This is a genomic window from Rhodocaloribacter sp., from assembly GCF_056451265.1.
The window spans coordinates 1-57,671 of sequence record NZ_JBWOPL010000055.1 but is presented as its reverse complement, the minus strand read 5'-3'; the positions used below and the strand labels follow the sequence as shown (position 1 = coordinate 57,671).

General features: G+C 65.8%; 40 protein-coding genes and 1 tRNA gene (1 of these 41 running past the window's edge). 22 read left to right on the top strand and 19 right to left on the bottom strand.

What is annotated here, in order from left to right; translation table 11 throughout:
• From dacB to AC1HIY_RS10630, 7 genes are all read left to right on the top strand, one after another.
• A protein-coding gene (gene dacB, locus AC1HIY_RS10660) for a D-alanyl-D-alanine carboxypeptidase/D-alanyl-D-alanine endopeptidase (protein ID WP_479576718.1) crosses the window boundary here: on the top strand, window positions 1-842 show its 3' portion. Its footprint begins 709 nt before the window's first position; only the last 842 of its 1,551 coding nucleotides appear in the window; the start codon falls outside the window, past its left edge; the stop codon is at window positions 840-842.
• 256 nt (window positions 843-1,098) lie between these two features.
• A complete protein-coding gene (gene hslV, locus AC1HIY_RS10655) occupies window positions 1,099-1,647 on the top strand; it encodes an ATP-dependent protease subunit HslV (RefSeq protein ID WP_479576717.1) in 549 nt (182 codons plus the stop codon).
• Between the two features lie 195 nt (window positions 1,648-1,842).
• Window positions 1,843-2,916, top strand: a complete 1,074-nt coding sequence (locus AC1HIY_RS10650) for an NYN domain-containing protein (protein ID WP_479576716.1) — start codon at window positions 1,843-1,845, stop codon at window positions 2,914-2,916.
• Between the two features lie 202 nt (window positions 2,917-3,118).
• Window positions 3,119-4,528 (top strand): ATP-dependent protease ATPase subunit HslU, encoded by a 1,410-nt coding sequence (hslU, locus tag AC1HIY_RS10645; RefSeq protein WP_479576715.1) that lies wholly within the window; start codon window positions 3,119-3,121, stop codon window positions 4,526-4,528.
• A 55-nt stretch (window positions 4,529-4,583) separates the two neighbouring features.
• The gene (locus AC1HIY_RS10640) at window positions 4,584-5,561 is read left to right on the top strand and encodes a GNAT family N-acetyltransferase (protein WP_479576714.1); all 978 of its coding nucleotides are present in this window, start codon (window positions 4,584-4,586) and stop codon (window positions 5,559-5,561) included.
• A gap of 142 nt (window positions 5,562-5,703) precedes the next feature.
• On the top strand, window positions 5,704-7,314 hold the full coding sequence (locus AC1HIY_RS10635) for a DUF6798 domain-containing protein (protein ID WP_479576713.1): 1,611 nt from the start codon (window positions 5,704-5,706) through the stop codon (window positions 7,312-7,314).
• Between the two features lie 6 nt (window positions 7,315-7,320).
• Window positions 7,321-8,790 (top strand): lipopolysaccharide biosynthesis protein, encoded by a 1,470-nt coding sequence (locus tag AC1HIY_RS10630; protein ID WP_479576712.1) that lies wholly within the window; start codon window positions 7,321-7,323, stop codon window positions 8,788-8,790.
• An 81-nt stretch (window positions 8,791-8,871) separates the two neighbouring features.
• On the opposite strand, the gene AC1HIY_RS10625 is transcribed toward AC1HIY_RS10630, so the two are convergent.
• The 4 genes from AC1HIY_RS10625 to AC1HIY_RS10610 form a co-directional block, all read right to left on the bottom strand.
• Window positions 8,872-11,430 carry a cation:proton antiporter domain-containing protein gene (locus AC1HIY_RS10625; protein ID WP_479576711.1) on the bottom strand — a complete coding sequence of 853 codons (2,559 nt, stop codon included), beginning with the start codon at window positions 11,428-11,430 and terminating at the stop codon, window positions 8,872-8,874.
• A gap of 43 nt (window positions 11,431-11,473) precedes the next feature.
• Complete coding sequence (locus AC1HIY_RS10620) at window positions 11,474-13,597, bottom strand: amino acid permease (protein WP_479576710.1); 2,124 nt, start codon at window positions 13,595-13,597, stop codon at window positions 11,474-11,476.
• 102 nt (window positions 13,598-13,699) lie between these two features.
• Window positions 13,700-14,212, bottom strand: a complete 513-nt coding sequence (locus tag AC1HIY_RS10615; RefSeq protein ID WP_479576709.1) for a BrxA/BrxB family bacilliredoxin — start codon at window positions 14,210-14,212, stop codon at window positions 13,700-13,702.
• A 102-nt stretch (window positions 14,213-14,314) separates the two neighbouring features.
• Complete coding sequence (locus AC1HIY_RS10610) at window positions 14,315-14,665, bottom strand: YtxH domain-containing protein (RefSeq protein ID WP_479576708.1); 351 nt, start codon at window positions 14,663-14,665, stop codon at window positions 14,315-14,317.
• Window positions 14,666-15,606: 941 nt separating this feature from the next.
• Here AC1HIY_RS10610 and AC1HIY_RS10605 point away from each other — a divergent pair.
• The 3 genes from AC1HIY_RS10605 to AC1HIY_RS10595 all read left to right on the top strand — a co-directional run bounded on the left by AC1HIY_RS10605 (window position 15,607) and on the right by AC1HIY_RS10595 (window position 17,892).
• Window positions 15,607-16,167, top strand: coding sequence for a C40 family peptidase (locus AC1HIY_RS10605; RefSeq protein ID WP_479576707.1), 561 nt, complete (start codon window positions 15,607-15,609; stop codon window positions 16,165-16,167).
• Between the two features lie 204 nt (window positions 16,168-16,371).
• Entirely contained in the window at window positions 16,372-16,851 is a 480-nt protein-coding gene (gene greA, locus AC1HIY_RS10600) for a transcription elongation factor GreA (protein WP_479576706.1), read from the top strand.
• A 15-nt stretch (window positions 16,852-16,866) separates the two neighbouring features.
• Window positions 16,867-17,892, top strand: a complete 1,026-nt coding sequence (locus tag AC1HIY_RS10595; protein WP_479576705.1) for a threonine aldolase family protein — start codon at window positions 16,867-16,869, stop codon at window positions 17,890-17,892.
• Window positions 17,893-17,898: 6 nt separating this feature from the next.
• Here the strand turns inward: AC1HIY_RS10595 and AC1HIY_RS10590 are convergent, their stop codons facing one another.
• The 3 genes from AC1HIY_RS10590 to AC1HIY_RS10580 form a co-directional block, all read right to left on the bottom strand.
• Window positions 17,899-18,549 carry a response regulator gene (locus tag AC1HIY_RS10590; RefSeq protein WP_479576704.1) on the bottom strand — a complete coding sequence of 217 codons (651 nt, stop codon included), beginning with the start codon at window positions 18,547-18,549 and terminating at the stop codon, window positions 17,899-17,901.
• A gap of 161 nt (window positions 18,550-18,710) precedes the next feature.
• Window positions 18,711-20,972: a PAS domain S-box protein gene (locus AC1HIY_RS10585; RefSeq protein ID WP_479576703.1), complete on the bottom strand. Its 2,262-nt coding sequence runs from the start codon at window positions 20,970-20,972 to the stop codon at window positions 18,711-18,713.
• A gap of 167 nt (window positions 20,973-21,139) precedes the next feature.
• Window positions 21,140-22,660 (bottom strand): SLC13 family permease, encoded by a 1,521-nt coding sequence (locus AC1HIY_RS10580; protein WP_479576702.1) that lies wholly within the window; start codon window positions 22,658-22,660, stop codon window positions 21,140-21,142.
• 272 nt (window positions 22,661-22,932) lie between these two features.
• Between AC1HIY_RS10580 and AC1HIY_RS10575 the strand changes: the two genes are divergently transcribed.
• A complete protein-coding gene (locus AC1HIY_RS10575; protein WP_479576701.1) occupies window positions 22,933-25,335 on the top strand; it encodes a GAF domain-containing protein in 2,403 nt (800 codons plus the stop codon).
• A gap of 10 nt (window positions 25,336-25,345) precedes the next feature.
• Here AC1HIY_RS10575 and AC1HIY_RS10570 read toward each other — a convergent pair whose 3' ends face one another.
• On the bottom strand, window positions 25,346-25,840 hold the full coding sequence (locus AC1HIY_RS10570) for a SixA phosphatase family protein (RefSeq protein WP_479576700.1): 495 nt from the start codon (window positions 25,838-25,840) through the stop codon (window positions 25,346-25,348).
• Window positions 25,841-26,095: 255 nt separating this feature from the next.
• On the opposite strand from AC1HIY_RS10570, the gene AC1HIY_RS10565 reads away from it, so the two are divergent.
• Window positions 26,096-27,664: a CHAD domain-containing protein gene (locus tag AC1HIY_RS10565; protein ID WP_479576699.1), complete on the top strand. Its 1,569-nt coding sequence runs from the start codon at window positions 26,096-26,098 to the stop codon at window positions 27,662-27,664.
• 94 nt (window positions 27,665-27,758) lie between these two features.
• A complete protein-coding gene (locus tag AC1HIY_RS10560) occupies window positions 27,759-28,502 on the top strand; it encodes a ParA family protein (RefSeq protein ID WP_479576698.1) in 744 nt (247 codons plus the stop codon).
• Between the two features lie 6 nt (window positions 28,503-28,508).
• Here AC1HIY_RS10560 and AC1HIY_RS10555 read toward each other — a convergent pair whose 3' ends face one another.
• Both AC1HIY_RS10555 and AC1HIY_RS10550 read right to left on the bottom strand, forming a co-directional pair.
• On the bottom strand, window positions 28,509-29,333 hold the full coding sequence (locus tag AC1HIY_RS10555; RefSeq protein ID WP_479576697.1) for an MBL fold metallo-hydrolase: 825 nt from the start codon (window positions 29,331-29,333) through the stop codon (window positions 28,509-28,511).
• A gap of 64 nt (window positions 29,334-29,397) precedes the next feature.
• A complete protein-coding gene (locus AC1HIY_RS10550) occupies window positions 29,398-30,084 on the bottom strand; it encodes a Pycsar system effector family protein (protein WP_479576696.1) in 687 nt (228 codons plus the stop codon).
• 294 nt (window positions 30,085-30,378) lie between these two features.
• Between AC1HIY_RS10550 and AC1HIY_RS10545 the strand changes: the two genes are divergently transcribed.
• Both AC1HIY_RS10545 and AC1HIY_RS10540 read left to right on the top strand, forming a co-directional pair.
• Window positions 30,379-31,239, top strand: a complete 861-nt coding sequence (locus AC1HIY_RS10545) for an SdiA-regulated domain-containing protein (RefSeq protein WP_479576695.1) — start codon at window positions 30,379-30,381, stop codon at window positions 31,237-31,239.
• Between the two features lie 37 nt (window positions 31,240-31,276).
• Complete coding sequence (locus tag AC1HIY_RS10540; protein WP_479576694.1) at window positions 31,277-35,065, top strand: BamA/TamA family outer membrane protein; 3,789 nt, start codon at window positions 31,277-31,279, stop codon at window positions 35,063-35,065.
• 54 nt (window positions 35,066-35,119) lie between these two features.
• Here AC1HIY_RS10540 and AC1HIY_RS10535 read toward each other — a convergent pair whose 3' ends face one another.
• The 3 genes from AC1HIY_RS10535 to AC1HIY_RS10525 form a co-directional block, all read right to left on the bottom strand.
• Window positions 35,120-36,976, bottom strand: coding sequence for a class I SAM-dependent methyltransferase (locus tag AC1HIY_RS10535; protein ID WP_479576693.1), 1,857 nt, complete (start codon window positions 36,974-36,976; stop codon window positions 35,120-35,122).
• Window positions 36,973-37,410 carry an ATP-binding protein gene (locus AC1HIY_RS10530; RefSeq protein ID WP_479576692.1) on the bottom strand — a complete coding sequence of 146 codons (438 nt, stop codon included), beginning with the start codon at window positions 37,408-37,410 and terminating at the stop codon, window positions 36,973-36,975. Before AC1HIY_RS10530 ends, AC1HIY_RS10535 begins: the two co-directional genes overlap by 4 nt.
• An 82-nt stretch (window positions 37,411-37,492) precedes the next feature.
• A complete protein-coding gene (locus AC1HIY_RS10525; RefSeq protein ID WP_479576691.1) occupies window positions 37,493-41,746 on the bottom strand; it encodes a S8 family serine peptidase in 4,254 nt (1,417 codons plus the stop codon).
• A 266-nt stretch (window positions 41,747-42,012) separates the two neighbouring features.
• Here AC1HIY_RS10525 and AC1HIY_RS10520 point away from each other — a divergent pair, with 266 nt between their 5' ends.
• Window positions 42,013-43,461: a M61 family metallopeptidase gene (locus AC1HIY_RS10520; RefSeq protein WP_479576690.1), complete on the top strand. Its 1,449-nt coding sequence runs from the start codon at window positions 42,013-42,015 to the stop codon at window positions 43,459-43,461.
• A 190-nt stretch (window positions 43,462-43,651) separates the two neighbouring features.
• Window positions 43,652-45,613 carry a hypothetical protein gene (locus AC1HIY_RS10515; RefSeq protein WP_479576689.1) on the top strand — a complete coding sequence of 654 codons (1,962 nt, stop codon included), beginning with the start codon at window positions 43,652-43,654 and terminating at the stop codon, window positions 45,611-45,613.
• Window positions 45,614-45,643: 30 nt separating this feature from the next.
• Here the strand turns inward: AC1HIY_RS10515 and AC1HIY_RS10510 are convergent, their stop codons facing one another.
• The 3 genes from AC1HIY_RS10510 to AC1HIY_RS10500 all read right to left on the bottom strand — a co-directional run bounded on the left by AC1HIY_RS10510 (window position 45,644) and on the right by AC1HIY_RS10500 (window position 49,819).
• Window positions 45,644-47,485 (bottom strand): PQQ-dependent sugar dehydrogenase, encoded by a 1,842-nt coding sequence (locus tag AC1HIY_RS10510; protein ID WP_479576688.1) that lies wholly within the window; start codon window positions 47,483-47,485, stop codon window positions 45,644-45,646.
• 308 nt (window positions 47,486-47,793) lie between these two features.
• Complete coding sequence (locus AC1HIY_RS10505; RefSeq protein ID WP_479576687.1) at window positions 47,794-49,053, bottom strand: glycosyltransferase; 1,260 nt, start codon at window positions 49,051-49,053, stop codon at window positions 47,794-47,796.
• A 97-nt stretch (window positions 49,054-49,150) separates the two neighbouring features.
• Window positions 49,151-49,819 carry a nitroreductase family protein gene (locus AC1HIY_RS10500; RefSeq protein WP_479576686.1) on the bottom strand — a complete coding sequence of 223 codons (669 nt, stop codon included), beginning with the start codon at window positions 49,817-49,819 and terminating at the stop codon, window positions 49,151-49,153.
• Between the two features lie 86 nt (window positions 49,820-49,905).
• Between AC1HIY_RS10500 and folK the strand changes: the two genes are divergently transcribed.
• The 3 genes from folK to AC1HIY_RS10485 are packed head-to-tail and all read left to right on the top strand — an operon-like array spanning window position 49,906 to window position 51,415.
• Window positions 49,906-50,466 carry a 2-amino-4-hydroxy-6-hydroxymethyldihydropteridine diphosphokinase gene (folK, locus tag AC1HIY_RS10495; protein WP_479576685.1) on the top strand — a complete coding sequence of 187 codons (561 nt, stop codon included), beginning with the start codon at window positions 49,906-49,908 and terminating at the stop codon, window positions 50,464-50,466.
• 2 nt (window positions 50,467-50,468) lie between these two features.
• Window positions 50,469-51,179, top strand: a complete 711-nt coding sequence (locus AC1HIY_RS10490; RefSeq protein WP_479576684.1) for a deoxynucleoside kinase — start codon at window positions 50,469-50,471, stop codon at window positions 51,177-51,179.
• Window positions 51,180-51,187: 8 nt separating this feature from the next.
• A complete protein-coding gene (locus AC1HIY_RS10485) occupies window positions 51,188-51,415 on the top strand; it encodes a hypothetical protein (RefSeq protein WP_479576683.1) in 228 nt (75 codons plus the stop codon).
• 42 nt (window positions 51,416-51,457) lie between these two features.
• Here AC1HIY_RS10485 and AC1HIY_RS10480 read toward each other — a convergent pair whose 3' ends face one another.
• On the bottom strand, window positions 51,458-52,150 hold the full coding sequence (locus tag AC1HIY_RS10480; protein ID WP_479576682.1) for an energy transducer TonB: 693 nt from the start codon (window positions 52,148-52,150) through the stop codon (window positions 51,458-51,460).
• A gap of 620 nt (window positions 52,151-52,770) precedes the next feature.
• On the opposite strand from AC1HIY_RS10480, the gene carA reads away from it, so the two are divergent.
• A complete protein-coding gene (gene carA, locus AC1HIY_RS10475) occupies window positions 52,771-53,949 on the top strand; it encodes a glutamine-hydrolyzing carbamoyl-phosphate synthase small subunit (RefSeq protein WP_479576681.1) in 1,179 nt (392 codons plus the stop codon).
• Between the two features lie 52 nt (window positions 53,950-54,001).
• On the top strand, window positions 54,002-56,830 hold the full coding sequence (gene carB, locus AC1HIY_RS10470) for a carbamoyl-phosphate synthase large subunit (RefSeq protein WP_479576680.1): 2,829 nt from the start codon (window positions 54,002-54,004) through the stop codon (window positions 56,828-56,830).
• A gap of 199 nt (window positions 56,831-57,029) precedes the next feature.
• On the opposite strand, the gene AC1HIY_RS10465 is transcribed toward carB, so the two are convergent.
• Window positions 57,030-57,102 (bottom strand) — tRNA-Arg (locus tag AC1HIY_RS10465).
• A 334-nt stretch (window positions 57,103-57,436) separates the two neighbouring features.
• Window positions 57,437-57,671: PBECR2 nuclease fold domain-containing protein (locus tag AC1HIY_RS10460; protein WP_479576679.1), on the bottom strand; the 235-nt coding region annotated here is incomplete at its 5' end.

Genomic DNA, 57,671 nt, shown 5'->3' with positions numbered 1-57,671 from the left:
CGCTCACGATCCCCGCCGACTCCTCGCTCGAGGAAGGATATGCGCGCGCCCGCGGAACCAACGTCCTCGAGCTTTCGAGCCGCGTCCCCGCCGGACAGCTCGACGAAGAATCCCTTACGATCGCCAACCCGACGCGGTACTTCGTCCACGTGCTGCGCGAGACGCTGTTGCGCGCGGGCATCCCCGTCGAGGGCCGTCCCGTGGACGTGGACGACGCGCCGATCAAACCGGACTACGACGGCGGCGCGCTTCGCCGCATCGCCGTGCACACCTCGCCGCCGCTGTCCGAGATCGTCGAGGTGCTCAACAAAAAGAGCCACAACCTGTACGCCGAGCAGTTGCTGAAGACGCTGGCCGCCGAGCGTCCCCTCGATCCGCAAACGCATGCTCCCGAGGACTACCCGCCCGGTTCCGCCGAGCGGGGCCTCGCCGTGGCGATGGAGACGTTTGCCCGCGCCGGCGTCGACACCAGCCGCATCCAGCTCGTCGACGGCTCCGGGCTCTCCCGGATGAACCTCGTCACCGCCGAAATGACGGGCGCGGTGCTCACGTACATGTGGCGTCATCCCGACCCGGCTACACGCGAGGCCTTCCTCGCTTCGTTGCCGGTCAGCGGGGTGGACGGAACGCTGGAATACCGCTACCGGGACGATTTCATGCGCGGGAAGGTGCGCGCCAAAACCGGCACCGTTTCGAACGCGAGCACGCTCAGCGGGTACGTCGCCGGCGCGGACGGGACGCCCTATGCGTTCGTGCTCATGAGTAACCATTACACGGTTAAAACGTCTGAGGTTAGAGAGGCCCAGGACGCCGTGGTGCGCCTGCTGGCCCATCCGCGATGACGCCCGGCAAACAAGGGCCGGTTTGCTGCGTTTAACGGGGACTTTCTCAAAGAGCGGGGCCATGATTGCTTTCTCCCACTTGCTTGTGAAAGCCCTTTCACCGAAAAATTTGCGGCATCCGTCGAAGACGCCGGGATTTATTTGTAACAACAAGTAATTTCACAACAGATTTATTTTTGACGTGTCTGCTTCCAATCCGTCACTCCCTGTACGTTCGTCCATCGCCGCCTCGATGGCTCCTTCTCCGCGTCCCACCATGCGAAGCACTACGGTTGTAGGCGTCACGCTCAACGGCAAAGTGGCCCTCGGCTCCGACGGTCAGGCGACGATGGGGAACACCATCATGAAGCACAAGGCGCAGAAAGTCCGTTCCCTGTACGGGGGCGAGATTCTCGCGGGCTTTGCCGGTGCGACGGCGGATGCGTTCACGCTGTTCGAACGTTTCGAAGAGAAGCTTCAGCAGTACGGCGGCAACGTCACGCGGGCGGCGGTGGAGCTGGCCAAGGACTGGCGCACGGATCGCTACCTCCGTCGTCTGGAAGCGCTCCTGGCCGTCGCCTCGGCGGACCGGATGCTCCTGATCAGCGGCACGGGGGACGTCATCGAGCCGGACGACAACATCCTTGCCATCGGCTCGGGTGGGGCTTATGCCCTGGCCGCTGCGCGCGCCATGCTCCGGCACGCCGACCACCTGAGCGCCCGCACCGTCGTGGAGGACGCCCTCCACATTGCCGCCGACATCTGTATCTATACCAACCACCACACCACGATCCTTGAACTCGAAGCCAGGAAAAGCGCCGGATAAGACTTATCCGGACGCCTCACCCCATGAAATCCCCCCATGACTGACAGACCCGACGGTCTCCGCTCGTTGTGCCGGCATGCATTCCGCCCTTGCAGAATCGCCATCCACGATTCTCTTCGGCGTCCCCGACCCGCGAGCGTCATCAATCGCATCAGCCTGACGGTCTCTTTCTTATCACCTGAATCATAAATTCCAATGCGATACTCAAAATACTCCAACCACCAGCCCCGCCATCAGAATCGCCGGGCGGCCGTTTTCGTCGATTATGAAGACCTTTACGCTAGCCTGAGCGAGCGTCTCGACAATCGCTCCCATCCCGATGACCTCATCGTGGAAGTCATCGACGAACTCCGGCGTTATTTGCTCGAAGAATTGCGCACGCCAACCAACCTGACGGCGGCCTACGCGGACTTCAGCAGCCTCAGCAACGGTTCGTTCATCCAGCGCACCCTCGCCCTTCAGGACGTCGATCCGCGCTTCGCACCCACCTCGGTGCAGGCCAACGCGGCGGAGATCCAGCTCTGCGCCGAGACGATGGACGTGCTCCATCAGCGGGACGACATCACCACGTTTGCCATCGTCACCGGCGGGCGGGCCTACCTCCCGTTGTTGCAGCAACTCAAGCGTTATGGCCGGACGGTCCTGCTCGTCACGCTGGAGGCACATCGGTCCACCGACGCGCTCTCTTTCATGGGCGAAGAGGTCTTCGTCGACGCGTACAACCTCTTCAGCGAGCCCTCGCGCAAGCTCCTGCTCGGCGACAAGGTCCAGAGCGCCGTGCGCAACGGCGCCGCGCCCCGCGAACCCCGCGAGAACATCACGTACCAGACCGTCACCAACGACGCAGCGCGGCAGACGCTCGAGATCATCGAAGAGCACTTCGGGCAGTATGAGGAGGTGTACCTGACCCCCCTCCTCCGCAAACTCTCCGAACTGCTCGGCGACGAAGAGCACGATCCGAAGTCGATCATCAACGACCTCGAAGACGCGGGAGCCGTCTGGCTCGAGAAGCGCCGGGGCTTCCCGTATGATTACACGGTTCTCCTCGTCGATACCGAACACCCGGACGTGCAGTTGATCCGGCAGGACTTTTACGAACAGAAAGCCGCCGAACCGGACGTCTTCCCCGAAGACGAGCCTCAGGATCCGTATTATTACGACGATTACGAGGACCCCGTATACAGCGAAGAAAGCGGGTACGTCGCTCCCGAAGCTCCCGACGACATCGACTATCCGGAGTCGGAAGCCCGCGAGATCGACACCGACTGATCTCTGCCCGGACCTTTCCCCTCAAAACGCGATCGATCGGTTTGCCGTGACGTCGCGTTTTGCTTTTCCGGGTCCCGTGCCTGAAACTCCTGAACCGGTCTCCTTCGGAGCATATGGGGCCTTGCGGCGTTAGGGCGTTATCGCATCGGAACGTTCTCGCTGAGAACGACGGCGTCCCCTCTTCCGGATCATAACCATCGATATGCAAGAACTGACTCCCCGGCAAATCGTCGCCGAACTGGATAAATACATCATCGGGCAGGGCGAGGCGAAAAAGAGCGTCGCCATCGCGCTGCGCAACCGATGGAGACGGCTGAACGCCCCCGCCGACATGCGGGACGAGATCATGCCGAACAACATCATCATGATCGGCCCGACGGGCGTGGGCAAAACGGAGATCGCGCGGCGGCTCGCGCGGCTGGCCGGCGCGCCCTTCATCAAGGTGGAAGCCACCAAATTCACCGAGGTCGGCTACGTGGGCCGGGACGTGGACAGCATGATCCGCGACCTGACCGACATCGCGATCAGCATGGTGCGCGACGAGCACACCGACGCCGTGCAGGAACGCGCCCGCGAGCTGGCCGAAGAACGCATCCTCGACCTGCTCATCCCGCCCGTCAAGATGCCGACCGCCGACTTCGTGCCCGGCCCCGGCTTCCTGATGCGTCCCTCGCCCGAGACGAACGACGACGTCGAAGACGCGACCGAGGCCGAGATGCGCGAGCGCACCCGGCGCAAGTTCCGCGACATGCTCAAACGGGGCGAGCTCGACGGGCGCGAAGTGGAAGTGGAGGTCGCGTCCGAACAGACGCCGATGCTTCAGGTCTTCGGACCGATGGGGATGGAGGAGATGGGCGTCAACCTGCAGGACCTCTTCGGCAACCTCGGCGGCGGGAAGAAGCGCAAAAAGCGGCGCATGAAGATCGAGGAAGCCCGCAAGGTGCTTGCGCAGGAAGAGGCGCAGAAGCTCATCGACATGGACAAGGTCACGAAAGAGGCCCTCGAACGCGTGCAGCAGTCGGGCATCGTCTTCATCGACGAGATCGACAAGGTGGCCGTGCGCTCGGCCGGGTCGCGCGGAGGAACGGACGTTTCCCGCGAGGGCGTGCAGCGGGACCTCCTGCCCATCGTCGAAGGCTCGGGCGTGATGACGAAGTACGGCATGGTCAAGACGGACCACATCCTCTTCATCGCCAGCGGCGCGTTCCACGTGGCCAAACCGAGCGACCTCATCCCCGAGATGCAGGGCCGCTTCCCGATCCGCGTCGAGCTCAAGAGCCTGAACGAAGAGGATTTCTACAAAATCCTGACCCAGCCCAAAAACGCGCTCCTCAAGCAATACCGGGCCCTTCTGGCCTCCGAAGGGGTCGAGATCGAGTTTACGGACGAGGCGGTGAAAGAGATCGCGCGCATCGCGGCGGAGGTGAACGAGCAGGTGGAGAACATCGGGGCGAGGCGGTTGCACACCATCGTCACGACCCTGCTCGAAGACATCCTCTTCGACGTTCCGGACAACCTGAGCGGCGGGAAGGTCGTCGCCGACCGCGAGATGGTCCATGCCAAGCTCAGCGCGGTGGTGGAGAACCGGGACCTGAGCCAGTACATCCTTTGAGGCGGCTGCGCGCATCCGGCTCGCGGCGTCCCTCGTCCCGCCCGCTTCCCGCGCGATGACCCGGCAGACGCACATATACCCGCTCGAAGCGCCCGAGGCACAGGAGCGATGGGAGGCGCTCCGGGCGGTCTCGCCCCAGCGATGCGCCTTCGCGGCGCTTTCGTACGCCCGCGCCGCCGCCGACGCCTCGGGGCTGCCGTGCGAGGTCGTCTTCGTCGAAGACGCCGGACGGGACGAGGCAGGCGCGCTCATCTTCCGACGGAAACGCGGGCCGTTCCACGAAGGCGTCGTGCCGCCGTTCACCGCCTTCACGCCTCTGCTTTTCCGCGCCTCGCCGGGCGAAGCCGCGATTCACGCCCGAAACTCCGCCTTCGAGGCGATTCTCGGCGCGCTGGAGGCCCGCCTCGACGTCGCGCGCCTGCACCTTCCCCCGACGCTGCCGGACGTGCGCCCGGCCCAGTGGCGCGGATGGAGCGCGGCCCCGTTGTACACCTACCGCCTCGCGCTCGCCGAAGAGCCGACGCTCACGGCCCGATGGTCGGGCGGGGCGCGGCGCACTTTTCGGAAAGCGCGGGGGCGTTACCGCGTGCTGGCCGATGCGCCCGGAGCGAGCGCCGTGGTCGAACTCCTTGCCGAACGGTATGCGGAGCAGGGGCGCGCCCTCCCCCTGCCGCCCGGCAAACTCGTTCGTTTCATCGAGCGGATGCGCGAAGAGAAGCTGGTTCGTATCTTCACGGCCACACCCACCGGCGGCGCCTCACCCGAAGCGGCCGTCGCCACACTCCACGACGGACACACCGCGCATTACTGGGTCGCCGGCAGCCGGCCCGGCCCCGCCATGACCGTCCTCCTCGGCGAGATGCTGCCCCGCCTCCATGCCGACGGCCTCACGACGTTCGACTTCGTGGGCGCGAACACCCCGTCTATTGCCGAATTCAAACGTCGCTTCAGCCCCAGGCTCACCCCGTATTTTCGCCTGGAGAAGATCCGCCCCAGGGCGCTGCGCGTGCTTTATTCATTGAAACGAGTTTAAGCGCGAGGCCGGTCGTTCGAAGGAAAAAGAAGTTGTCCTCGAACCCGTGCCCGGTTACCGGCCCTCTGCGCCTCTCCGCCCGAAAGGCGACTCCCCCGAGAGGCGAAAGGAGACGCGCCGATCCTCGCCGGCAGGTGCCGCCATGCGTTCCGACACGCCCCGTTCTTATGCCGAGCCGCTCTTCGCCACGTTGGCGGCGTCGCTCCTCTACTTTCTTCGCTTCGGCTATGACTTCGGCCAGAGCGATCAGGACGAGTTTCTGCCGGACCTGCTCAGGCGGCTCCATCCCGGTCTCTTCGAGCACGACTGGTTCGTACAGACGCAGGCGTCGGGCTTTCACGTGCGAACGTATTTTGTCGGGTTGCTGGAGGGGCTGGCGTCGATGGTTCCGGTGTGGATGGCGGTGTTGCTGCTCTATACGGCGGCGTGGCTGCTCCTGACCTCGGCGGTTTATGCGCTGGCCCACGCCTTCACACGCGACCGGCTGGCCGCCGCGCTGGCGGTGATCGTCGCGCTGGTGCTGACGCCGCAGTGGACGCTCGGGGGGAACGACCTCGCGCACCGGATGCTCGTGCCCAGCATGCCGGGCTGGGGGCTCGGGCTATGGGGCGTCTACGCCTTGATGCACGCCCGCCCGGTGCGGGCTGCCGCGCTGCTCGGCCTCGCCGCCTGGATGCAACCCCTCGTCGCGCTTCAGCTGGCGGGCCTTTTCGGGCTGGTCTTCCTCCTCCAGAGCCTTGAGCCGGAGAACCGCGAAACGATGGTTCGGAGAACGGCGCTCTTCGGAGGGCTTTTCGTCGTCTTCGCCGCCCCCGTCTTGCTTCCGCTCCTCTACCAGCAATTCACCGGAACCGTCCCACCTCCGGACGACGCGCCCTCGCTCTTCTACATCCTCGCCGCCTTCCGCGCCCCGCACCACTATCTCCCGGACGCCTTCCCCACCCATGCCGCGATCCGGTTCGGTGCGCTCGCGGCCGTCGCCCTGTTCGCTCTCGCCTTCCCTGCCGTCCGCAAAAAGCTCGCACACCTGCGCCTGCTCGTGGGCACGCTTTTGATGATTGCCGTGCTGTGCGGCGTCGGATACGTCTTCACCGAAGTCCGCCCCACGCTTTTCATCACCAAACTTCAGCTCTTCAAGTTGACCGTGATGGCGAAGGTGCTCTTTGTCATCGTCGCCTCGGGAGCCGTCTCGTTGTGGCTGCCCAACCGTCCGTGGCAGCGGCTGCGCCGGACGATGATGAAACCGTGGCCCGCGCTGCTGATGCTGGCCGGATGGACCGTCGTCTTTGTCGGTTTGATTACGGGGAAAGACTTCGTGACGGAGCGCATTTACCCGCTGGCGCGGCAGGGCGCCCCCGTCGAGCGGCTGGAACGGTGGGTGCGCACGCAGACGCCGACGGACGCGATCTTTGCCGTGCCGCCTTCGTTCTCCGGCTTCCGGAGCCAGGCCCAGCGTGCCATCGTGGTTAATTTCAAAGCCTTTCCTTTTCAGGACCGCTATATGTACGAGTGGCACCGACGGCTGACCGACCTCGCGCCGGCGCCGTCTCCCGAGCGCGGCGGGGCGTCGCTTCTTCCCGCCCTCGACGCGGCGTATGAGGCGCTGAGCGCGGAGGACCTCCGCCGCCTCTCCGAACGCTACGGCTTCGGGTACGTCGTCCGGCACGCCCCGCTCCCCTCGCGCGCGGGGTTTCGCGCCGTCTACCGCAACGATGCATGGACCGTGTACCGTGTCCCCCCGACCGGAGGCTGACAACGCATGACGAAGGGTCCCCTTGCGTGGCACAAACGTCTGATCGCGCCCGGCGGCTTCCGCGCCTCGGTGCTCACGCTCCTCTCCGGCGCTGCGACGGCGCTCCTCCTCGCCTACCTCGCCAAACCCGTCCTCACGCGCCTGTACACCCCCGGGGCGTTCGGGCTGGCGGACGTCTTCGTGGCGCTCCTCGGCGTGCTCATCCCGATCTCTTCCCTCCGGTATGAAGACGCGCTGATGCTGCCCGAATCCGACCGTGAGGCGGCGTCGGTGCTCGGCCGCGCGGCGGTGCTCGTCGCCGGCTTCGTGGCGCTCACGGGCCTTCTGCTCCCCTGGCGCGAGGCCTTCGCGGGCTTCCTCGGCGCGCCGGCGCTGGCCCCCTGGCTCTGGCTCCTCCCGCCGGCGCTGCTCATCACGCGCGCGGCCCGGCTGTCCGAGCTCTGGCTCACCCGAACGAAACGCTTCCGTCCCATCTCGGCGGCGCAGGCCGCGCAGGCGGGGGCCATGGTCACGGCGCGCATCGGGGCGGGACTGCCGCCGATCCAGGCGGGCGCGGGCGGGCTGATCGGCGGCTTCGTCTTCGGGAACATGGTCGCGGCCGCGCTCCTTCTGTGGGCCGCCCTCCGCCGAAGCGGCGCCCTCTTCCGGGAAGCTTTTCGCGGGCTCCACCTGCGCGATCCGGCCCGGCGCTACCGGCGCTTCCCGCTCTTCTCGATGCCCTCCACGCTCCTGAGCGCCCTCGTCACCCGGATGCCGTTCTTTCTGCTGCTCCCCTTCTTCGGACAGTCCGTCGTCGGGCTCTTCGGACTGGCCTTCAACGCGCTGCTCATCCCGTTGAGCCTCGTCGGGGCCGCCGTCGCGCAGGTCTTCTTCGTCCATGCCGCCGAGGCCCACCGCGACGGAACACTCGCCGGGCTGACCGCCACGGTGCACCGGCGGCTCGTGATGATCGGCCTCTTTCCAACCCTCGCGCTTCTGCTAGCCGGACCCGACGTGTTCGACTTCGTCTTCAGCGCCGCGTGGCGAACGAGCGGGCGGTATGTGCAGTACCTCGGCCCGTGGCTCTTCCTCTCGGCCGTCGCCTCCCCGCTGACCCGCCTGTTCGACGTGCTCGAACGTCAGCGTCTCGACCTGGCCGTGAGCCTTGGCATGTTCGTCGTCCTGGCCGCCGCACTCTACGCGGGCGCACGCACCGGCGACGCCGACGTGTGCCTGGCCGCGCTGGGTCTGGCGGGAGGCGCAGCGCGCGCCGCGCAGATCGTGATCCTGACGCGCCTCTCCGGCGTCTCCTGGGGCGCCCTCGCACGACCCTATCTCCGGTATCTCATCTTCGGCCTACCCGGACTGCTCCTTCTCGGCGTTTCCCTCACCTTCCATCGGCCGGTCCTCACCACGGCGGCCTTCGCCGGAGCCGGGGCGACGTACGTGCTGCTCGTGCTCTGGCGCGACCGGCTCCTCGAGGCTCGGCCCGGCTGAACGGCGCCCCCAAGGCTCGTCGCGCGCCAGGAGGGCGGAAGCATGGGAGCGCTCCCTGAGGGGGTCGCGTCCCGGAGGAAGTCAAGACGTCGCCGTACGCTTCGACAGGGAAAGACGGGCCTTGAGCGCGCGGATCGCCGTCGCCTCTCCGATGATGATGAGCCGGTCGCCCTCCATCAACTGGGTGTATCCGCTCGGGGTGAACTGCTTGCCGTGCCGTTGCACGAGCGCCACGAAACACCCGGGAGGCAGTTCCAGGTCCTCGACGTCGCGTCCGAGGAAGACGGCCGTCTCGTCGTCGGAGCGCAGCGTGAAGGCCACGTAATGGTCCCGGTCGAGCAGGGTCTCCTTGAGTTCGACCTCGTCCCGGGCATTGCGCCAGCGATCCATGAAATCGGGTTCGTCGATGCGGGAGGCCAGATTGGCCAGCGTGCGCAGGTGCTTCCCGGGTTTCTCTTCCGGACTGACCAGGAAGAAGATCGCATAGACCGGCTCGGACTCGTGCTCGCCGTCTTCATCCTGCAACGTGATGCATATGCCGTCCCGGCAGCGGACCAGCACCAGTTCGGGTTCGTCGATCTCCGGCACCCGGAGGTGAGGCAACGCCACCCCGTGCGTCACCGGCATCGCGCCATAGCGGGCGCCGTCGAGGAACCCTTTCTCCAGGCGAGCCGCCGTCACGGGCAGACGCTGAGCAAGCTGCGCCGAAACCTCCTCCACGATGTCCTCGAATGGCAACGGCTCGGCCAGGTCCACCACAAAAGCGTGCGTCGTCAGTTCCTCGAAAGATACTTCCTCCGCTTCGGCTTTCTCTCTGGCCTGGGGCGGGAGGAAAACGACCACTTTGTCTCCCGGCTGCGGCGTCAGTTGGCCTTCCTCCGCATGGACGATCAGTTCGCCGTTCCGCACCACGAAAAGCAGCACCACGTCTCCATCATAGGCATCGACCAGCGCTTCATAGGGCACGTCCTCGGTGACGTCTATGACCGAGATCTCGCCTCCTTTGTTAAAGCGATCGTTAAGCATCGAGAAGGTGACCTTCCCGCCAAAGAGTGGACGTCCCCGCAGATGCGCCGGCAGCGCGCTGCGCTCAGCGTTCCCCTCCTCCGTCCGACCGGCCAGTTGAAATACCGACGTGCTTTCAAAGATTTCCGCAAAGTGCAGCGCGGCCAGGGCATTCACCTCGTCATTGGGCGTCAGCGCGAGAAAACGTCCGATGCCGCTCAGGTCGAGTTCATCGAGCACGGACTCCGAGAGGGCATTGACGACCGAGGCGGGAAGGTGGCTGCGGCGGGCCCGTTCGATGTTGTCGGCATTCGAATCGATCAGGTAAACCTTGAAGCCGAGATCCTGGAGCACCTGCGCGATGCGTCGCGCCCACAGGTGCGCCCCGAGGATGAGCACACCCTGCGGGTTGGGCTCGGCCAGTTTGAGATAGCGGGCCAGCGGAGAGATGGTCAGGCCGTACACCGTCACCGTCCCCACGATCACCAGGAAGACCGTCGGCACCAGCCCTTCCACTTCGTTCGGATAAATGGATTCGAGACGGAAGGCGAAGAGCGAGGCCACTGCCGCCGCCACGATACCCCGGGGCGCCATCCAGGAAAGGAAGACCTTCTCCCGCCAGTTCAGATTCGTCCCCAGCGTAGACAGAAAGACCGCCACCGGCCGCACGAAAAGGATCAGCACCCCCAGAAAAATCAGCGTGCCCTTATTGATATAGTTGAGCGCATCGAGTTCGAGCCGCGCGCTCAGAAGGATGAAGAGACAGGCGATGAGCAGGACCTGCAAATCTTCCTTGAACTCGGTGATCCGACGGACGGGCACGTACTTTTGATTGGCCATCATGATGCCCATCAACGTCACTTCCAGCAGCCCCGACTCCTCCTGCAACACGTTCGAGAGGGCGAACGTCCCGACGACCACCATCAGCGCGATGGGGCTCTGGAGATAATCCGGGACGAGGCGGCGGTGCAAAAGCAGGATCAGCAGCGCCGCGCCGATGACGCTGATGCCCACGCTGATCGAGATGGTCAGGAGCAGGCCTTCCACGGCATGAAACACCGCGTTCCCGATGTCTCCGCTCTCCCCCACCACCGGCACGGACTGGCTCAGCAGCAGGATCGCTTCGAGGACGAGCACGGCCAGGATCGCGCCGACCGGATCGATGGTGATGCCCTCCCACTTCGCGATGGCGCCCACCCGCCCGGACGGCCGCACGTGCCGCAAGAGCGGAATCACCACCGTCGGCCCGGTGACGGTCAGGATGGCCCCGATCTGCACGGACAAACCCACATTGAACCCGCCAAAGTAGTGCACGGCCCATCCGGCAAGCACCCACGTGACCAGCACGCCCACGGTGATCAGATTGAAGACCACCTTGCCTACCTCCCGCAATTCGGAGAGGCGCAGGCTCAAGCCTCCCTCGAAGAGGATGATCCCGATCGACAGCGAGACGAACGCAAACAGCCAGTCGCCCTGGAGCGAGGCGGGCGGAAGCATTCCCGTGACCGGCCCGGCCAGGAACCCGAAGATCAGGAGCAGGAGGATAGAGGGCATACGAAACCGCCATGCGATCCACTGCGCGCTGATCCCGAGCACGATGACGCTGACGATGCCGATGACGATTTGCTCGGTCAAGATCTTCTCCTTCAAGGTTGCGGGAAGGGCCCGGGGAATCCCCTCAATGCCCGGCTACGTACTTCGCCCTCAGGTCTCTCAGAGCGTCGGGGGTTCCGATGATAATGATCCGATCGTTTTCTTGAAGGGTTGCCTCTCCTCGCGGGACGATCATGTCATCTCCCCGTCGGATGATAACGACGAGCGAGTTTCTTGGCAACGACAACTCCTTCAGCGCCTTGCCGATGAGTTCCCGCGTAGGCTCGGTCGAGCGCAGCCTCAGGGTGAGGTGCCGCGCGTCTCCGAGGAGCAGTTCTTTCAGATGCGCCGCATTGCGCGCCCGGAGCCAGTTTTCCAAAAAGTCCGGTTCGTCGATCCGGTTGGCGAGCTGCGCCAGCATCCGAAGGTGTTGGCCGGGGTTGTCTTCGGGGCTGACGAGCATGAATACGGCGTGGACCTCGTGGATGGCTTCCTCGCCTCCGAGGGCATCCACAACACCAACGCTCAGACCACTCCTGGCTCGGGCCAGCACCATTTCGGGGCGAAAGATGCCGGGCACGTGCAGGTGCGGAAGCGCCGCTCCTCCGGCGACCGGCGTGGCTCCCGTTCGCGTGCCATGCATGAACCCCTCGACCAGCTTTTCGGAGGGCGCCGGCAGACGTTCCGAAAACAGGGAAGCCGCCTTCCGGATCAGGTCCTCGAACGTCTCGTCCGCCTCCAACTCGATCACCTGTGCCCGGGCGACCACCTCGTCGAAGGGATCGTCGGTCCGCAACCCCTTCTCTTTCAAAATGGTCCGGAATTCCCGGTCGAGGTCTTCATACTGCCGTTCTCCCAGCCGCTTGAACCAGTGGTAGATGGCGCCGTCCCGCACAACCCTCGGCCGGGCATACCGAACATACCAGATCAGACAGAAAAACACGATCCCCAGGGTGAAGAAGATCGCCAGCCATCCCATATACGCGATCAGCACGATCGATATGAGGATCCCGCCCACCTGCATCCAGGGATAGAGGGGCGAGCGATAACCGGGATCATACGACGGAATCCGGCTCTCTCGCATGACGATGACGGCCAGACTGACGAGCATGAAAATGAACAACTGAAAAGCACTGGCCAGCTTGGCGATCCCTTCTTCATCCAGCACGAGGATGAAAAAGACCATCAGCGCGCCGGTGGCGAGGATGGCAAACGTAGGGGTATGGAAGCGTCCCAGTCTTGCGAAGACGTCCGGCAGGAGCCGATCCCGCGCCATCGCCAGCGGGTATCGTGAAGCCGAGAGCACCCCGGCGTTGCCCGTGGAAGCGAAGGCCGCCAGCGCCGCCGCGACCACCAGCGCCAGCCCGAAGGGATGCGGCAGCCAGTCGAAGAAGCTTTCCGCCGCCGTGGCCACGGGCGTGAGGTCGGCGTGAAAGCTTGTCGGCTCGAGCAAGGCCACCATGATGAACACCCCCGCCACATAGACGAGCGACGTAGAAGCCAGCGACAGGATCATGCCCAGCGGGATGTTCCGCTCCGGATCCTTCACTTCTTCGGCCACGCTGGCCACCTTGGTCAACCCCGCATAAGAGACAAAGACGAACCCCACGGTGCCCAGCAACCCCTCCATACCAAACGTCATGAACGGCGTGAACCGGCTGCGCGTCACCGCGCGAGGCTGCTCGAAGATGATCTCGTGAAAGCCCTGCAGAAGAAAGAAGGCCAGCACCGTTATCAGGATCACCACCAACCAGCGTTGCAACCCGCTCGTCTCTTTCGCCCCGAGGATATTGATCCCGACAAACAGCGCCGTCAGAACGATGGCCACGGGTTTGATGGGCAGCTCAATGAAAAGAGACGCATAGGCCCCGATGCCTACGAGCGCGAAGGCCGTTTTGAGCGTAAGCGCCAGGTAGGTCCCCAGCCCCCCGATGGTTCCGAGCATGGGTCCCAGGCTCCGGTCGAGGAAGTAATACGTGCCCCCGGCCCGGGGCAAGGCCGTGCTCAGTTCGGCCTTGCTGAACATGGCCGGCAGGATCAGCACGCCCGCAATGAGATAGGCCAGCACGACCGAAGCGCCCGTCTTGGCCGCAGCCAGACCGGGGAGAAGAAAAAACCCCGAACTAAACATCGCCCCCGTGCTGATGGCGTAGACGTCGAATAGCCCCAGTTCCTTCTTTAGCCGTCCGGATTTTTTCAGAAGAGACATGATTTCCCGAGGTTCGAAGAACGAAGGTCCGACAACATAAGAAAAAAAGCCGACCTCCCGAGGGAAGTCGGCTTCTTAGGAGGTACATTCGCCGGGCGAGGCTCAGAGGATCGACCGGAACGTGGGCGGCAGATGCGTCTCGGCAGACGGCGCTTCAGACTCTACGGGAGGCGCGGGCGCCTCACCTTCGTCTTCTCCGCAGAACGCCTGATACGCTTTCACGAGGTCCATTGCGATGGCGCTGGCCGAACGCCCCTCGATGTGCCTGCGCTCGAGCACGAACACCGGGTCGCCCGCCTTGAAAAGCGCGATAAACGGCGAGGAGGGCGGGATGCCGGCGAGGTACTGCCGCGCCTGAGCCGTCGCGTCGAGGTCCTGCCCGGCGAAAACCGTGGCGAGGCGATCCGGACGGACGGGGCTCTGCAGAGAGAGGGCCACCGCCGGGCGGGCATTGGCCGCCGCGCAGCCGCACACGGAGTTGATGACGAGCAACATCGTCTGATCCTCGGCGGCTTCGAATGCGGCGTCCACGGCTGCGGCGTCGCGTAATTCTTCCACGCCGAGGCGCGTCAGTTCGGCCCGCATCGGGGCTACGAGAGATTCGGGATAGGGCATATCGCGTACGTTGATTTCCGGTGATCGGGGTCGCAATTCTTTCGGATGGCTGTCTTCAACCGGGGAAGGCGGCGCTTTGATCCACCGTGCGCCCCGGGGCCGTCAACGGCGCGGCATCCGTCGCAGATCGCGCGTGAGTTCCTCGTCTTCCACACGCCACGCCTCCGGATCATCTTCCAGCGAGGGCGTCACCTGATCCACCACCCGCTCGGCAGTCTCCCGCACCTTCTCGCTCACCTCGCGGCCGGTCTCCGCCACCTGCGCTTCGAGCGCGGCCAGCTGCTCCTCCATCGCACGGAGTTGTTGCTCGAGGCGGCGGCCCTCGGCCCGAACCCGCCCGGCAATGATCTCACGCGACTTGCGCCCGGAGTGCGGAGCGCACAACATTCCGGCAGTGAAGCCGCCCGCAAAGGCGAACAGCGCCGTCCAAAAGAGGTCTCTTCGGATATGCATCGTCGGCGGGGCTGATGAAATGGAAACTATGGATTTATACGACCCGCGCCGGGTCGGTTCCCCGCCCGCCGCATCGAATCGGAGGATAACTCAGAGCAAACAGGAAACTATTGTGCCAGAGCAGAAGCGCCAGCATTTGCACTAATCCATAATTCCGACAGATATTTTTAACAAATCAATCTCAATCGTATTGGTACCAAATTTTCACCTTGCAAATTCTCCAATAATGTTGGCTTCCCAAATTACTTCAGCCACAACTCAAAATATCCTTCCGGAACTCGTTGTTCATATTGCTGCCATAGTCGAACCACGGGAATTAAACCACAACACCGGGATATTACTTTCCCAATCTCTTTCGCATATGTCTCATCCGCTTGGTGGAAGAAGCGCAATTCATCATGGTCTACTCGCGCCACTGTCGGCGGCACAATAGGACCAATGGCTCTATATCCGTTATCGTTGAGCGAATCCCGGACAGACATTGCTTCGGGATAGTCCAATCCTGAGGATGAGTGAATCAAGATTTGGAAAGATATCCCTGAATTCCTTGACGCTGTAGACTGCTTCTCGACTGTTTGGGATGGGGGTATCCCGGAGAAGCTCGATATCCATCCTAATTGTCTAAACACAACTAACAGCAATACTGCGACAAGTATAACTGCCAAGCCTGTTCTTACGATAATGCCCTTCTTTCCTCTTTTCATCGTTTAGATTTCGCGTGTGAATAAATCATATTTTACTGGACGTGATATTTTGATTACGAGATTTGATTAAGAATTTAAACGACCCGCCCCGACTCGGTTCCCCGCCCGCCGCATCGAATCGCCCGGCGAACCCTTTGCCGGGCGAACGGGTGTTTCCCCGCGCGGCGGTGGTGTGTATCTTTGGCATATCCTCCCGGACCGCAACCGAAGACGCCGCGCCCGCCGGCCCCGATCCTCATGCGCCCTCGCTCCCGCCTTTCCTGCACGCTCCACGCCGCCGTCCTCCTGGCCCTCGCCGCGACGGTCGCCGCCGGATGTGCCTCTTCGGCAAAGCTCAGCCCCGAGCCACGCGCGGACGCGCCTCACGAGGCCGAAGTGGAGACGCTTCTCCGCACCGAGGCGCGGTCGTGGATGGGCGCGCCGCACGTGTGGGGCGGCCTCTCGCGGAAGGGCGTGGACTGCTCCGGCCTCACCTTCCGCATGTACGCCGACGTCTTCGGTCTCCGCCTCCCCCGCACCACCGCCGAACAGGTGCGAGCGGGAACGGCTATCGGGAAGGAGGACCTCCGCCCCGGCGACCTCGTCTTTTTCCACACCGAAGGGAAACGCACCCGGCACGTGGGCATCTACCTGTGTTGCGGCGAGTTCGTCCACGCCTCGAGCAGCGGAGGCGTGATGATCTCGCGGCTCGACGAGCCGTACTGGCGCGACGCCTACTGGACCGCCCGTCGCCTGCTCCCGTCCTCGGGCGCAGAAACGTCCGCCGCCCGAGGCGCCTCGAAAACGCGCGGATGGTAGGCGAAACCCCCTTTTTTTCTACCTGACGGGATCCCGGCGCGGCACATGCGCGTGCAAGCTTGTCACGGAGAACGGGTGGTCCGCCCGGATTCCGCACATACATGCCGACATCGCTCGCCGCAGCCGCTCTTCAGGCCGTGGCGTTCTCTTTTTTATTGCCTTCGCCTTCGGGCCAACCATCTCTCGTCAGCAACCCGGGTTTTTATGGAAAAGCCGCAAACCGTATACCTCACCGAGGAAGGGCTGCAGAAGCTCAAGGAAGATCTCCAGTTCATGCGCACCAAAGAGCGCGCCCGCATTGCCAAAGCCATCGCCGAGGCGCGGGCTCAGGGCGACCTCTCCGAGAACGCGGAATATGACGCCGCCAAGGAAGAACAGGGACACCTCGAAGCGCGCATCGCCAAGCTCGAACAGACCATCTCGAACGCACGCATCGTCGATGAGAGCACCATCGATTCGAGCAAGGCGTATATCCTTTCGAAGGTGCGTGTGAAGAACCTTCGGAACGGCGCCGAACAGACGTATACGCTGACCTCTGCCCAGGAAGCCGACCTCGCGCAGGGCAAAATCTCCATCGGCAGTCCCATCGGGAAAGGCCTGCTCGGAAAAGCCGTGGGCGACGTGGTCGAGATCGCGGTCCCTGCCGGAAAGGTGCAACTCGAGATCCTCGAGATCTCCCGGTAAAACTCCCCCTTTGCGATGATCGACCTCCGGAGCGACACGGTGACCCGGCCCACCGAAGGCATGCGCCGCGCGATGTACGAAGCCGAAGTGGGCGACGACGTCTTCGGTGAGGATCCGACGGTGCGCCGACTGCAACAGACCGTGGCGTCCCTGCTCGGCAAGGAGGCGGCGCTCTTCGTCCCCTCCGGCGTGATGGGCAATCAGCTCGCGCTCAAAGTCCACACCCAGCCCGGCGATGAGGTTCTTCTCGAAACGACCTCGCACATTTTCAACTATGAGTCCGGCGCGCCCGGGCTGCTCTCCGGCGTTGTCACGCGCACGCTCACGGGCGAGGACGGCGTGCTGACGGGGCGGCAGGTGGCGGCCGCCGTGCGACCCGGCTATTACTGGCTCGCGCGGACCCGGCTGGTCTGCCTCGAAAACACGCTCAACCAGGCCGGCGGGCGCGTTTATCCGATGGAGAACCTCCGCGCGATCACCGACGTGGCGCGTGCGCACGGCCTCGGAAGCCACCTCGACGGGGCGCGGCTGTGGAACGCAACGGCGGCCACCGGCATCCCGGAGAAGGACTACGCCGCCCCGTTCGACACCGTGAGCGTGTGCCTCTCGAAGGGCCTCGGCGCGCCCGTCGGCTCGGTGCTCGCCGGACCGAAGGACCTTCTCACCGAGGCGCACCGCTACCGCAAGATGTGGGGCGGCGGGATGCGGCAGGCGGGCATCCTGGCGGCGGCGGGTCTCTATGCGCTCGAACACCACCGCGCCCGCCTCGCAGCGGACCACGACAAAGCCCGCCGCCTCGCCGAAGGCATCGCCGAACTGCCCGGCTTCTCGCTCGACCCTGCCCGCGTGGAGACGAATATCGTCATCTTCGACGTCGACCACGGAGACGCGCTCCGAACGCTCGGCGAGCTAAAGGCCGAAGGCGTGCTCATGGTCCCCTTCGGCCCGGCTACCATACGCGCCACCACCCATCTCGACGTCTCGATGGATGACATTGACACGGCCCTCGCCGTGATGCGCCGCCTCTACGGACGCGCCTGAGCCCGCTCAGCCCGTGCCCTCCCCTTCGACCCACTGCACGGCGTGCTGCATCAGTTCGGCGGCGCTGCCCAGGTTGAGCTTGTTCTTGATGCGCGCCCGGTACGACTCCACCGTCTTGACCGAAAGATGCAGCCGCTCGGCGATCTCTCGTGTGCCGTGGCCGCGTCCGGTCAGTTCGAACACCTCGAGCTCGCGGTCGCTGAGCACTTCGAGCGGCGACTTCGTGAGCGTCTCATGCCCCGAGGCGATGCCGAGCAAGAGCCGTTCGTTGATCTCCTCGCTCACGTATATCCCTCCGTTGAGCACGCGCCGGACGGCCTTCACGATCACCCCGCCCGCTTCGAGCTTCATCACGTAGCCACGCGCCCCGGCCCGAATGGCCCGCTCGGCATACAACGACTCGTCATGGCGCGAGACGACCAGAATCTTCAACGACGGCTTGAGCGCGAGCAGGTGCTTGATCAGTTCGAGCCCGCTCATGCCGGGCAGCGAGATGTCTACCACCGCCATATCCGGATCGTGCCGTTCGAGCGCCTCGATAGCCTCCTCGGCATTGGCCACCTGCGCCACCACGCTCAGGTCCGTTTCACTGTCGATGCTCAGAGATAGCCCTTTGCGCATCAAGGGATGGTCGTCGACGACGAGTATCTTTTTCATGGTTCCGGGATCAGAGGTTTTCATGGTTCCGGGTTCACAAACGGAGCGCCCTTCCGGGACGGTTCCGGCGTAAGGTCGGCGCGAGGCCGCTTCGAGGCAATCTACGGTACTCATTTTTGAATACATAGCCTTTCACGGCGCTCGGCGCGGTCGGGCAACGCTCACAGGGAAAGGCCGCGTAGATCGGGTTTTTCCGTAGAAAGCCGGGTGAGCGTGCACGTAACCACGGAACCGCCCTTGAGGCCGCGCCGGATGTCGAGCACGCCGCTGATCATGCGGGCCCGGTACTGCATGATCCGGACGCCCATGCCGTGATCGTCGTCGAGCTTATCCGGGAAGCCGACGCCGTTGTCCTGGATGCGCAGGCGCACCTGATCCTCGCCCGCGGCCAGCATCACGCGCACCGTAGACGCCCGCCCGTGCTTGACGGCATTGCTCACAGCCTCCTGTGCAATGCGGTAAAGGTGGATCGCCACGTTCTCATCGTAGATGGGCGAAGAGCCGACTTCCTCGAAGGTGCAGGTGATCCCGAAGAGCCGCTCGGCGTTTTTCGCGAGCCGGGCGAGGGCCGTCGCCAGCCCCTGCTCGTCGAGGTCCACCGGCACGAGCCCGCGCGCCAGGCTCCGGGCATACTGGTCCGCTTCCTTGATCAGCTCCGTGATCTCTTCCACCTCCCCGGCGCGCTCGTCTCCCCCCGCTCTCATGACGCGCGCGAGGTTCTGACTGATCAGCCCGATGCCGGTGAGCATCTGCCCGAGCCCGTCATGCAGATCCTGCCCGATGCGCCGCCGCTCCTGATCACTGATGCGAAGGATCTCCTGTTCGAGCCGCCGCCGGTCGGTGATGTCGCGCACGATGCCGGTGAAGATGACCCCGTCGCGGAGGCGCACTTCGCTTACGGCCAGTTCCATCGGGAACGTGGAGCCGTCTTTCCGAAGCCCGTAGACCTCGCGTCCGATCCCGATGATTTTCCGGTGGCCGGTTTCGAGGTAGCTGCGGATGTACCCGTCATGCTCCTCCCGGTACGGCGAGGGCATCAGGAGGCTGAGCGGCGCTCCGATCACCTCGTCCGCCGCATAGCCGAAGATGCGCTCGGCCGCCTGGTTGAACGACCGGATGATGCCGCCTTCGTCCACCGTCACGATGCCGTCGACCGTCGTTTCGAGGATGGCGCGCCCGCGCGCCTCGCTCTCGCGAAGGGCTTCCTCGGTGCGTTTGCGTTCGGTCACGTCCTCGACGACGGCCAGCGAGCGAACGACGCGCCCGGAGGCGTCGCGTTCGGCCGTGGCCGAAAGGAGCACGTCGAGCACCGCACCGTCTTTTCGGACGAACTGATACTCGATATCCCGGCACGATCCCGTTTCGAAGAACGCCGTGAAATGCTCCGTCTCGGCGCGCCGGCGCGAAGCCTCCGTCATGAACGTGCTCAGCGGGCGACCGATCACCTCGTCGCGCGTGTAGCCCATGCGTTCGAGCCAGTACTCACTCACGCTCACGAGGCGCCCCTCCCGGTCGATGGAGTGGAGCATGGCGGGGGTCTGATTGTAGAGCGTGCGGAACCGCTCCTCGCTCTGCCGCAGCGCGTCCTCCATCCGCTTCCGCTCGGTGATGTCCGTGCCCGAACTGAGCGTCGCCGTGATCTCGCCCGCCTCATCGCGGATGACGGCGTTGCTCCACGCGATGAGGCGCTCCTCTCCCGAAGCCGTAAGGATCGGGTTCTCGTAATGCTCGGATGCCTCGCGCTCCCCGCTCATGAGCGCGCGGTACACCTTCCACACGTCTTTGCGGAGACGCTCCGGGATGAAATGGTCGAACCACAGCTTGCCGACGATCTCGCCCTCGGGAAGCCCGATCAGGTCGCAGCCTTTCCGGTTGATGCGCGTCACGCGCCCCTCCCGGTCGAGCACGACGAAGACCACCCCCGCAATGTCGAGGTACTGCTGGAGCCTGTTTCGTTCTTTTTCGAGCTGTCTTCGGATGCGGGCGCGTTCTTCGCGCAGGCGCGTCTTCTGCGCCCAGAACGCCAGGCGCACGTCAAGGTGGTGCTCGGGATGAACGCTGTCGTCGATGCCGGCTCGGAGCAGTTCTTCGAGGTAGGCTTCGGCCTCCTCGCCCAGCACGGCGAGCACTGAGACCGCCTCGCCATGCTCCGCCCGCAGGTCCCGGCTGAAAGCCAGCATCTCGGCATCGACGTGGCCCAGGATGACGAGGTTCGGTCGCCGTTCCCGGACAAGGGACCGGGCCTCTTTCACATTGCGGCACACGAGCACCTCGCTCCCGCTCGCCGACAGCGCCGCGCGCAGGGCCTTCCGTGTGCGACGGGCGCCTCCCACCAGCAACGCGACGAGCCGATGCGCTTCGCCCGGTTCCGCTTTCGTGGCGCTCGCCCGCGTCGCGGCGGGCTCCGATGAGATTGGCGGCATAATCGAGAAATTCTTGGATGGCGGCGCGCGCTCGACCGAGGGATACGAGCCTCCCCCGACGCCTCAATCGTTTCAGGGTACCATCCTGTCCCAACAATTGTCGCAAGGTTTCCCCTACGGCCTCCGTAAGGGATTCCCCGGCACGATTGCGACGAGGGGGGGCGCCCTCAGGGGGCGGGCGTAACCGCCCAGCCCGGCAACACGCCCACCTCGACGCCGAAGACGAGCGGGAGGAGCGTGAAGGCGAAAAGCGTAATGAGCAGGGCAAAAAGGACGTTGAGCACGATGCCCGCGCGCGCCATGTCGGAGATCTTCAGCGTTCCGCTGCCGTAGACGATGGCATTCGGCGGGGTGGCTACGGGGAGCATGAACGCGCAGCTCGCCGCCACCGCCGCCGGGAGGGCGAAGAGCAGCGGGTTCTGCCCGATGCCGACGGCCACCGACGCCACGATGGGCAGGAACGCCGCCGCCGTGGCGGTATTGCTCGTCAGTTCGGTCAGCAGGATCACCGTGGCCGTCACGGTGAAGACCACGAGCGGAAGCGGCCAGGCGCCGACGCCGCTGAGCCCCTCGCCGATCCAGGCGGCCAGCCCGGTGCCGTTGATGGCCGAGGCCAGGGTCAGCCCGCCGCCGAAGAGCACGAGCACGCCCCAGGGGAGGCGTTCGGCGTCCTCCCACGTCAGGAGGGGCACGCCGCGCCGCCGGTCGGCCGGAAGCAGGAACAGAACCACCGCCCCGGAGACGGCGATGCCGGCGTCGGAGAGCCCGGGCACGACGTCGGCGAGCAGCGGGCGCGTCATCCACAGCGCCGCCACGAGCGCAAAGACGAACGCCACCTTCCACTCCGGCCCGCTCATGCGCCCGAGGCGGCGGCGTTCTTCTTCGAGCAACGCCCGCCCGCCCGGAAGCGAGGTCAGGCGGAGGCGGAAGACCACCCGCGTCAGCACGAGATACGTCATCGGCAACCCCACCGCCACCAGCGGCAGCCCCACGAGCATCCACTGCGCGAAGCCGATCTGATAGCCGTACGTCTCGCTCAGGAAGCCCGCCAGCAGCGTGTTCGGCGGCGTGCCGATGAGCGTGCCGAGTCCGCCGATGCTGCACGCATAGGCGATGCCGAGCATCAGCGCAATGGCGAAGGGTCGGCGGGCCGCCTGCTCGCCCCCCGCAGCCGTATGCGTCAGTTCGACCACCGACAGCCCGATGGGCAGCATCATCAGCGCCGTGGCCGTATTGCTGACCCACATGCTCAGAAAGGCCGAGGCCGCCATGAACCCCGCCAGGATCGCGCCGGGACGCGCGCCGAGACGCGTGATGATGCCGAGCGCGATGCGGCGATGCAGCCCCCAGCGTTGCATCCCCTCGGCGATCACGAAGCCGCCGAGAAAGAGGAAGATGAGCGGGTTCGCGTACGGCGCCGCCGTCTCCCGGATGCCTGCGACGCCGATCACGGGAAAGAGCGCCAGGGGCAAGAGCGCCGTCACCGGGATCGGCACGGCCTCCGTCATCCACCACACGGCCATGAGCGCGCCTGCCGCCGCCGCATGCCACGCCGGGGCCGAAAGCCCCTCCGGCGCGCCCGCCCACAGCATCACCCCGAACAGGGCCGCCCCCCCGAACAGCCCGAGCCGCTTTGCCGACCGGAGACCTTTACCCGCCTTCGCGCGCCCCTCATACGCATCCGTCATACGCCCTCCCTCTCGTCACCCCATTCGTTTCCACGAAAAACAACCATTTGTTTATAAACATTTTAAACCCCGAAACCCAGACGCGTAACGCTCCCTCTTCACGGGAATCCAAAAGGAAAATAGCGAATATCTCGCGATGAATCGTCCTTCGAGAAAAAGCGCGATCATTGCTCCCCCGCAACCGCAGAAGATTCCATCCGTTCAACGCTTTCATAGCTCTGAATCACTCCGCACCGCCCGCTCCGACGCTACTACCATCCTCCACCCTCGCGATGGACACGCACGATCCTTTCCCGTTTGAGCGCACACTCAGCCTCGCGCCCCTGATCGACTTCTGGCGTGAGGTGGCCGAGGACGATGCCTCTCCGCGCGCCGTGATGGCCCGCACCATCCTCGACCGCCTCGACGACGCGCCCGAACTGACGCAGCCGCTCGACGATCTCGAACCCCTTGAAAAACACCTCGAATTGCTCGACCTCCTGATGTCCGCCGTCTTTCCGATGGCGCTGTGGGAGGAAACGTACGCCGCCGCCTTCGTCCCGTTCAAGCTCGTCAGCTTCTACGCCACCTCCGCCTTTGCCCGTTTGAAGATGCCCGAACGGATGAAAGCGGAACTCACGGAAGGTCCCCCCGAATGCCGGGGCGAGATGATGACCGCCCGCGCGCTGAAGGCCTATCACTACATTCTTCGAGAACACTACGGCGTCGAGGTCAACTTCGATTACCCCATGATCGTCACGACCACCGACGAGCAGACGGGGCTGAAGAAACACTACAACATCGCCATCGACACGCGGTTTGCCACCATCGAGTTGCGCGGACCCCGGCAAGAGCTCTCCGACGAGATGCTCCAGTGCCTCCTCAACGAGCCGACGAACCTCGCGCTGTGGATGGAGACGCTCCCGCCCGAACGGTTCGCCTTTCACGGTTTCGTGGTGATGACCGCCGTAGACGTGACGGCGCAGCAGGTGCTCTCACGCCTCAAGGACGACCTCCTTCAGCGCGACGCCTTCACCTCTCTCGAAAAGATCGACACCCTCCAGATGCGCCTGCGCATGCTCCTGCAGGCGCCGGAGCTTCGGCTCGGGCTGATCTGTCTCCAGAAAGATGACTTCGACGCCATCACGGGCGCGCAGCCCATCGGGCGGAGCCTGCTCCTGACCAACGCCGGCGCCCCGTCCTGTCCGCACAAAGAGAACTCCTATTACGCCCGCGCCTTCTCCTCCGAAGAACCCATCGTGGTCAACGACCTCGAAAACTGCCAGGTTTGCACCGGCTTCGAGAAGCACCTCCTCGATCAGAACCTGCGCAACCTCATCCTCGCCCCGCTCCGCTTCGAGGGCGAGCTCGTCGGCCTGCTCGAACTGGCCTCCCCGAACCCCGGCGCGGTCAACGCGCTCAACGCCGTGATGCTCAAGGAGGTCGTCTCCCTCTTCGCCACGGCCATGAAACGCAGCCTCGCCGAGCGCGAGGACCAGGTGCAGGCCCTCATCAAGAAACAGTATACGGCCATCCACCCCACCGTCGAGTGGCGCTTCCGCGAAGCGGCTCTCCGCTACATGACGCAACTCGAGAACACCGGCCACGCGGAACTGGAGTCCATCGTCTTCCACGACGTCTACCCGCTTTACGGCCTCTCCGACATTCGCGGCTCCTCCACCATCCGAAACAACGCCATCCGCGCCGACCTGCTCGAACAGCTGGGCATGGCGCTCTCCATCATCATCGAGGCGAGCACCCACCAGCACCTTCCCGTGCTCGACGAAATCGGCTTCCGGCTCGGTAAGTACATCGAGGAACTCGTGTCCAACCTCCGCTCCGGCGACGAAAACACCATCATCGACTTCCTGCACCAGGATGTGGAACCCCTCTTTGACCGGCTCGGAGAGATCGATGCGCGCGTGCAGGAAAAAATCGAAGTCTATCGGGCCGCCCTCGACCCCGACCTCGGCATCCTCTACCGACAACGCAAAGACTTCGAAGAGAGCGTCACGCTCATCAACGAAACCATCTCGGCCTATATCGACGAGCAAGAGGAACGGGCCCAGGAGATGTTTCCGCACTACTTCGAGAAATACAAGACCGACGGCGTCGATTACAACCTGTACATCGGGGCCTCCCTGGTCGAAAACCGCACCTTCGACCGACTCTATCTGCGCAACATCCGGCTCTGGCAGTTGATGACGATGTGCGGCATCGTCTGGGAGATGAAGCGGCTCGAACCGACGCTCAAGACCCCGCTCGAAACGGCGCACCTCATCCTCGTTCAGGACATTCCCCTCTCGATCCGCTTCCGGCAGGATGAGAAGAAGTTCGACGTGGACGGCGCGTACAATATCCGGTACGAGATCGTCAAGAAACGCATCGACAAGGCGCGCATCCGGGGGCGCGAGGAGCGACTGACCCAACCCGGCAAGATCGCCGTGGTGTATTCGCAGGCGCGCGAGGCGGAAGAGTACCGCCGGTACATCGAATATCTTCAGGCCGGCGGGTATTTGAAAGACGACCTCGAAACGCTCGACCTGGAAGACCTCCAGGGGGTCTACGGCCTTCACGCGCTCCGTGTCTCCGTGGCCGAGGAAGAGCCGACGCTCACCCTGAACGTCGTCCCGGCTCCGATCCTCGATGCGTTCGCTCCTCCCGGCGGCGACGGCGCATCGAGCGTGGAAGCCTAGCCCCGACGGCTTACGGCAGGATCTTCGGGATGACGAACCAGACCAGTTCTCCCCCGCCGGAGACGACGTCCGCCCAGTGAGCGACGGGGAAGTCGACGCGGGCGAGCGCAGCGGTGGGAAAACGCAAGCGCCCGCCGCCGATGGCCTCGCGCACCGCCGCCGACCACGCAGGCTCATGACCGACGAGCAGGAGCGTCCGGACGTCGTCGTCCTCTTCCCGCACCTCACCGAAGAGATCTTCGGGACCGGCCTCGTAGAGCGCCCGCGTCACCCGGACGGGGCGGTCGGCCCATCCCCCGGCTTGCATGGCCCGTTCGAGCGTCTCCCGCGCCCGCACCGCCGAGGAAGTGACGATGGCGTCGGGCAACGGCCCCGCCTGCGCGAGGAACCGGCCCATCTTCGCAGCCGCCTTTCGACCCCGCCTGGCCAGCGGCCGCTCGTGGTCCGCGCCGTATTCGGCATCCCAGTCCGATTTCCCGTGGCGAAAAAAAAGCACCGTCTTCATGGCTCCGTGGGTTCATGTCTGCGTAGTCCCCGCTCCGGCAGCCCGCAGTATACCGATTCCCCGGGAAGATGTCCGCACACTGCCGGGGAAACCACGCGTCACGGCCCCCCTTCGCCTCTCGTCCCGCGACGATCGAATGACCGGATATTTCTCCCATGAATCCTTTATCTTCGGATCATCCGTGACGTCTTCGGAAGGAAAAGCGCCGCGTCGTCACGACGCCGTTCATGGAGCCTGTTCTTCTTTGGAAACGAGATGAGTGAAGCCCTTCGAATTTTCAATCTTCCCGAGGACACGGACGTCGAGGCACTTCTGGCCGGAGTGCGCGATCGTTTTCGCATCGAGCAGACGGGGCCGCTTCCCGTCACCCGCCGGTATTTCGACACGTTCGACTGGCGGCTCCACGACGCGGGCACGGCGCTTTTCTTCGAGGTCACGCCGGAAGGCCGCCTTCTGCGATGGGAGCGTCTCTCCGACCGCACGCCGCTGTACACGCTGTCCGTCCCGAAACCTCCGCGAATGGCGAAGGACCTTCCGCCCGGCGCCTTCCGGGAAGCTCTGGCGGCAGCGACGGACCCGCGCGCGCTCATGCCCGTCGTCGAGGTGCGGCTGCGGGAGCACCGGTTGTCCGTGCTCGACCGGGAGCGCAAGACCACCGCCCGGCTCATCGTAAGCCTCAGGGGCGAGGCCCGCAAACCGTCCGCGCGGAGCGGGTGCGTGCTCCCGGGCTGCGCCTGCGTGGCGCCTGTGAAGGGCTACGGCAAGGCAAGACGGAAGCTCGAAGCCTACCTCCGCGACGTCGCCGCCCTCCCCGAAGACGCCGGACACGAGTTCACGCGCGCCCTCGCCGCCATCGGTCGCACCCCCGGCGACAACTTCGCCAAGCTCAACTTTCGCCTCGACCCGAAGGAGCGCGCCGACCGCGCCATCCGCCCGGTGCTCCTCCACCTGCTCGACACCATGCGGCACAACGAGCCCGGCCTCCGAGAAAACCTCGACACCGAGTTCGTGCACGACTACCGGGTGGCCGTCCGCCGCACTCGCTCCATCCTCGGTCAGCTCAAACGCATCTTCCCTCCGGAACCGCTGGCCCACTTCCGCACCGAATTCAAGTGGCTCGGGGAGATCACCAGTCCCGTGCGCGACCTCGACGTGTACCTCCTTCGCATGGACGAGTATCGCGCGCACCTGCCCGAGTCCGTGCGGGACGACCTCGCGCCCCTCGGCGTCTTCCTCGAAAAACGACAGCGTCAGGCGCACGCCGCCATGGTCGCGGCGATGGATACGCCCCGGTACCGCGCGCTCCTGCGCGAGTGGCGGGCCTTCCTCGAAGCGCCGCTCCCCGACGAGCCGCCCACCCCGGAGGCCGGGCGCCCGCTTCGCGACGTCGTCTCGAAACGCATCCGGAAGACCTACCGAAACGTGCTCAAGGAGGGCCGCGCCATCGGTCCCCAGACGCCTGCCGAGGCCCTTCACGAGATGCGGATCACGTGCAAAAAACTCCGGTATCTCCTCGAAATTTTCCGGAGCCTGTATCCGGATAAGCTCATGCGCCGCCTCATCCCGGCGGTCAAGAGCCTTCAAACCGTCCTGGGCGATCATCAGGACTTCGCCGTGCAGCAAGAGGCGCTTCAGGATTTCGCGCGGCAGATGGCCGCCGAAGGCGTCGCGCCGGTAGAGACGCTCACCGCGATGGGGCGACTCGAAGCCTATCTCGCCGAACGGCAGCTTCAGGCCCGCGCCGCCTTCGCCGAGAGCTTCGCCCGGTTCGCCTCCCCCGAGCATCGCAAGCGATTCGAGAAACTGTTCAGGCACGCCGCATGACGAAGCACCTGCCTCAGGCCCGGACAGGCTTCCCCCCCGCGACAGGGTCCACGGCCCATGGCGCGGCTGAACCTCTCCAACCTTCCTCACCCGCATGAGCATCCTCGCAGTCTACAACCTCAAAGGCGGCGTCGGAAAGACCGCCACCGCGGTCAACCTGGCCTATCTCTCGGCCCGTGAAGGCGCGCGCACCCTTATCTGGGACCTCGACCCGCAGGGCGCGGCCAGTTTCTATTTCCGCGTCAAACCCAGGGTGAAAGGCGGCGCGAAACGCCTCATCAAAGGCAAGGGCGCCCTCGACCGACGCATCAAGGGGACCGACTTCGAGAACCTCGACCTTCTCCCCGCCGACTTCTCGTATCGGAACATGGACCTCGTCCTCAACGCCGCCGACAAGTCCGACCGCAGGATCGCACGGCTGCTCAAACCCCTGAAGAAAGACTACGACCACATCTTTCTCGACTGCCCGCCGGGCTTCTCGCTCGTCTCCGAGAACGCCTTCCTGGCCGCCGATGCCTTGCTCATCCCGCTCATCCCCACCACCCTCTCCCTCCGGACGCTCGAACAGATCCGCAAGTATTTCCGGAAGGAGCGCCCGAAGAAGCTGCGGGAGCTGCCGTTCTTCACGATGGTGGACCGTCGCAAGCGGCTGCACAAGGAGATCTGCGCCGAATACGCGGACGGCCGCGAGGGATTCCTCACGACGGTGATCCCGTACGCGAGCGCTGTCGAGCGGATGGGGGTGGCGCGGGCGCCGCTGCTGAGCTTCGACCGGCAAAGCGTCGCCGCCCGGGCGTACCGGGCGCTGTGGGAAGAGGTGAAAGCCCGCCTCGGGTGACGCCCCTCACAGTTCGATCCGGAGCCCTTCGTAGGCAAACGTGCACGCGATGCCCTCCGGGGTCAGCGCTTCCCGGGCTTCGGTCTGCATGGCGTCGAGGGCGGCGTCGCTCCGGCAGGGGTCGTGGTGAAAGGGAACGAAATGCTTCACGCGGGCCGCCGCCGCGAGCGCGCACGCCCGTCCGAGCGTCGAATGTCCCCATCCCCACTTCATCGGCAGATCCGAGGGCAGGTACTGCGCGTCGTGAACGAGCACGTCGGCGTCGCGGCAGAAAGCGGCCAGTTCCGCAAAATCCACCGTGGCCGCACCCGGCGGGTCGAGCTCGTTGTCGGGGACGAAGACGAGCGTGCGCCCGCCGTGGCTCACCCGATACCCGAAGGCCCCGCCGGGATGGTTGACCGGATGCCGCCGCACCTCGAACCCCTGCGCCCGGAGGAACCCGAGCGGGTCCGTCTCGACGCGATGCGGCTGCACCGTGAGTTCGGATGCCTCGACGGGGAAATGGAAACCATCGAGGAGGTTCATGAGCGACCACGGGCGTCCGTCTTTCTCATAGCTGAGCACGTGTAACCGCTCGGCGGCGCAATAGAGCGGCTCGAAGAACGGGAAGCCCATCAGATGATCCGTGTGCAGGTGCGAGAGCAGGATAAAGACCTCCTTGCCCGAAGCCGCGAGCGTCTCGCCGAGCGGGACGATGCCCGTGCCCGCGTCGAGGACGAGCACCCGCCCCCCCGCCTCCACGCTCACGCAGGACGTGTTGCCGCCGTACCGGCACGTCTGCCGTCCCGGGCTCGGCGCCGAACCACGTACGCCCCAGAACGTGACGATCATGCGCATCCCTCCGCCCTTACCGGCGTCCCCGCACCCGGGGCGTCGCGGCCCGGAACGTCCCCGTTCAATCCATAACGACCCATATGAAGACTCCGATGAAGAGCATGATGCCCGCAATGAGGCCGAACATGAACACGGTGTACGCCACACGGAGCAGTTCGAACTTCCGCTTCAGCACGAGCCCGAGGTTATAGATGTCGCGGATCATGCTCTGGTAGAGATCGTCGGTGTGGAGCATCAGGTCGGTCATCCCCGCCACGAAATCATCCTGTGAGAGCGAGGAAAAGTGCCCGAAGAAGAGGATGTTCGCCCGACGGTCGCGCACGTCTTCGAGCGTGATCACGTCGCTGCGCACGCGGGGACGGGCGGCGAGCACGGCGTACACGATGGACACCAGACACGTGATCAGGAGCACCGCCGTGGGGATGAGCAGCCACGGGTTCGTGTCGATCTTCGGCGCGATGGAGGCCAGCAAAATCGAGATGATGATGCCGTTGATGCTGATCATGATGTTCGCCTTCGTGTCGGCGAGCGCACTCAGGTCCATGTGGGTGCGATACGAAGTGCGAAACATCGTCTCGATCCCGCGCGACGTGCCGATCTTCGGCTTATCCGGACCGGAGGACTTTTTCTTTCGCTTGCGCTTCTTCTTCGGCTTTTTGACCGTCGCCGCCGGCTCGGAAACGACTTCCGTATGGGAAGCCTCCACCGAAGCGACGGTGCGGCCCGTCCCGGCGTCGTCGGCAGCCATGTTTTCGGACCCTTCCATATTGTGCGCCCCCCGGCTGAGAAACATCCCCGATTGAAACCATTACGGTGACAAACCCTTATGTATGCACCGGGCGGCAAACTATCTCACGCCCCGACGGCGAATCCGTCCCTCCATGCCCGTCCTTTCCCCGGCCCCTTAGTGTACAAAAAAACGAAAGCGTTCCAAACCCTTGCCGCCCGCGCCGGAGCCTTCCTCCTGCGCGCCGCGCTCGTTCTTGCGCTCCCGGGGACGAGCCTCGGCGCCGACGGTGCGTGCCGGCAGCCCCCGCCGCCCATGCCTTTCGCCTCCCACACGAGCGCCGACACCTCCGCCGTCCCGTATGCCTTCGACCGACCCGAGGCCGTCTTCAAGCTCCCTCGCGCCCTCCGCGAGATCTCCGGCCTCACCGTGCTCGACGAAAATCATCTCGGCGCGATACAGGACGAAGCGGGCATCCTCTTCATCCTCGATGCGCGGACGGGCGTGGTCACGGAACGGAAGAAGTTCGGGAAACACGGGGATTACGAGGGCATCGAGCGCGTGGGCCATCGCGTCTTCGTCCTCCGGAGCGACGGCACGCTCTTCGAGATCGCGGACTGGCGCGCCCCGAAGCTGGAGGTGACGAAGCATCGGACGCGGCTTTCCTCGAAATACGACACCGAGGGCCTCGGCTATGACCCCGACCGGCAGCGGCTGCTCATCGCATGCAAGGAATACCCGGGCAAAGGACTCAAGCACCACCGCGCCGTCTATGCCTTCGACCTCACGACGAACACGTGGCTCGAAGCGCCGGTCTTCACCATTCCCACGAAAGAGGCGCTCCCCCCTTCCGACGAAAGCGCCCTCGACCGCCGACTCCGCGACCTCTTCGGCTCCGTCTTCGACATGAGCGACTTCAAGCCGTCGGCCCTCGCCGTGCATCCCGTCACCGGGCGCGTGTACGTGCTTTCGTCCGTGCGCAAGGTCCTCCTCGTCCTCACTCCCGAAGGCGCGGTCTCCGACGTATGGGCGCTTCCCAAGAAACGCTTCCCCCAGCCCGAAGGACTCACGTTCCTCCCCGACGGAACCCTCTTCGTTTCGAATGAAGGCGGCGGTCGCAAAGCAACCCTGCTCCGTTTTGCCTATCATCCGGGAACCGAAGATCCCGGGCCGTGAACGCCGCAACCCCTGTCCTCACGCATCCGCGACGTCCATGAACCGAAGTGCGCCTCTTTCCCTGCTCGTCCTTCTCTGGCTCGGCACGGCCTGCTCGTCGTCGCGTCCGTACGTGGCGCCGGAGTATCGGGGGTGGGAACGCCTGGCGCAGCCTCCGGAGGAAGAACTCACCTACCGCGCCTTCCTCATCGGCGATGCGGGCGCGGCGACGGAAGCTTCACCGACGCTCCGGCTCCTCAAGACGCGGCTCGACGCAGCGGGAACGAACGCCCTGGTCGGCTTCCTCGGCGATAACGCCTATTGCTGCGGATTGCCCGAGGCCGACGCGCCCGAACGAGCGACGGCGGAGGCCCGTCTCCTCGCCCAGATCCACGCCGTAGAGAACTTCCCCGGGCGCGTCGTCTTCCTCCCGGGCAACCACGACTGGCGCAGCGGCGTGGAAGGCGTGCGAAGGCAGGAGGCGTTCGTGGAAGCGCATCTGCCGAACCAGGACAACGCCTTCCTCCCCGACGACGGCTTCCCCGGCCCGGTCGAGGTGAAGCTTGACGACCGCCTGTCGCTCATCGTCCTCGACACCCAGTGGTGGCTCGAAGATCCCCCCAAACCCTATGGCGACGCAGGCGATTATGAGATCCACGAGGACGAGGACTTTTTTCTCGAACTCGACGAGATCGTCCACAAACGCAGAGACCGCGACCTCCTCATCCTGGGGCATCACCCGCTGTTTTCGAACGGACGTCATGCCGGGCATGCCCCGCTCCTGCAGCACCTCTTCCCGCTCACGGCGAAGATCGGATGGGCCTATCTGCCGCTCCCGCTCCTCGGCTCGCTTGTTCCGCTCTACATCCGCGCCGCCGGCGGACCGCAGGACCTCTCCTACGGACGCTACCGGACCCTCCGCCAGACCCTCACGAGCATCTTTGCCCGGATTGATGACGGCACGCTCGTCTACGCCGCCGGGCACGAGCACAACCTCCAGTATTTCCTCCACGCGAACCAGCACCATCTCATCAGCGGAGGGGGATCGAAGCGGCCCGATTTTGCCGCGCGGGGCGGTGAGGCCGTCTTCACGCACGCCGCGCAGGGGTTCATGGAACTCCGCTATTACCGCGACGGCACGGTGTGGATGGACGTGTGGGAGCCCGAGAGCGACGGCGCGACCGGGCGCGTCGTCTTCCGCAACCGCCTCAGCGGACCGCGACCGGACCGCCTCGCGCCCGAGCCACCGCCCGCCGGGCCGTTCCCCGACTTCACCGACAGCACCGTCGTCGCCGTCGCCCGGCCCGACCTCGCCGCCGGCCCCATACGCCGGCTCCTCTTCGGCGTCGAGCACCGCCCCGCCTGGACCACGCCCGTCGAGGCCCGCGTCCTCGACCTCGGACGGGCGAAAGGCGGGCTCCGTCCCCTCAAACGCGGGGGCGGCCTTCAGACCACCTCGCTGCGCCTCGAAGCCTCCGACGGCCGCGCGTACGTGCTTCGTTCCATCACGAAGGACCCTTCGCGCAGCCTCCCCCCCGCCCTCCGGAACACCGCCGCCGCCGACGTGCTCGACGATCAGGTGGCCATCCTCCATCCCTATGGCGCGTTCATCATCCCGCCCCTCGCCGAAGCCGCCGGGGTCTATCACACCAACCCCGAACTCGTCTACGTCCCCCGCGATCCCCGCCTCGGACGCTACGAAGCCCTCGTCTCCGACCGGCTCATGATGCTCGAAGAGCGGCCCGACGACGACATGCGCGGTGTGCCCGGCTTCGGCGAGGCGCGCAACGTCATCGGTGCGCCAAAGCTCTTCGACGCCATCGACGGTGACAACGACCACCGCGTCGACGCCCGCTTCTTCGCCCGCTCCCGCCTCTTCGACATGTACCTCAGCGACTGGGACCGGCACCGCGACCAGTGGCGATGGGCCGCCTTCGAACCCTACGAGCTGGACCCCGCCCTCGAAGGCGAGGCACGCACCGAAGGCAAGGTCTACCGCCCCATCCCGCGCGACCGCGACTGGGCCTTCAACCGCATGGACGGCCTCTTCCCATGGCTCCTCGAAACCCGGTATTTCGAGCCTAAATTTCAGGATTTCGATGAGGACTACGGGTATCTGAAGGGACTCAACCAGAACGGCCTCGAACAGGATCGGCGCTTCGCCGCAGCGCTCACCCGAGAGGACTGGGTCGCCGTCGCCGAGGACATGAAGGCCCGCCTGACGGACGACGTGATCGACGCGGCCCTCCACCGATGGCCCGGACCGATTCGCGACCTCTATGCGGAGGACTACCGCCGCAAGCTTCGCATCCGGCGCGACCGGCTGCCCGAGGTGGCCGAGCGTTATTACGAGATCCTTGCCGGGACGGTGGACGTGGTGGGAAGCCACAAGCACGAGCGCTTCGAGGTGACGCGCCGGAACGACCGCGAAACGGAGGTCACCGTGTTCAAGACGACGAAGGAGGGCGTCGTCCGAAAACCCATTTTCCACCGCGTCTTCTTCACCTCGGAGACCGACGAGATCCGGCTGTACGGCCTCGGCGGAGACGATCACTTCGTGGTGACGGGCGCAGCGAAGCGCGGCATCCGCGTCATCGCCGTGGGGGGGCCGGGGCGCGACACCCTCATCGACCGCTCCCGCGTGGACGGCCGGAGCCGCATGACGCACTTCTTCGACACGAAGGCGGGCGCGCGCTTCACGCCCGGCCCCGAGACGCGCGTCCACGCCTCCGACGACGCCGCCGTCAACCGGTACGACCCCTTCGCGTTCCGCTTCGACGAGGCCGTGCCGCAACTGTTCTTCGGAGCCAACAAGGACGACGGCCTTTTCCTCGGCGGCGGCGTGAAGATCATGAAGCACGGCTTCCGGAAAACGCCGTATGCAAGCCGCCACACGATCCTCGCCAACTTCGCCGCCTCTACGCAGGCCTTCAACGTCGTCTACCAGGGCCGCTTCACCGAAGCCCTCGGCGCCTTCGACCTCGGCCTCGACGCGCGGGTGCTCTCGCCAAACAATATCCGCAACTTCCTCGGCCTCGGCAACCAGACCCGGCGCGAGGACCTCGTCGATGAATTCTCTTTCTATCAGGCCCGGCTCAGCCAGGCCACCCTCGCGCCGACGCTCCGCCGACGCGCCATGGACGGCGGCATCGAACTGTCCTTCGGACCGACGCTCGAATTCACGAAGGTGCGAGACGACGAGAACCGCTTCCTCGGGCAGGTCCAGGAAGGCATCTCCAGGGAATCGTTCGAGGACCAGTGGTTCGCCGGCGTGGAGGCCGGTCTTTCGCTGGCGCTGGTCGACCATGCCGTCAACCCCCGGCAGGGCTTCCGATGGACGAACACCGCCGACCTCAACTTCGGCTTCGCCAACACGACCGATCGCTACGCGCGGCTCGCCTCGGCGTTCGCCTTCTACCTCTCCCCTTCGCTCTCCCCGCAGGTGACCCTGGCCGGACGCCTCGGCGTGGCCCACAACGCCGGCGACTTCCCGTTTTATCACGCCAACACGCTCGGCGGGAAAGACAACCTCCGAGGCTTCCGAAGCACCCGCTTCGCCGGGCGGACGGCGTTCTATCAGAACCTCGAACTTCGCCTCGAACTCCTGCGCTTCTCCACGTACGTCGCACGGGGGCACGCGGGACTCCTCGGCTTCCTCGACAACGGGCGTGTGTGGACCGAAGCGGACGACGACGCCGGGGTCTCGCAATCCTTCTTCGAGGGTTACCATCAGGGCTACGGCGGCGGCCTGTGGCTCGACTTCTTCGACCTCTTCATCCTTTCCGCCACCCTCGATGCTTCCCGCGAAGAGACGCTCTTCAGCCTGCGCTTCGGGTTTCTGTACTGAAAGGCCTCCGGGGGCGAAGCGCACCTTCGGCGCATGAGGCTACGCGATACGCCCTTACGAGACCCGCTCCACCCGGAAGAGCGCCTGCCGGTGCACCCACCGCCCGCGTCTTCGCTCGGAAACAACCACCGCGCCATGCTCGGCGAAGAGGGCGCGCCATCCGGCGACGGTGCGGAAGTGCAGGTGCTCCTCCTGCCCGCGCATGAGCCCGCCGGAGCGGAGGCGGTTCGCCAGGGTGTCGAGGAAGGTGAGCAGGCGGCGGTCCCATGCCTTTTCGTACACCGACTCGGCGATGACCACCCCGCTCCGCGACACCCGGAGCGCCTCGCGGAGCACCGCCGTGGGGTCCTCGCTGTGATGAAGCACGAAGTACAGCATCGTCACGTCGAAGGCATCGTCGGGGAAGGGCAGGCGGCGGCCGTCGTACAGGGTGTGTGGAAGCGCCGTGCGGTTCATGTCCACGACGTCGGCGAGGTGGACGCGCGCGCCGAGTTCGCGGGCGGCGGCTTCGCCCACGTACCCCTCCCCCGCGCCGAGATCGAGCACGGAGAGGGGGCGATCGGACGGGAAGAAGTCACGGACGGCGGCGAGCTTGCGCTTCGCCCGAAGACGCTGAAGCCATTGAAGCGGCGCGTCGGCGTACCGCACGGCGGCGAGCACGGCCCATCCGCCCCAGCTCAGGTTCACGAAGAGCCCGTACGGCCCATCCACGTACAGGAGGTACGTGCCCATCGAGAAGAGACCGAACCAGAACCAGTGCCACGACGGGCGCGGGGCGAGCGTCGCCAGCGCGAGCAGGCCGAGCACGTACCACGGATGCACCGTCGTCGCGCACAGAAAGAACGCCCCCATCGTCCACACGAAGGCGCGATGGAGCGGCCACCTCCGCCGCCAGTCGACGAAGTACAGCGCCGGGAGCGCGGCAAGGAAGACGAGGCGAAAGGCCGGACCGAGCGTTTTGCTCCAATCGTCCCCGGTGGCGAGGAGGAAGAGTTTTTTCACCGCTAAATACGGCCCCGCGTTGAACTCGAAGTACCGCACGTACAGATCGAGCGAGGCCATGACGTGGCCCGGGAGGCTCGGGTCGGCGTAGGGGACGAGGAGCAGCGCGGTGACGGCGAGCGGCGGCCACACGGCGCGCCATCCGAACCGCCGCCAGAGGAAGGGAAAGAGCACGAACGGATAGAGCTTCACCCAGCCCGCGCCCGCGAGCGCCGCCGCCGCCCATCCGCCGCGCCCGCGCCGCGCCAGCCACACCGTGAGCACGAGGAAGCACACCATGATCGCCTCGGTGTGCGCCTGCCCCGCCGCCTCCATGATGACGAGCGGATGCCAGGCGTAGAGGATCAGGCGTCGGGCCTCCACCATGCGTGCGAGCAAGACCAGCGCGCCCACCTCCATCCCCGCCAGAAGCACCTTGAGCACGTAGAAGCTGACCTTCCACCCGAAACCGTAAAAAAGCCCCGCCACGGCAAAGAAAAGCTGGGAAAGCGGCGGATAGACCGAGAAGAAGGCGGGCGAGTTGAGTTCGTCGAAAAGGGGCTCCTCGTGGAAGCGCGCCAGCGCCGGATCCTCCGGGACGTATCGGTACGGGTTGACGCCCTCGACCTGAAGCACGCCGTCCCACACGTACCGGTAGGCGTCGTCGGAAAGGGTGGGCGGGAGCCACAGAACGGCCAGCCGGAAGCACACCGCCGCGACGAGCACCGTCCGCGTCGAGAAGGCCCCGCGCCGCCACAGCCACACCACGAGCGCGCCCGCCACGAGCGCCGCCGCGACGAAGCCGTACCACCACGCCTTCACGCCCGCACACACCGACATCGTCGCCACGGCGAGCGCGAGCAGCGCGAGCATTGCCACATCCACCCGCGTGGGGCGACGCCCCGCCTCCGCACGACCGGACGGGATCATGACGCCCCGTGCGGCCGGTGAAAGATCATCCCGATGCGACGCCCGTCGTTCTCATACTTCACCTCGTCGGCCATCATCTCGATGAGATACAGACCTCGCCCGCCGTCTTCGAGCAGATTGTCCGTATGGAGCGGGTCCGCCACCGCCTCGCGCACGAAGCCCATCCCCTGATCCTCGATCCACACCTCGATGCGGTCCGGCTCGGCGCTGAACTCGACCTTCACTTTCTTCTCGGGATCGAGGTGGTTGCCGTGCTCGATGGCGTTCGTGAACGCCTCGCTCGTCAGAAGGACCACGCGGTAGATGAAATCCTCATCCGCCTCGTGCGCCGAAACAAACTCCTCGGCCAGGTCCACGACCCGTTCGAGTTGGAGATGTTCGCTTGCCATCACCAGTTGAAGCCGGTCGGGAATCGGATCGTCGCTCGGAAACATACGGGGTTCGGGAAACGATGGTGGAAAAGGGTTCGCGTGCTCTTTTTCAAACGATCAATAAACGGATTATTTCCCTCGTCCGCTACCGGATGAGCGCCGCCTTCCGAAGGACGGGTTGTTGGCCGGGCGCTTCGACGCGGATGAGGTAGACGCCGGACGGGACGGCGCGCCCCGCTTCGTCCCGGAGGTCCCACGCCGTTCCACCGTCGCCGTCGGTCTCTTCGAGCACGCGGATGAGCCCGCCCTGAAGCGAGAGCACGCGCACCGTCGCCTCGGCGGGCAGGCCCGCGATCATGAGGCGCGCTCGGTGGACGCCCGCCCGGTACGGGTTCGGGAAGACGTACACGTCCGAAAGATCGGCGGCGGCCTCGACGAGCCGCACCGCCCGCCCCTCGGGCGCGAGGACCTGACCGGCAAGCGATCGCATACGGAGCACCTCGACCGACGTTTCGAGCCCCGTCGCGCCGAGCACACGGCCCGCCACGCGGAGCGTCACCCGGTCGGGCGCGGCGGCGTCGAACAGGACTTCGGCGACGGCCCCCTCGGGAAGAACGCGGTAGTTCGAGGCGTCGGAGGCAAAAGCCGGGTCGAGCGGCGCGCTGAAAAGCAAAGTGACCGTCGAGCGGTCGAGGATCTCGAAGGCGGTGACGATGAGGCTTCCCTCCTCGGGCGCGGGGAAAAGGACCGCCGCCGTGGTCTGCCCCACGGGCGTGCCCTCGGCGTCGCGCACGTCCGCCCACCGGAGCGTGTCCGCCGTCGCCGGCGGGTCCTCGAAGCGAAGCACGACGGAGCGCCCGCCTTGCCCCATGAGAAGGGCCGACGCCGCGCCGGCGCCGTCGAGGCGGAAGCCGCCGGCGCGGAGGCCGGAGGCGAGCGGCTCGGTGAAGACGAGCTCGACCGTTCGATCCGCCGGATACCCGACTTCGGCGACGACCGCCGGGGCGTGCGGCCGCACGGTGCGCGGCGCCGTGAGCGGCGAGGACGTGAGGCCGTACCACGCCCGGAGCGCGTACCGCCGCTCCCGCGTCTCGGCGATCACGAGCGTGTCGGCGTCGGTCGTGGCGAGCGGGTCGAGCGCGCCGTCGGGATCGCCTGCGAAGACGGTCACGGAGTCGGCCCCGACGGCGCGCCACGCGAGGCGCACATGCCCGGCGTCGAGGGCGAAGGCGTCCCCCCACTGCGGCGGTGCGAGCGCGGCGAAGGCGGCGCGATAGACGAAGCGGTGGAGCCGTTCGTCCGCGCCGGCGGCGATGAGTTCCGGCACGCCGTCGCCGTCGAAGTCGCCCGTCGTCGTCTCGATGCTCCGGAAGCCTCCGGGCCGCGCCTCCCCTTCCGCCCCGCGATGAAAGATCACATGCCCTCCCGAAGCGTCGAAGGCGAGCACGTACAGGTCCGGCGCGTGCACGATCACGAGTTCGTCCCGACCGTCGCCGTCGAAGTCCGCGGCGGTCATCGAACCGTGGCGCGAGAGCGGCCCCGCCACCGGCAGGCTGTCCCGGACGGCGTACGCGTCGTCGCCCGCGCGTTCCCAGAAAAAGAAGAGGCCCACGTCCGGCTCGCGCTCGCCGTCGCGCGTGATCTGCGTCCAGTTTTGCGTGAACGTGACGAACTCGCGCACACCGTCGCCGTCGAAGTCGCCTTTCGCGAAGCGGCTCCCGGCGTTGTACCGGTCCGTCTCGTACGTCCACGCGGCGCGGAACGCATCCTCGCCCGTGTTCTCGTACATGATCCAGTCGCCGTCGCTGTCGCCCACGAGGAGGTCCGTGTGCCCGTCGCCGTCGAAGTCGTCGACGAGGGCCTCGGGCTCCTGAAAGTCGTTCTCGTCGAGTTCAGTGTTCGCCACGCCCGTCGGGTTTTCGAGGCGGGCCGTCTCGGAGAACGTGGTTCCGTCGTATTCGAGCACGCGCCATTGTTTCGTATTGTGCACGAGGATCTCGCCGCGCCCGTCGCCGTCGAGGTCGGTCAGGCGCGCGCCGAAGGCGGCGTTCGTGTCGAAGGGGTTGGCGAGGCCGGTGGTGTCGAGGAAAGCGGTCTCGAAGGGAAAGTCGCGGGACGTCGGTTGTTCGAGGAGGAGCGTCGCGCCGCCGACCTGTGTGAGCAGTTCGAGGAGGCCGTCGCCGTCGGCGTCGCCCGCGTCCCGTGGAAAGACATTTGCGATCACCGCCGAGGCGCCCGCGAAGCTCCCGCCCGCCCATTCGTACGTGGCCAGGGTGTCGCCGAGCCATCCGTTCTCATACCGGTTGAGGGTGATTTCGAGGAGGCCGTCGCGGTCGAAGTCGGTGGTCTTCGGGAGGAGGAAGCCGTGCGGGATCGAGAGGGTCTCTTCTTCGAAGAGCGCCTCGTTCGTCGCGCGAGCGGGCACGTCGAGCCTCGCCGTGTGGGTCGTTTCGAGGCCTGCGACGTTCGTCGCGATGAGCCGGACGGTGACGGCGCCGCCCGCGCCCGAGCGGTCCGCCCACACGAGACCGTGCCGCCGCGCCCGGCGGTCGGAGTCCACCCGTGCCGTCGTCCCGTCGCGCGTGAGTTCCATGCGCACGTCGGCGAGGTCGTCCGTCGCCACGTCCGCCACGACGCCGTGATCCGCGCCGACGAGGCCGTCGTCGAGGAGATGCACGGTGAGGCGCGGCGGCGTCCGGTCGACGAAGACGCGCCGCCGGTCCTCGACGGCGCCGCCCGTCCGAAGCGCGGCGACGAGGCGGAGCGTGTACACGCCGTCGGGGATACCGGAGAGGTCCCACACGGCGAGCGTGTCCCGCCACACCTGCCGCGTCTGCCCCTCGACGAGGGGCGTCCACGCGTCGCCGGGGTCCTCGTCGCCGGGCGTAAAGAAGAGTGAGAAGGCGTCGAACGAGGGATCCACGACCGTCCCGACGATGGGCGCGGTGTCGGCGGCGAGGCCCGCATTATGGGGGGGCGAGACGATCTCGGTGCGGGCCGGGAGCGCGCGGAGGAGCGCGTTCGCGACGTCGAGCACGCCGGCGGCGGTGCGGTGATCCCACCCCGGCGCGTCCACGTCGCGGGCCGAGGCGGTGAGGACGGCGCGGACGGCGGCGGGCGTGAGCGAGGGGTCGAGCGAGCGGAGGAGCGCCGCCGCCGCCGAGACCATGGGGGCCGCCATCGATGAGCCGCTTCGCCGCCCGTACAACGCCGTGACGGCGTCCGGGGCGGCGGCGTCCGGCCCCGGCATGAGGGTCGTATAGATCTGTGAGCCGGGCGCGCCGAGGTCGATGCCGAGACCGAACGTTCCGCGCGAGGCGATGCCCGTGCCCTCGGCATTGAACCACGCCGTCGAGATCACCTCGGGATAGTCCGACGGGTAATGCGGGCCGTCGCCGCCGAGGTTGCCCGCCGAGGCGACGACCACCGTCCCGCGCGCGACGGCGTACCGGATGGCCTCGTGCATGAGCGGCGACTCGAAGACGTCGCCGAAGGAGAGGTTGACCACGTCGAGGCCCGTCTCGGCGGCATAGACGAGCGCCGCCGCGATGTCGTCGTCGTCGCCGATGCCGTCGGCCCCGAAGGCGCGAAGGGGGACGAGACGGGCGCCGGGCGCGACGCCGGAGATGCCGACGCCGTTGTCGCGCCCGGCCACGAGTACGCCGGCGACCGTCGTGCCGTGCCCGCGTCCGCCGCCCGGGAGGTTGTCCTCGCTCGGGTCGGGGTCGCGGTCGAAGAAATCCCCCTGTTCGACCGTGCCGGGGCGGTCCACGAAGTCGTATCCGTGGAGGTCGTCCACGAAGCCGTTGCCGTCGTCGTCGCGGCCGTTGAAATCGCCGGGGGTCACGCGTCCGTCGCCGTCGAGGTCTTCGCCGGGGTTGACCCATATCTGTCCGGCCAGGTCGGGATGCTCGAAGAAAAGCCCCGTGTCGATCTGCCCGATGCGCACGTCCGGGCTGCCGGTGGTGATCGTCCACGCCTCTTCGGCGCGGATGACGGCGAGGTGGTCGAGGCTGTCGGCGAGCGGATCGTTCGTGGGGAAAGCCGCCGCGTCGAGGCTTTCGATCCGGTATCGGTGGTTCGGCTGTGCGTAGGCCACACCGGGATGGGCCGCCCACCGCGCACGGACGGTCTCGAGGGCCGAGGAGTCGGCGACGGTGAGCACGAAGGCCGCGAACGGCGCGCCCGCGCTTTTGCCCGCCGCCGCACGTCCGAACACGGACCGAACGCCCGACACCGCCTCGAAGAGTTCCGGGAATGCGCCGCCTTTGCCCGCGCCCGTCATGGCCGCCGAGAGGTCGGCTCCGGCATCGTCGGAGAGACGAACGATCACCTCCACCTGCGCCCGGGCGGCGCACGGCGCAAGGAGAAGAGCGAGAAGCACGAGCGCTTTTTTCATGCGGAGAAACGGCGGGGCACGGAAGCCGGACCATGAGGGCGGACGGCGCATCCGTTCACCGGCGCGTGCCGTCCGTCCACGTCCTCAAACGGCCCATTGGACGAACCACCCCGTCTTTCGTTCGGGAAATCGGGTAATCCCATGCGAAAAAGTGCGACCCATGAACGCGGGCATTTATCTCCCCCACTTTCCGCCGATCCCAGTTTCGGCGGCCCTTCCCTTTTTCGTCCGCCCCGCCCCGCCTTTTTCCAACGAACCGCACGGCCATGCGATCTATCCTCTGGATCGGCTTCATTGTGATGGGTTTGATCGGGTTGACCTCCGAGCGGGCGAGCCGCGAGGGAGCCGCCTCGCTCACGTACGAGATCCGGGTGGACACGCTCCGGCGCGCGCTCCTCGTCGAGGGGCGCTTCGAGCATCCGGCGGGCGGCGAGGTCGTCTTCGAAATGCCGAACGCCATCGGCCCGCACGCGCTCCGGTTCCTCACCGACGTCCGCTTCTTCGACGACCTCGGTCCCCTCCCCGTCACACGCGACGACGAGGGGCGGCGGCGCGTCCCACCGCCGCATGGGACGCTCCGGTTCACGTACCTCGTCCGTACGGACGAGGCCGCGCGCGCGCTCCCGCCGAAGTACGCATGGCGCACGGTCATGCCCTCCGCCGGTCCGGGTGGTGCGTACGTGACGCAATACGCCCTTATCCGCCCCGCCGACTTCCCCCCGGAGGCGCCCGTCCGCCTCGTGTGGAAGACGCCCGCCGCGTGGACCGTGGCGACGCCGTGGAGCGTGGGCAAACGGGTGACGGTAGTCCCGAGCCTGCACGCACTCCTCACCAACTACTTCGTCGCCTTTCGGGAGGGCAGCGTCGTCGAGCGGCGCGTGGCGCATACGGCGGTGCGCTTCGTATGGACGGGCGAGGGGCGGCTCGGTGATGCGCCCGGGGCCGTCGCGGCGATGACCCGCGTGGTCCGGCAGACGGCGGCCCTCGGCGGCGGACGCCCCGTCTTTAACCTGACCGTCCTGCTCCACACCTCCGCCGACGGCGACGCCCCGGGCGGAGCCACGGCGGGCACGGCCTCGGTGCAGCTTCAACTCCGCGCCGGACAACCTTTTGCCGACCTCTGGCGCGTCTCCGGCGATCAGATACTCCGCACCCTCGCGCACGAACTGATCCACACGTGGACGTATGCCGCCGAGGGCCCCGCCGCTCCCTCCGAAGCATGGGGGCCGGGGATGTGCTGGCTGCGCGAGGGGTTCACCGAGTACCTCGCCCACCTCACGCTCTTCGACGCCGGGCTCCTCGACCGCGACACCTTCGTGCACGACCTCCGGCGCGCCGCGGCCCTCTCGCATCGTCGAAACGCGGACGGCCGATGGTCGCTCCTCTCGGCGTGCGCACACTTCTACGACGACCCTTCGGCGTTCTATTTCACATACCACGAGGGCATGATCCTCGCGTTCTCCCTCGACGTCGAACTCAGGCGACGGACCGGCGGCGCGAAGACACTCCCGACCTTCATGCAGCGCTTCATCTCCGCACGCACGGGCACGAAAAAGACGCGGGAGGCTTTTCTCGAAGCGTGGCGCGCCTACGCCCCCGCCGGCCTCGCCAATGTGGACGACCGCCTCGCCCATCGCGGCTCCCTCGACCCCGCCCCCTCCCTCCGGAGCTTCGACTTCCTTCCAACCGCCGTCGCCGCGCGCGCCCACCGGTGACGCTTCGCGCGTCTATCTTCAAACCGACTCCGGGAGGCGTCCTCTCTCCGGCAACCGCGCGCTTCCTCCGTTCTTCACGCGCCTCACCCCCCTGCCTGGCCTTCGGGCGTGGCGCAACAGGGAGGCGGGATGTATTTTGATGAGGAAGACTAATATCTAAATCGTACCGACCGTACCCGGCCTAACTCTGATGTATTTCTCCCTTCGCTCCCCCCTTTTTCGTCTCCTCTTCCTTTTCGCAACCCTCGGATCGATCCTCGGCCCCGCCCGCGAGGTCCACGGGCAGGCGAACGCAAACGTCTCGCAGAACACCGACGCCCTGCCGTTCACCCTCGAAATCGTGGACGTCGTGGCGCCTTCGTTGCCGGGGCTGCACTCGTTCGCCCACGCGCAATATGACGGCAAATGGATCTTCGTCGGCGGGCGGACGGACGGACGGCACTCGTTCGGGACCAATGCTTTCCCGCCCGACTTCGCCAACGAGGACATCTGGGTCTTCGACCCCGCGACGTGGCAGACGTGGTCCGCCCCCGTGACCTCGCTCCCCGACGCCCTCGCCGACCCGCTCCGTTCGACGAACATGCAGTTCGCCCGAAGCGGCGATTACCTCTATCTCGCCGGCGGATACGGCATCGACGCCGCCACGGGGGACTACGTCACCTTCCCTACCCTCACGGCGCTCCACCTCCCCGGCCTGATCGACGCCGTCATGAACGGGACCGCGCTCGACCCGCACATCCGCCAGATTACCGACACGCGCATGCAGGTCACCGGCGGAGAGATGCGTCTCATCGGCTCGGGGTACTTCCCCGTCTTCGGCCACGACTTCGAAGGGGCATATTCCCCCGATCCCGGCGCCTTCACGCAGACGTATACGGAACAGCTCCGCATGTTTCAGATCGCCGATGACGGCGTCACCTTCTCGATCACGAACTACGTCACGATCGACGACACCGACGCCTTCCACCGCCGCGACCTGACCGTCGCGCCGGTCGTCTTTCCCGATGAGACGCTCGGACTCGGCGCGTATGCCGGCGTCTTTCAGAAAACCGCCGACCTGCCTTTCCTCAACCCCATATACATCCGGGAAGACGCCCACCTTCTCGCCGCCGACGCCTATACGGTCGACACCGCATTCGACCAGATGATGAGCCATTACACATGCCCCACTCTCCCCGTCTTCGACGCCGCGACGGGCGACATGTATACGACCTTCTTCGGCGGTATCGGGCAATATTTCCTCGACGACACCGGCGTGCTCGTCGAAGACACGAACGTGCCGTTCATCGACGAGGTAACCACGTTCACACGCGCCGCCGACGGGACGTCGAGCGAGGCGATCTGGCCCTTCCGGATGCCCGCTCCCTTCGGTTCCGCGATCACGACCTTCCTCGGGGCGAACATGGCCTTTCTCCCGAATGAGAGCCTGGCATATTATGACAACGGCGTGCTCAAGCTCGATGCCATCACCGGGCGCACGCTCGTCGGACACCTGTACGGCGGCATCCTCGCTTTCGGGCGCAATTTCTCCGGAAGCATGGCCAACAGTAACGTCTACGAGGTGTACCTCGACCTCAACACGCCGTTGCCGGTCGAGCTCGCCACGTTCGACGCGGTGGTGGATGGTCGGAACGCCCTGCTGACCTGGACGACGGCGAGCGAGACGAACAACGCCGGTTTTTACGTTGAGCACAGAGGGAGCGCGGAGGAGACGTGGCAAAGCCTGGGCTTCGTGGAGGGGCATGGCGCCACGAGCGAGACGACGCACTACGGCTATCGCGCGGAGGATCTGACGCCGGGCCGCCATACCTTCCGGCTGCGACAGATCGACTTCGACGGAGCGTTCGCCTTCGGGCCGGAGGTGGAGGTCTACGTCGAGGTCCCCGGCGCCTTCGACTTCTCCGAGCCCTACCCCAACCCCTTCAACCCGCAGACACGCTTCACCCTGACGACGGCGCGCACCGAGCGGGTGCGCCTCGAGGTTGTCGATATGCTCGGACGCCGCGTGCGGGTCCTGTACGACGGCGAACTCCGGGGCGGCGATCCCGAGACGTTCACCTTCGAAGCGAAGGGGCTGCCGAGCGGTCCGTATCAGATCCGCGCCCTCGGCGAGACGTTCGTCGCCGCCCGGAGCGTGATGCTGTTGAAGTGAGCCGGAGCCCTCCCCGCGACGGACGCCGTCTTATTTGACGAGCGTGACCGAGTGCGCCGTGTGGAAATGATCGCCCGCGACCTCGTAGATGTACAGCCCGCTCGGCCATTCCTCGGCATCGATGATGAAGGGATGCGGGGCGCCCGCCGAGAGCTCCCCGTCAAAGAGCACGCCCATCTGCCGCCCGAGAAGGTCGAACACCGTGATCCGAATGTGCTGGCTCTTGCGAAGCGTGATGGTGAACTGCGTCTGGGGATTGAACGGGTTCGGATAGGCCTCCGAGACTTCGAATGCCGTTTCGGGCGCGACCCTGACCTCCACCGCCGGGTGATACTGAAAGGACCCGTCGAAGTCGAACTGGCGGATGCGGAAGCGGTGCGTGCCGGGCGCGAGGCCCTCGACGCGATACTGGTACGCCTGCGGCTCGGTCGTCGTGCCCGCGCCTTCGACGAACCCGAGCACTTCCCAGTCCTCGTCCTCATATTGCCCGTGCACTTCGAAGCCTGCGTTTGTCTGTTCGCTGGCCGTCGTCCAGGAAATCAGCGCGGCGTCTCCATCGACCTTCGCCTCGAAGGACGTCAGTTCCACCGGGAGCGGCGCGTCGCAGGCGAAGCGGTAGATGATGCTGCCCTTCCCCGTCGCGTCGTCTTCCCGCTGCCGATCGATGACGTAGAGTTCGTTGTTTCGGTCGACGCCGAAGGATGAGACCGAGATGCCGGCCGTCGCGTCCACGAGCAGGGTTTCGCTGAGGACGCCGGTGTCGTCGAAGGTCAGTCCCCAGATATTCTGAACCACTTTCCCGCCCACGATGTATTGCCCGGCGATGTCATTGCACGAGTTGCCCTCGTAGACGTACCCGCCGATCACGGCATGCGCGAAACTCTGGACGGTGGCGTCATTCACTCCGAAGTGTTTCCACAGCCAGACGGGCGGTTTGAAGCCGGGGTTGTCCCCGCAGTCGTTGGCGGCGTCGCCGAAGCACTCCATCCCTTCGGCGACGTCCCACCCGAGGTTGTCGCCTGCTTCCACCCAGCTCACCTCTTCATATCGGCTGTCGCCCACGTCGCCCACCCACAGGCGGCCGGTGCTGTCGAAGCTCCATCGCCAGGGGTTTCGCAGCCCGTAGGCCCAGATCTCGTCGCACACGGCGGTGTCGCTCACGAAGGGGTTGTCGGCGGGGATGCTGTAATTGAGCGTGCCGTTGAGGCCGGTCAGCCCGCAGTCGGGAGGCAGATTGCCCGGACTGTTGTCCACGTCGATCCGGATGATCGTGCCGAAGAGGTTCAGGGGATTCTGCGCGTTGTCGTTCGGGTCGCCGCAACACCCGCCGTCGCCCAGAGAGAGATACAGGTAGCCGTCGCTCGGACCGAAGATCATCTTTCCGGCATTGTGGGTCGTGGCCGTCTTCTCGAACTCCATGAGGACCTCTTCACTGCTCGCATCGGCCACATCGGGATCGGCGGAGACGGTCCACTTCGAGAGCACGTTGCGCAACGGGTCCACGGTGTCGAACTGGATGCCGGTCGTGTAATACGTGTAAAAGATGCCGTTCGTCGCATAATCCGGATGAAAAGCCATCGCGAGCAGCCCCGGCTCACTGCCCACCCGGTTCACCCGGGCGCTGATGTCGAGGAAGACGTTTCTGACGGTCGTGCTCGTATCGTTCACCACGACCCAGATCACCCCGTTCTGCCCGACGATGAACAGGCGGTTCGTCCCGTCGTTGGGGTCCTGAAGGTCCACCGCATTGTCAAACTTGAGATGCGGGAAGGCATTAACGACGACGTCGATCTGCCCGAAGGCCGTCCAAACCGGCAAAAATGCCAGGGCCCATACCAGGAGGCTTTGCTTGATCCAGGTCCTATGCAACATGATCCAGTGCTCCACACGATGATGAAATAAGAAACGGCCCGGCAGGTCGGACCGACGGCGCGCATGAGACCGGTTGCGTATTGCTTAAGGGCGCCGTCTTTACGAAACCGCACTATGAATCGCGCAATCTTGCATGACCAGACCCAACGGTCTCTGAACGTCTCTCCCACGAAACCAATCTCTGACGAGACGGGCGATAATTCAAGAGGCAGCCTGCGGTTTCGCCCAATAATGACGTGTTTGACCGGCAATCAATACTCCCCTTCTTCTCCCGCTCAGAGGTCGTGAGCGCATACCCACAGCGGACGCTATCGTTCCGAGCATTCAGAAAGAAGGGCGGCGAGTTCACCGGCCAGCCGTCGCCGGTCGAATCGACGGACGTATGCAGGGTCTGGGCGGGGCATCCGCCCGTCCTCCCACCGGCGAAAGAGGTCGTCGAGCGCGGCGGCGACGGCGGGTGCGTCGTCGGGTGCGACGACGCGGGCGGCGCGATGCGGCGCGAGGGCGTCGCGGGCGGCGCCTTCGGGCACGAGGGCCAGGATCGGCTTTTGCGCGCCGAAGTACTCGAAGAGCTTGCCTGTGGAGATGCCCTCCGCGCCCGGCCGACGGCCGATGGTCATCCACAACACATCGGCGGAACGGAGGAACGCCACGGCTTCATCGTGGGGGCGATAGCCTTCATACCGGACGACGTCGCCGAGACCGAGACGTTCGGCGAGCGCGCGGGAGGCTTCGGGCACGAGACCGACGAACACCGCCTCCACCCGGGAAAGGGCGTCGGGGCGGCGTTCGAGCCAGGCGGCGAGCGCGCGGAGGAAGACATCGGGCGTTTGCGCGTCGTAGAAGACGCCGGTGTAGAGCAGGCGCATCCGGGCGGGGTCGCGGGGTGCGGGGGGGCGCTCGAAGTCGGCCGGATCGAAGCCCTGCGGCAGCACCGAGACGCGGTCCGCCACGGCCTCGCCCCCGTTCCGTCGGACGAGCGCGTCCCGGATGGGCGCGTTGATGGCCGTGACGCGACGACTCATGCGAACGACCCTGCGCTCGAGGCGTTCGTGCAGGCGGCGGTGCCACGGCGTCGGGTAGACGTGGCGGGGGTTGCCCACCCAGTCGTCGCGAAAGTCGGTGACGAGGGGCCGCCCGCTCCACCGGGCCAGACGGGCGGCGACGAGGTGCGCCGTGTACGGCGGCGCAGACGAGAAGACGGCGTCGAACGGGCGCGTCCGAAGCAAGCGCCGACCGGCCCGCTCCGCATGCGGCAGCCAGCCGATTTTGTTGTCCGGCACGAAGACGAACTGGCTCACGTTCGAGAGCCGCCGCCGCGTGGACTCTCCCGGCAGCGAGACCGTCCGCTTCCGCCCGAAGAGCCGCGTCGGATCCCACGACGGCGTCCGGACGATCGCCGCCCCGGCGGCTTCGACCTCGCGCAAGAGCGTCTCGTCATAGGCGAAATAGCCGCCCGGCTCCACGGTCAACACGGTGGGATGCCAGCCATTTTCCGGCAGGTATTTGACGAACTTCGCCACGCGTTGCACCCCGCTGAGGCCCATCGGAGGGAAATAGTACGCCACGACCAGTACACGGCGTGTCTCTGCCCGGATATGACCTGTCGTCTCTTCGATGGCCCCTTCCTCTCGCGTTGTTCGGTCAAACGGTGGTTCCATCCCCTCAGAGGAACGTCGCGATCTCATCGAGCGACTTCTTCGCGAGGTCCGGCACCCGGGCGTCTTCGGCGGGATAGCCGACGACCAGCAGCAGGAACGGGCGCTCGTTCTCGGGACGGCCGAGAATTTCGTTGAGGAAGCGCATGGGGCTCGGCGTGTGGGTGAGCGAGGCGAGCCCCGCATGATGGATCGCCGTGATGAGCATCCCCGCGGCAATGCCGACGGACTCCAGCGCGTAATAATGTTTCACCTTCGTCCCGTCGGGCAACACGCCGTAGCTCTGCGCGAAGATGGCGATGAGGTACGGCGCGGTTTCGAGGAACGGCTTGTGTTCGTCGGTGCCGAGGGGGGCGAGGGCGTCGAGCCAGGCCCGGGGCGCGCGCTCCCGGTAGAAGGCGCGCTCCTCCTCTTCGGCCGCTTCTCGGATGGCGCGCTTCACCGCCGGATCGGAGACGACGACGAAGTGCCACGGCTGAAGGTTCGCGCCGCTCGGAGCCGTGCCCGCCGCACACAGACAATCTTCGATGACCTCGCGCGGCGCCGGGCGGTCGGAAAATTCACGCACGGTGCGCCGACGGCGCATCTCCTCACAAAAGGCCCTCGCCCGGCGACGCATCTCGTCTTCGGAATAGGCGCGATAGCTGGTCAAAGGAACGAATCGTGGTTCGGTCATGTCGGAGCGGAGGTTGATCGAGCATGCGGGTTCTTTCCCCTCCAATATAGCGAAACCCGCCGCCATTGCCGCCCGTTCGACGGCCCATGGATCTTCCCCTCCCACTTCCCTCGTCGGAGACGGACGCCTTCATCGCGCTCGGCTCCAATCTCGGCGACCGCGCCGCCCATCTTTGCGCGGCCGTTCGCGCGCTCGACGCGCCGCCGGACCTCCGGGTGACTGCGGCCTCGCCCGTGTATGAGAGCGTCGCCCACACCCTCCGTCCGGACGAGGCGCAGCCGTCGTATCTCAACGCGGTGGTGCGCCTTCGCACGACGCTCTCTCCCGAAGCGCTCATGGCTGCGCTCCTCCGCATCGAGCACCGGGCCGGTCGCCGGCGAAGCGCCGCCCGCCGCTGGGCCGCACGCACCCTCGACCTCGACCTCCTCCTCTACGGTGATGTCACGCTCGAGACCCCCGCGCTCACCGTCCCCCACCCACGTCTCGGGGCGCGCCTTTTCGTGCTGCGCCCCCTGGCCGACCTCGCCCCGAACCTGCGCGTGCCGCCGCCGTATGACACCACGGTCCGGAGGCTCCTCGACCGGTGCCCCGACCCCCACGCGCTCGCCCCCACGAACCTTCGCCTCCGTCCCCACGCCAACGCATGAGTATGGATCCGGAAAAGTCCTCCACTCCCGAACCCCGGTCGTCCTCCTTCGCGCCTCGCGAAGACCTCCGGTACCTCGTGATCGAGGGCGTCATCGGCGCGGGAAAGACGACGCTCGCCCGCCTCCTCGCCGAGCGCTTCGACGCGCGCCTCGTGCTCGAAGAGTTCGAAGAGAACCCCTTTCTGGCGAATTTTTACGAGGATCGGGAACGATGGGCTTTCCAGACCCAGCTGAGCTTCCTCGCCAGCCGCTTCCGGCAACAACAAAACCTTCTCAAGCGCGACCTCTTTCACCACCTCGTCATCAGCGACTATGCCTTCGACAAGGACCGCATCTTCGCCCACCTCAACCTCGAAGGCGACGAGCGGCAACTCTACGAGACCCTCTACACGCTGATGCAGCCCTCGACGCCCGTCCCCGACCTCATCGTCTACCTCCAATCGACGACGGAACGACTCCTTCAGAATATCCGGCAGCGCGGGCGTTCGTATGAGCGCAACATGGACCCGGCCTACATCGACACGCTGAACAAAGCCTACAACCACTATTTCGGGCACTTTACCGCCAGCCCCCTGCTCATCATCAACGCGACAAACATCGATTTCGTAAAAAACCCGGAGGATCTGGAGGCGCTCGTGCGCCAGATCATGAGCATCCAACACCCTGGAACGACGTACTTCAACCCGACGCCTTCGGGCACGCTTTATTCATAAGGCAGATCATGATCAAACTGCTCGTCATCGCGATTCTCGCGTATTATGCGACCCGGTATGCGCGCCGTCTGGTTCGCGCCGCCCTGTATGAGGGCCAACCGCCCCGCGAGATGCCGCCCCGACACACCCCGCACGGTCCGGAGGCTTCCCGGAGGCCTCAGTGGAACGCTCCGCCTCCCCCACCGCGGACGCCGCCGCCGGACATCGAGGATGCGAAATGGGAGGACATTACGTAGCCCGCATGCTCCCGGTGAAACAGCGAGACGGAGCCTGTTCCCTCAGATCCCGAAGCTCAACGTAAAGACGAAAAAGCTGCGGACGGGCTTGCCGTTCTGCCGGGCCGGGCGAAACATCCATCCCTCCGCGGCGGCGAGGGCGGCTTCTTCGAGGCCGAAACCGAGCGCCGGGACGGACTGCTTCGGATCGGTTTGCTTCTTGCCGAGCAGGTAGCGTTCGAGGATGCGCGCCTGCTCCACACGTCCGCGTTCGTTCACCAGCACCTCGATCACCACCTCGGCGCGGATCTTCTTCTTACGCGCATCCTTCGTGTACTCCGGCTCGACGATCCGCACCGGCTTCGGCCCCACCTCGGCGCCGGCCATCGTCGCCTGCGTGCCCACCACGTCCCCCTCGACGAACGCCAGGTCGTCGCCCGGTTCCTCGACGGGGAGGTAGTTGTCGACGAGTTCGAGGTCGTAGTCCTCCAGCACCACCTCATCCGGCACGACGACGGGCACGAGCGGGGCGGGGGGCGGCGGCCGCCGCATCTGCTGGCGCGTCGGCACCACCTCTTCGAACGCGATGATTTCCTGACCGCGCACGTCGAAGACCATGCCCGGCGGCGCATCGTGGCTCGGTAACGGCCACCACCGCACCGCCGCGATCACCACCAGCAGGCTGGCAACGAGCGCGCCCATCATGTGCAGAACGTACCGTTCCCGGCGGTCATATGTCGAGTCGATGCGGCGCATGCGCAGAGGCGTGTCCTCGTCTGTGCTCTTCCGAACCGTTGAGCTTACGTTTCCACGGGCGCATCCGCGCAGAAATCCCCCCCGGATGTCGCCTTCGAGCGACGGCTCGTACGTGAGCCGCGCCCAACGGTTTCTTTGAACCCCCCGCCCGTCGCGGAGTTCATCGCGGCTCTTTTCCCCCGCCCGGATCTTCTCCGGCGCGCCCGCCTTTAAGGAGGCGACAGGCCGCCGCACTCGTGAAAGCCCTGTAAAAGCGTGCGGACGGCATTGTGCAAACCCGTAAGGGGTCTTATTTTACCAAAGATGCGTAAACGAAGCCTCACGGCTCATTCTTTTAGCGCATTCCCCGGAACGACGACTTTTCGACAAGGGAAAAGACAGATTTCCCCGAAGGAACACAGGCAGCCCGAGCGGCTTCCGAACGTAAACGATACGATCTTTCCGCCTGCTTCCATACCGATTTCAGCCTCGTATTCTGCTCAACCTTCCCAGGGCACTGGGAGGGTTTTTTTGTATGGGAGAGCCGCTCCGGCTCCTTCCGCCGGACCGCGCGACCCCGCCGGCTCCGAGCAACCCGGGCGCGCGAAGCCCCGCGCCCTTCCACCCAGCGTATGCGTGAGATGATCCACCTTCCCGACACCGACGCCCCGAGGAACGGGGCCCCGCCCCGCCCCTGCAAACTGGCCCTGGCCGACGGCTCCGTCGTCACCGGCACGGCCATTGGTCACCCCGGTGAAACCGGCGGCGAGCTTTGCTTCAACACCTCCATGACCGGGTATCAGGAGATCTTCACCGATCCCTCGTATCACGGGCAGATCATGATGATGACCTACCCGCACATCGGCAACTACGGCGCGATGGACCTCGACATGGAGGCCGACCGCCCGATGATCGCCGGCCTCGTGGTGCGCGCCTTCTCACACCGGTTTTCGAACCAGCGCGCCGACGAATCGCTCCATCGCTTCCTGACCCGCTTCAAGCTCGTCGGCATCTCCGGCGTCGACACGCGGCGGCTGGTGCGGCACATCCGCGACAGGGGCGTCATGAACGCCGTCATCTCCGCGACCGACCTCGACGACGAGAGCCTCGTGGCCAAGGCGCGGGCGTGGCCTTCGATGGCCGGCCTCGAACTGGCCTCGCGCGTGACGTGCTCCGAAGCCTACGACTACGCCGAAGGCGAGGGCGCGCGCATCGCCGTCTATGACTTCGGCGTCAAGCGCAACATTCTCCGCTCGTTCGCCGAGCGCGGATGCACCGTGCGCGTCTTCCCCGCCGCCACCCCCCTCGACGAGGTGACGGCGTGGAACCCCGACGGCCTCTTCTTCTCGAACGGCCCCGGCGACCCCCGCGCGATGCCCGAGGCCGTCGCCACCGCGCGCCGGGCGATGGACACCGGGCTGCCGCTCTTCGGGATCTGCCTCGGCCACCAGCTCATGGCGCTCGCACAGGGGCTGGAGGTCTACAAGATGTACGTCGGGCACCGGGGCGCAAACCATCCCGTGAAAAACCTCCGCACCGGCCACGTGGAGGTGACCACCCAGAACCACGGCTTTGCCATCGCCGGCGAAAGCCTCCCGGAGGACAAGGTCGAGTGGACGCACGTGAACCTGAACGACGGAACCGTGGAGGGGCTCCGCTTCAAGACGTGCGTGGCGCTCTCGGTGCAATACCACCCCGAAGCCTCCCCCGGCCCGCACGACAGCCGCTACCTCTTCGACGAGTTCCTTCGCGACATCGCCGAGCATCGCGGCGTGCCCGTCCAAACGGCAGCCGCAGACCCGCTCGTCCCCATCCGGTGAGTCGTTCCGGACGCCCCCGTCCCTCCCGTTCTCCACCTTTTCGCCCTAGATCATGCCGAAGCGCACCGACCTCAAAAAAATCCTCCTCATCGGCTCCGGCCCCATCATCATCGGGCAGGCGTGCGAGTTCGACTATTCCGGCAGCCAGGCCGCGCGCGCGCTCCGGGCCGAGGGCTATGAAGTGGTGCTCGTCAACTCGAACCCCGCCACCATCATGACCGACCCCGTGACGGCGGACAAGATCTACCTTCGCGAACTCACGCCCCGGTCGATCAAAGAGATCGTCGCCCGGGAGCAGCCGGACGCGGTGCTCCCGACGATGGGCGGGCAGACGGCCCTCAACATCGCCGACCGGCTGCATCAGGAGCGGTACTGGGAGAAGGCGGGCGTGGACGTCATCGGCGTAGACATCGACGCCATCCACATCACCGAAGACCGCCAGCTTTTCCGTGATCTGATGGAGAAAATCGGCATCGACCAGGCGCGAAGCCACGTCGCCAAGAGCCTGCTCGAAGCCAAGGAGATCACCCAGGAGCTCGGCGGGTTGCCCGTGGTCATCCGTCCCTCGTTCACCCTCGGCGGCAGCGGCGGCGGCATCGTCTGGTCGCACGACGAGTTCGACCGGAAGGTGACGCGCGGCCTCGAGATCTCGCCCGTCCACGAGGTGCTCATCGAAGAATGTCTCTTCGGGTGGAAGGAGTTCGAACTCGAATTGCTCCGAGACGCCCGAGACAACGTCATCATCATCTGCACCATCGAGAACATTGACCCGATGGGCGTCCACACCGGCGACTCGGTGACGGTGGCTCCGGCTCAGACGCTGACCGACAAGCAGTTTCAGCGGATGCGCGACGCAGCCATCCGCATGATGCGTTCCATCGGCACGTTCGCGGGCGGGTGCAACGTGCAGTTCGCCGTCCATCCCGGCACCGGGCGGATGATCGCCATCGAGATCAACCCGCGCGTGAGCCGCTCCTCGGCGCTCGCCTCGAAGGCGACGGGCTATCCCATCGCCAAGGTCGCCGCCCGCCTCGCCGTCGGCTATACGCTCGACGAGTTGCCGAACGAGGTCACCGGAACGACGAGCGCCTGCTTCGAACCTTCCATCGACTACGTGGTGACAAAGATTCCCCGCTTCAACTTCGACAAGTTCGAGGGCGTCGACGAGGAGCTGACGACCCAGATGAAAGCCGTAGGCGAGGTGATGGCCATAGGCCGAACCTTCCCGGAGAGCCTCCAGAAAGCGTGGCAGAGCCTGGAGATCGGCTATGCGGGCCTCGGCGCGGACCGCGAGGACGAGCAACGTATGACGGTGCGCGAACGCCTCCGCCGCCCGTACTGGGACCGCACGCTTCAGATCCGCAACGCCTTCAAACTCGGCGCCTCCATCGAAGAGGTCGCCGACGTCACGAAGGTCGACCCGTGGTTCCTTTTTCAAATCCGGGACATCGTCCACCTGGAGAACGAGCTTCGCCGGCACGCACTCGCCGAGCTCGACCGCCCCCTGCTCTTCGAGGCCAAACGCTACGGCTTCTCCGACCGTCAGATCGCCTTCCTCGTCCGCGACGATGTGACCGAGGCGGAGGTGCGCGCCCACCGCAAAGCCGCCGACGTGCTTCCCGCCTACCTCCTCGTCGACACGTGCGCGGGCGAGTTTCCGGCCCGGACGCCGTACTTCTATTCCTCGTACGAGACGGTCAACGAGAGCGAGGTCTCCGACCGGAAGAAGGTGGTCATCCTCGGCAGCGGGCCGAACCGCATCGGGCAGGGCATCGAGTTTGATTACTCGTGCGTCCACGGTGTGCTCGCCGCGCGCGAGGCCGGCTTCGAGGCCATCATGGTCAACTGCAACCCCGAAACCGTCTCGACGGACTTCGACGTGGCGGACAAGCTCTACTTCGAGCCGGTCTTCTGGGAGCACGTGCTCAACATCCTCGAACACGAACGTCCGGAGGGCGTCATCGTGCAGCTCGGCGGGCAGACGGCCCTCAAGCTCGCCCGCCATTTCCGCGAGAACGACATCCACATTTTCGGCACCTCGTTCGAGGACATGGACCTGGCCGAGGACCGCGCCAAGTTCACCGGCATCCTGCGAGAGCTCGAGATCCCCTTCCCACCGTACGGCATCGCCTACGATGTGCCGGAAGCCATCACCGCCGCCGAGCGCATCGGCTACCCGATCCTCGTGCGCCCGAGCTATGTGCTCGGCGGGCAGGGCATGCGCATCGCCATCAACAAGGAAGAGGTGGAGCAATACGTCGGCATGATCCACAAGCTCTTGCCCGGCAACCAGATCCTCCTCGACCTCTTCCTCGAGAACGGCATCGAGGTCGACGTCGACGCGGTGTGCGACGGCGAGGAGGTGTGGATCGCGGGCATCATGCAGCACATCGAGCCTGCCGGCGTCCACTCGGGCGACTCGACGGCCGTGCTGCCGCCGTATTCGCTCTCCGAGACGGTCCTCGCCACGATCCGCCGGTACGTGACGGAGATCGCACACCGGCTGAACGTGATCGGGCTGATCAACGTGCAACTCGTCATCACGGACGAGGCCGTGTACGTGATCGAGGCCAATCCGCGCGCCTCGCGGACGGTGCCCTTCGTCGCCAAAGCGACCGGCATCCCCGTGTCGAACATCGCGACGAAGGTGATGCTCGGCCATCGGCTCGCCGAGTTCCGCGAGAAGGGACTGCTCACCTCGACGCTGACGGGCTATGCGATCAAGGAGCCGGTCTTCTCGTGGGACAAGTTCCCCGAGGTGCCGAAGGAGCTCGGCCCGGAGATGAAATCGACCGGCGAGGCCATCGCCTTCATCGACGAACTCACCGACGAGCACTTCCGCCGCCCGTACGAGATGCGGAACCTGTATCTGTCGCGGTAAGCCCGTCTCCGCCGACGCAGCACGATGGACCCGGGCCGTTTCGAGGTCCCCGATCGCGCCCACGACGTCGTGCGAAGCCGGCGCAAGCGCCGAGGGAAAGCCAGACGAGCGCCGGGAACATCCGGGGGCAAACGAGCAGAATCGCCCTTTTGAAGGAGAGCTCCCGTCCCCGATGCCGTCCACCGTCGCGGAAGCGCTGTACCCCCGGCTGGACTCGAACCAGCGACACCCGGTTTAGGAAACCGGTGCTCTATCCTCTGAGCTACGGGGGCGGGCGGTAGGATAAAAATGAGGAAACGAAAGGTTCCCCGAAGCTATGGGGGCCATCAGCGGCGGCATGTGCGGGGAGGGCCGCGCGCGCTTGGCCGTCGCGACGTTGGGTGCGGCGCTTGCGTTTGCGGAAGCCGTTGCCCCTGGTGAACTGCTTCTGCAGCGGAGGCGGCCGGCGCCTGCCAGTCGTCGTCGATCTCTTAGCGAACCCGATAAGGTATACGAACTCTCCTGACTTCCACGCGTATGCATCTGTGCCGCACCCATCGCGCACCAATGCTCGCCACCAGCCGGCTAGGAGGCGCAGGGTTGAGGGATGTGGGTGGCGCGCATCCCTCAGTTCTCGCGGCGGTACGGGAGCACTTCCCGGCGTCTCCGTTCCGGGTCACGCAAGCGTGCGCCCTGAAAGGTGGTCACTCCGCACCACCCCTTGTTCGTCCACTCGAGCACAGCAATACCGGGCGCATCCATCCCCGGTAAAGAAAAGCGCGCCGGATAGCGGCGAAACACTTTCCATTTTCCCGGATCCTTGCGCATCGGATCCAGACTGACCCATATCTCATCCGGTGCG

Excerpts from the sequence above, each read along its gene's own strand:
- hslV (WP_479576717.1), top strand. The coding sequence starts at position 1,099 with ATGCGAAGCACTACGGTTGTAGGCGTCACGCTCAACGGCAAAGTGGCC.
- AC1HIY_RS10650 (WP_479576716.1), top strand. The coding sequence starts at position 1,843 with ATGCGATACTCAAAATACTCCAACCACCAGCCCCGCCATCAGAATCGC.
- hslU (WP_479576715.1), top strand. The coding sequence starts at position 3,119 with ATGCAAGAACTGACTCCCCGGCAAATCGTCGCCGAACTGGATAAATAC.
- AC1HIY_RS10640 (WP_479576714.1), top strand. The coding sequence starts at position 4,584 with ATGACCCGGCAGACGCACATATACCCGCTCGAAGCGCCCGAGGCACAG.
- AC1HIY_RS10635 (WP_479576713.1), top strand. The coding sequence starts at position 5,704 with ATGCGTTCCGACACGCCCCGTTCTTATGCCGAGCCGCTCTTCGCCACG.
- AC1HIY_RS10630 (WP_479576712.1), top strand. The coding sequence starts at position 7,321 with ATGACGAAGGGTCCCCTTGCGTGGCACAAACGTCTGATCGCGCCCGGC.
- AC1HIY_RS10620 (WP_479576710.1), bottom strand. The coding sequence starts at position 13,597 with ATGTCTCTTCTGAAAAAATCCGGACGGCTAAAGAAGGAACTGGGGCTA.
- AC1HIY_RS10615 (WP_479576709.1), bottom strand. The coding sequence starts at position 14,212 with ATGCCCTATCCCGAATCTCTCGTAGCCCCGATGCGGGCCGAACTGACG.
- AC1HIY_RS10610 (WP_479576708.1), bottom strand. The coding sequence starts at position 14,665 with ATGCATATCCGAAGAGACCTCTTTTGGACGGCGCTGTTCGCCTTTGCG.
- AC1HIY_RS10605 (WP_479576707.1), top strand. The coding sequence starts at position 15,607 with ATGCGCCCTCGCTCCCGCCTTTCCTGCACGCTCCACGCCGCCGTCCTC.
- greA (WP_479576706.1), top strand. The coding sequence starts at position 16,372 with ATGGAAAAGCCGCAAACCGTATACCTCACCGAGGAAGGGCTGCAGAAG.
- AC1HIY_RS10595 (WP_479576705.1), top strand. The coding sequence starts at position 16,867 with ATGATCGACCTCCGGAGCGACACGGTGACCCGGCCCACCGAAGGCATG.
- AC1HIY_RS10590 (WP_479576704.1), bottom strand. The coding sequence starts at position 18,549 with ATGAAAAAGATACTCGTCGTCGACGACCATCCCTTGATGCGCAAAGGG.
- AC1HIY_RS10585 (WP_479576703.1), bottom strand. The coding sequence starts at position 20,972 with ATGCCGCCAATCTCATCGGAGCCCGCCGCGACGCGGGCGAGCGCCACG.
- AC1HIY_RS10580 (WP_479576702.1), bottom strand. The coding sequence starts at position 22,660 with ATGACGGATGCGTATGAGGGGCGCGCGAAGGCGGGTAAAGGTCTCCGG.
- AC1HIY_RS10575 (WP_479576701.1), top strand. The coding sequence starts at position 22,933 with ATGGACACGCACGATCCTTTCCCGTTTGAGCGCACACTCAGCCTCGCG.
- AC1HIY_RS10570 (WP_479576700.1), bottom strand. The coding sequence starts at position 25,840 with ATGAAGACGGTGCTTTTTTTTCGCCACGGGAAATCGGACTGGGATGCC.
- AC1HIY_RS10565 (WP_479576699.1), top strand. The coding sequence starts at position 26,096 with ATGAGTGAAGCCCTTCGAATTTTCAATCTTCCCGAGGACACGGACGTC.
- AC1HIY_RS10560 (WP_479576698.1), top strand. The coding sequence starts at position 27,759 with ATGAGCATCCTCGCAGTCTACAACCTCAAAGGCGGCGTCGGAAAGACC.
- AC1HIY_RS10555 (WP_479576697.1), bottom strand. The coding sequence starts at position 29,333 with ATGATCGTCACGTTCTGGGGCGTACGTGGTTCGGCGCCGAGCCCGGGA.
- AC1HIY_RS10550 (WP_479576696.1), bottom strand. The coding sequence starts at position 30,084 with ATGGCTGCCGACGACGCCGGGACGGGCCGCACCGTCGCTTCGGTGGAG.
- AC1HIY_RS10545 (WP_479576695.1), top strand. The coding sequence starts at position 30,379 with ATGCCTTTCGCCTCCCACACGAGCGCCGACACCTCCGCCGTCCCGTAT.
- AC1HIY_RS10540 (WP_479576694.1), top strand. The coding sequence starts at position 31,277 with ATGAACCGAAGTGCGCCTCTTTCCCTGCTCGTCCTTCTCTGGCTCGGC.
- AC1HIY_RS10535 (WP_479576693.1), bottom strand. The coding sequence starts at position 36,976 with ATGATCCCGTCCGGTCGTGCGGAGGCGGGGCGTCGCCCCACGCGGGTG.
- AC1HIY_RS10530 (WP_479576692.1), bottom strand. The coding sequence starts at position 37,410 with ATGTTTCCGAGCGACGATCCGATTCCCGACCGGCTTCAACTGGTGATG.
- AC1HIY_RS10525 (WP_479576691.1), bottom strand. The coding sequence starts at position 41,746 with ATGAAAAAAGCGCTCGTGCTTCTCGCTCTTCTCCTTGCGCCGTGCGCC.
- AC1HIY_RS10520 (WP_479576690.1), top strand. The coding sequence starts at position 42,013 with ATGCGATCTATCCTCTGGATCGGCTTCATTGTGATGGGTTTGATCGGG.
- AC1HIY_RS10515 (WP_479576689.1), top strand. The coding sequence starts at position 43,652 with ATGTATTTCTCCCTTCGCTCCCCCCTTTTTCGTCTCCTCTTCCTTTTC.
- AC1HIY_RS10510 (WP_479576688.1), bottom strand. The coding sequence starts at position 47,485 with ATGTTGCATAGGACCTGGATCAAGCAAAGCCTCCTGGTATGGGCCCTG.
- AC1HIY_RS10500 (WP_479576686.1), bottom strand. The coding sequence starts at position 49,819 with ATGACCGAACCACGATTCGTTCCTTTGACCAGCTATCGCGCCTATTCC.
- folK (WP_479576685.1), top strand. The coding sequence starts at position 49,906 with ATGGATCTTCCCCTCCCACTTCCCTCGTCGGAGACGGACGCCTTCATC.
- AC1HIY_RS10490 (WP_479576684.1), top strand. The coding sequence starts at position 50,469 with ATGGATCCGGAAAAGTCCTCCACTCCCGAACCCCGGTCGTCCTCCTTC.
- AC1HIY_RS10485 (WP_479576683.1), top strand. The coding sequence starts at position 51,188 with ATGATCAAACTGCTCGTCATCGCGATTCTCGCGTATTATGCGACCCGG.
- AC1HIY_RS10480 (WP_479576682.1), bottom strand. The coding sequence starts at position 52,150 with ATGCGCCGCATCGACTCGACATATGACCGCCGGGAACGGTACGTTCTG.
- carA (WP_479576681.1), top strand. The coding sequence starts at position 52,771 with ATGATCCACCTTCCCGACACCGACGCCCCGAGGAACGGGGCCCCGCCC.
- carB (WP_479576680.1), top strand. The coding sequence starts at position 54,002 with ATGCCGAAGCGCACCGACCTCAAAAAAATCCTCCTCATCGGCTCCGGC.